Source organism: Pseudomonas sp. S32 (assembly GCF_016648095.1).
GTDB classification, from domain to species: domain Bacteria; phylum Pseudomonadota; class Gammaproteobacteria; order Pseudomonadales; family Pseudomonadaceae; genus Aquipseudomonas; species Aquipseudomonas parafulva.
This window is the reverse complement of record NZ_JACVVF010000033.1, coordinates 1-49,889: the sequence shown is the minus strand read 5'-3', so window position 1 is coordinate 49,889 and position 49,889 is coordinate 1. Positions and strand designations below refer to the sequence as shown.

Here is a 49,889-nt window from a genome sequence, read left to right as displayed (position 1 = left end):
CCCAACATTCTCCCCCCTGGCATCTATCTTGTGGGCGCGGTTTAACCCGCGAATGCAATGGTGACGCTACTGACGCATTCGCGGGTAAACCCGCTCCCACAAAGTGGACTGCGCCAGCGTTCAGGTTTTGTGAAAGACAGTGGCTCCCACAATGATTGCGACAGCTGTCAGAGTTGTGCAGGCCAGTGGCTCCCAGGTTATCCATAGGATGGGCCGTTTCTCAGGCTTCCCCATCACAGGCAATCAACTGCCTGACCAGCCCCTGCGCCAACGGCGATAACCCATACCCCACCCGGCTCACTACCCCATAACGGGTATGGCAGGCCTCCCGCTGCTCTTGCGTCAGGTCGGCCAGTTCCAGCTTCACCAGGCCTTCTTCATGTTGATAGGGCCGCAAATTGGCATTGCAGGCGATGCCGATGGTGTCCGAGTGCATCACCACGTTCAGCAATGCGTACCCATGCTCGCACTCCACCGACGGCAGAAAGTCTTGCCGGCCGCTGAGATCGCTGAGGATCTTGCGGATATTCGGCGGGCGAAAGGTGGTGGCCATCGGGTAATCGAACAGGTCCCGCGCCTGCACGCGCTGTTGCCTGGCCAGCGGGTGCCCGGCGCGGCAGCAGAAATGCCAGCGCTGGGGTGCCAGCCTGTGCACCTGGTAATCCGGGTCTGATTCGAACTGGCGGGTGTCGGCCACGAAGAACTCGATTTCCTCGGCGACCAGCTTGCGGTTCAGTGCCTGCCAGTTATCCACCTGAAAGCACGTGCGCGCGGCAGGGTAATCGGCCACGAACCGTGCCACCGCCCGCGGCACCAGGCCCCCTGCCGGCGCAGGCCCCGAGCCGAAGCGCACCACGCCGGTCGTGGCGCCGTTGAACTGTTGAATTTCATTGACCAGGTTGTGCGCGCCATGCACCAGCCGGCGCGAGTGTTCCAGTACCAGCAGCCCCTGGCGCGTAGGGGGCAAGTCCTTGCTGGCGCGGTCCACAAGGCGGCAACCCACATTGTGCTCCAGCGTCTGGATGCTGCGGCTGAAGGCTGACTGCGACAGGTTCACTGCCGCAGCCGCCGCCACGAAACTGCGGTGTTCAACCAAGGCGATGAAGTGGCGTAGCTGACGCAGATCGATATGCATTTTCTACATTGAAACCTTCGGCCGAATGCAATTGATGACAAGGGTCTGTGCCCTTATAAAGGGAGTCTCTTATTCCACATAATATGTTTTAACAATATTTATATCTCTTAAAAGAATATAAGCCCCCATTCCCGCGATTCGGTTCCGCCAACGGAAATGCTCGCCCAGGGCCAAGCCTCAAGGAGCATCTGCATGTCCGGACACACCCGAAAGCCATCGCGCGCCTCACGTTTCACCCTGCACCCGCTAGCGGCCGGTGTTCTGCTGGCGGCCTCCGTGCCCAGCTTCGCCGAAGAAGTAGGGCCTGTTGCCCCTGCTGTGGAGCAGGAGGCCAAGCTGGGCACCGTCACGGTCAACGCCCGGCGGCGTGAAGAAACCGCGCAGAGCGTGCCTACGCCCATCAGCGTGCTGGGCAGTGAAGCCCTGGAAACCCAGCGTGTTTATCGCGTGCAGGATCTGCAACAACTGGTGCCCAGTACCAACGTGGCGTACGTGCATGCCCGCCAGTCGAGCATTTCCATACGCGGGCTTGGCAACAACCCCGCCAGCGACGGCCTGGAGGGCAGTGTGGGCATCTACCTGGACAACGTCTACCTGGGCCGCCCGGGCATGGCGGTGTTCGACCTGCTGGACGTGGAGCAACTTGAGGTGCTGCGGGGCCCGCAAGGCACCCTGTTCGGCAAGAACACCACCGCCGGTGTGCTCAACGTGACCACGCGCAAACCTACCTTCCACCGTGAAGGCAGTATCCAGCAGTCCATTGGTGAAGACGGGTATCGGCAGACCCAGGGCAGTTTCTCGGGCCCGCTCAGTGACACCCTGGCCGGGCGCATCAGTGCTTATCGCACCGAAGACGACGGCTATGTGAAAAACGTGCACAACGGCGACACGCTCAATGGCGGCAAACGCCAGGGCTTTCGCACGCAGCTGTTGTTCAAGCCCAGTGATAATTTCAACCTGCGCTGGATCGGGGAGTACAACGAAGAGGATTCCGACAACGGCATCCTGAGCCTCTACAGCACCGGGCCGACCATCAACGGCATCAACCGCTACCAGAGCCTGGCTGCACAGGCTGGCGCGACACTGGTATCGGGCAAGGACCGCAAGGTCAACTTCGATGCCGACCAACAAGTCACCGTGTTCCAGGGAGGGACCTCGGTGGAAGCCAACTGGACCCTGCCCAACGACTTCACCCTGACCTCCATCACCGCCTACCGCTGGTGGGATTTCACCCCGCGCAACGATGACGGCCTGAATGTGCCGGCGGCCTATAACGCCGGTGTAGCGGTGCGCGACAAGCAGTACTCGCAGGAAATCCGCCTGGCATCCCCGACCGGCGGCGCTTTCGATTATGTACTGGGCGCTTACTACTTCAAGCAGGACCTGGACAACAAGTCGTTCACCTATTACGGCCCACAGGCTGATATCTGGAACCAGACCCCGGCAGGTGCGCTGGCCAACGTCGACACCCTCGGTAACGGTCACATCGATACCGACAGCTACGCGCTGTTCGCCCAAGGCACCTGGCATGTCACCGACCGCCTGGACTTCACTGCCGGCGTACGCGGCACCTATGAAGAAAAGAGTGCCTGGGTTACCCGCAATGCGCCCAGCGGCGGCGCGGCGGTCAGCGGGGCCGCCGCAGCTGCGCGTCAGGGCCGCGCAGGTGCGTACGATTCGGGCGACCTCAACCAGTACAGCTTCAGCCCCTCTGGCCTGCTAGGCCTCAGCTATCGCTTCAACGAGCAGTTGCTGGGCTACGCCACCCTGACTCACGGCGAGAAATCGGGTGGAGTGAACCTCACCGTCGGCGCGGCGCCCCGCTTGGGTACTGGCTCGCTGCTGGTGGGCACCGAGCGGGTCAACAATGCCGAGTTGGGCCTGAAAAGCAGCCTGTTCGACAACCGCCTGCAGCTCAATACCAACCTGTTCTGGGCCGAAGTGCATGGCTACCAGGCCAACGTCTACGACCAAGTCAACCGCGTGCAGTACCTGGCCAATGCCGGCCGCGTGCGCTCGCGCGGGCTCGAATTCGAGGCCACGGCGTTGCCGGTGCGGGGGCTAACGGTCAACTTCAACGGTTCGTGGAACGACGTGCGCTACACCGAGTACAAGGACGCACCGTGCCCGCCGGAGGTCAGCCTGGCCAGTGCCAATGCCACCTGCGACCTGTCTGGCCATCAGGTGGTCGGCGCCTCCAAGTACATCGCCAACCTCAATGCCCAATACAAATGGCAGGCCACCGAACGGGTCGAGCCTTACGTCACCGCCAGCTACGCCTTCCGCTCGAAGGCCGTGGGCACCATCGACGACTCTGATTTTGGCCAGATCCCCAGCTATGCACTGGTCAACCTGTCTGCCGGCGTGCGCTTGGACCAGGGCGATGGCGTGGTCGACCTGTCGCTTTGGGTAAAGAACGCTGGCGACAAGACCTACTTCACCAGCCTGTGGAACTCCGCCAACGGCGGTTATGCCGGTGCGCTCGGTACCCCGCGTACCTTCGGCGCCACTGCCCGTTACGACTTCTGAGCACAAGGAGCTTTGCCATGAACGCCAAGACAGAAACACCCGTATTGCCTGAGGGCGCGTGCCTGACCGCGAAAGTGCCACAGCCCGACGAAGCGTTGCTGGGCGATGTGGTGGTCAACCCTTACCGGCTGGCGCCGCTCACCGCGATCATCCGTGACGGCGGCCGCAGCCTCAGTGCTGCCCATGTACGTGTGCTGGGCCGGGGTGAGCGCGGGGTGGACATCGCCTATGAGGTGTCCGACCGTTCGTTGTGGACCTACGGGGGCATTCCGGTTTTCGGGTTGTACCCCGACCATGTCAACCAGGTGGAAGTTACCTACAAGCTTGATGGCCAGCGCATTCGTGAGCAGTACCAGATCTACGCGCCGGCTGTGCGCCTGCCGGTGGTTGCCAGGCAGACGGCCGCCTTGCCGGAGGTGGAGCCGGTGCAGGTGGCGCCCGGGTTTGAAAAACGCCTGTACCTGTTCAACCACCTGCTTGGGGACATCCCGGGCGGGCGTGCTTTCAAGTGGAATGGCCTGGGCGGCGCCGCCGAGTGGGACCAGGTGGGCAACAACTGGATCGCCGATACCAACGGCGACGTGCGCTGGTACCTGGACATCGAGCAGATTCATGACTCCAACCGTCGCGATGGCCTGGGGGGCACCATGGGCTTCCAGCAAACCCGCGATGGCAAGCTGATTTGGGGGCAGGGGCAAACCTACTCCAAGTACGACTTGCTGGGGCGGCGTATCTGGCAGCGCAGCCTGCCCGACAAGTTCGCAGACTTCTCCCATGAGATCCGCGAGACCAGCAACGGCACCTACCTGCTGCGCGTAGGCACCAGCGACTACCGTCGTCCGGACGGCAAGCGTGTACGCTCCATTCGCGACCACATCATCGAAGTGAACGAGGCCGGCGATGTGCTGGAGTTCTGGGACCTCAACCAGATCCTCGACCCCTACCGTGGCGACCTGCTGGAAACACTGGGCAAAGCGGCCATCCAGTTGCCCCCGGGCGTCAGCCGGCAGAGCGACCGGCTGGCGAACGAGCTGGCGGAAGGGGATCTGCCGTTTGGCGATACCCCGGGGGTGGGCACCGGGCGTAACTGGGCGCACGTTAATGCCATCGATTACGATGCCGATGACGACAGCATCATCGTTTCAGCCCGTCACCAGGGGGTGGTGAAGATTGGCCGTGACAAGCAGGTGAAGTGGATCCTCGCCTCGCCACAGGGCTGGCCCGAGCGCCTGCGGCACAAGGTGCTCACGCCGGTGCACAGCGACAGCTTCGACTGGTCATGGACCCAGCACACAGCCTGGCTGACCGGCAAAGGCACGCTGACCGTGTTCGACAACGGCTGGGGCCGGGGCTTTGCACCCACTCGGTTGACCGGGAACTACAGCCGCGCGGTGGAATACCGCATCGACGAGGCCAAAGGCCTGGTGGAGCAAGTGTGGGAGTACGGCAAGGAGCGCGGCGACGAGTGGTACAGCCCGGTGACCTCCGTGGTGGCTTATAGAGCCGACACCGACACCCAGTTCATCTATTCGGCGTCGGTGAACTTCCTGACACCGCAAAAGCTGACCACAACCGTGCTCAACGAGGTCCGGCGGGGTACCCAGGAAGTGTTGGTGGAGTTGAAGGTGCACAGCAGGCAGCCCGGCAGCGTGGGCTACCGGGCGCTGGTGATCGACCTCGACAAGGCATTCTGATTTTCTGCCTGTACCGGCCCTGTAGGGGCCGGCTTGCCTGCCGCAGGGCCATCCGCCCCAGTCCACATTCATGAAACATCCACTCGGGTGTTCAACCACTCGTTCTTTTTTTCGAACAGCCTATTGTCCAACACCCCAGCAGACGCTTAGCATTCGTTTGAGATTTCAAACGCTCGATGCCCTGCGTTGGGCGCTTTCAACAATCAACAATTCGGGAAGCCGACATGCAGCTCAAAGACGCTCAGTTGTTCCGCCAGCAAGCCTTCATCAACGGTGAGTGGCTGGATGCGGACAGCGGCCAGACCATCAATGTGACCAACCCGGCCACAGGTGAAGTCATCGGTACCGTGCCGAAGATGGGCACTGCGGAAACCCGCCGCGCCATCGAAGCTGCCGACAAGGCCCTGCCGGCCTGGCGTGCACTGACCGCCAAGGAGCGCTCGGCCAAGCTGCGTCGCTGGTTCGAACTGATGATCGAGAACCAGGACGACCTGGCTCGCCTGATGACCACCGAGCAAGGCAAACCCCTGGCCGAAGCCAAGGGCGAAATTGCCTACGCCGCCTCGTTCATCGAATGGTTCGCTGAAGAAGCCAAGCGCGTCTATGGCGACACCATCCCGGGCCACCAGCCAGACAAGCGCCTGATCGTCATCAAGCAGCCAATCGGCGTTACCGCAGCCATCACGCCGTGGAACTTCCCGGCTGCCATGATCACCCGTAAAGCCGGCCCGGCCCTGGCTGCTGGCTGCACCATGGTGCTCAAGCCTGCCTCTCAGACCCCATACTCGGCACTGGCCCTGGTCGAGCTGGCCAACCGTGCCGGCATCCCGGCTGGCGTGCTCAGCGTCGTTACCGGCAGCGCCGGTGAAGTGGGCGGCGAGCTGACCGGCAACTCCCTGGTGCGCAAGCTCTCCTTCACCGGCTCGACCGAAATCGGTCGCCAGTTGATGGAAGAGTGCGCCAAGGACATCAAGAAGGTTTCCTTGGAGCTGGGTGGCAACGCCCCGTTCATCGTGTTCGACGACGCCGACCTGGACAAGGCGGTCGAGGGCGCGATCATCTCCAAATACCGCAACAACGGCCAGACCTGCGTCTGCGCCAACCGCATCTATGTGCAGGACGGCGTGTACGACGCGTTCGCCCAGAAGCTGGCCGCAGCAGTTGCCAAGCTGAAGATTGGTAACGGCCTGGAAGAAGGCACCACCACCGGCCCGCTGATCGATGGCAAGGCCGTGGCCAAGGTTCAGGAACACATCGAAGACGCCGTAGGCAAAGGCGCCAAGGTGCTGTCCGGTGGCAAGCTGATCGAAGGCAACTTCTTCGAGCCGACCATCTTGGTGGATGTGCCGAAAAACGCGGCCGTGGCCAAGGAAGAAACCTTCGGCCCGCTGGCCCCGCTGTTCCGCTTCAAGGACGAGGCCGAAGTCATCGCCATGTCCAACGACACCGAGTTCGGCCTGGCGTCGTACTTCTATGCCCGTGACATGAGCCGTGTGTTCCGTGTCGCCGAAGCGCTGGAGTACGGCATGGTGGGTATCAACACCGGCCTGATCTCCAACGAAGTGGCGCCATTCGGCGGCATCAAGGCTTCGGGCCTGGGCCGCGAAGGCTCCAAGTACGGTATCGAGGACTACCTCGAAATCAAGTACCTGTGCATCAGCATCTGATCGCACGCTAAAGGCTTTACCTCTGCCAGCGGGGCGCGAGAGCGACGTCTCGCTGGCCTTTTTTACAGCGCAGTACCTGGTGGCCAGGGCGTTCGCGGCGGTCGATCAACGAATACTGACCGTGGGCACTCCCAGCCACCCCCGAATAAAAGCGCCATTCCAGACCGGCGCAATGAGGGCATTATGAGCAAGACCAACGAATCCTTGATGCAACGTCGTGTCGCCGCAGTTCCGCGTGGTGTCGGCCAGATTCACCCGATCTTCGTTGAATCGGCAAAGAACTCCACCGTGATCGACGTTGAAGGCCGCGAACTGATCGACTTCGCAGGCGGCATCGCCGTACTGAACACCGGCCACTTGCACCCCAAGGTGGTTGCGGCCGTGCAAGAGCAGCTGACCAAGGTCAGCCACACCTGCTTCCAGGTGCTGGCGTACGAGCCCTACGTGGAGCTGTGCGAGAAGATCAACAAGCTGGTACCGGGCGACTTCGACAAGAAGACCCTGCTGGTTTCCACCGGCTCCGAGGCCGTTGAAAACGCCGTCAAGATCGCCCGTGCAGCCACCGGCCGTGCTGGCGTCATCGCCTTCACCGGCGGCTACCACGGCCGTACCATGATGACCCTGGGCCTGACCGGCAAGGTCGTACCGTACTCCGCAGGCATGGGCCTGATGCCAGGCGGCGTGTTCCGTGCGCTGTTCCCGAGCGAACTGCACGGTGTCAGCGTTGACGACGCCATTGCCTCGGTCGAGCGCATTTTCAAGAACGATGCCGAGCCACGCGATATCGCGGCCATCATCCTTGAGCCGGTACAAGGCGAAGGCGGCTTCCTGCCAGCGCCTAAAGAGCTGATGAAGCGCCTGCGTGCCCTGTGCGACCAGCACGGCATTCTGCTGATCGCTGACGAAGTGCAGACTGGCGCCGGCCGTACCGGTACCTTCTTCGCCATGGAGCAAATGGGCGTTGCGCCTGACCTGACCACCTTCGCCAAATCCATTGCTGGCGGCTTCCCGCTGGCAGGTGTGTGCGGCAAGGCCGAGTACATGGATGCAATCGCCCCCGGTGGCCTGGGTGGCACCTACGCCGGCTCGCCGATCGCCTGTGCCGCTGCACTCGCCGTTATCGACGTGTTCGAAGAAGAAAAACTGCTGGACCGCAGCAAAGCCGTTGGCGAGCGCCTCACTGCCGGCCTGCGTGAAATCCAGCAGAAGCACCCGATCATCGGTGACGTACGTGGCCTGGGTTCGATGATTGCTGTGGAAGTGTTCGAGAAGGGTACCCACACCCCGAACGCCGCTGCCGTTGCCCAAGTTGTGGCCAAGGCCCGTGACAAGGGCCTGATCCTGCTGTCGTGCGGCACCTACGGCAACGTCCTGCGTATCCTGGTTCCGCTGACCGCCGAAGACGCGCTGCTGGACAAAGGCCTGGCCATCATCGAAGAGTGCTTCGCCGAACTGGCGTGATCTTACGCTGATAGTGGGGCCGCTCTGCGGCCCATCGCCGGCGAGCCGCTCCTGTGGAACTGCACATAACTTGTTGAGTTAGCAGTCACCTGTGGGAGCGGCTTCAGCCGCGAACACCGGCGAAGCCGGTGCCCTGCACCGCGCTGTCTGCTTCGCGGGTAAACCCGCTCCCACAGTGATTGGGCCAACTCTCAGATTTTGTGCGTGACAGTCGCCTCCACAGGGACGGCTCTGCGGCCCCTGCTATTCAAGCGACGCTTACCCGTGGACGATCTGGTTCTTGCCCTGGCGCTTGGCCTGGTACATCGCGGCATCTGCCCGTGCGTACAGGCTGTCGAGCGTGTCGTCTTCGGCAGTCAAACCGGTCAGGCCCTGGCTGATGGTGACGCCGTACATGCGCTCTGACTGGCCAAAATTCAACCGCTGTATCTCCCGCTGAAGCCGTTCGGCAATCTGCTCCGCCACCTTGGCCGTACAGCCAGGGAATACCGCCGCAAATTCCTCGCCACCAATCCGCCCGAACAGGTCGCCCCTGCGCAGCACCGCCTTGCCGCTGTCGGCGATGCGTTGCAGCACCTGGTCTCCCTCCTGGTGGCCGTAGCTGTCGTTGATCGCCTTGAAGTCGTCGATATCCAGCAACAGGAAGGTCAGCGGCGCCTCGTCCTCACGGGCCTTGTCGAAGGCCTGTTTGGCGCACTCGAAGAAGTGCCGGCGGTTGCTGCTTTGGGTGAGTACGTCGGTGGTGGCAAGGCGCTGCAGTTCGCCCTCCAGGCGCTTCTTTTCGGTGATGTCCTCGGCGATACCCACGATGATCACCCGGTCACTGTCGCGCTGCTGGTTGACGTAGCACTTGTCGCTGAGCCAGCGCACCTCACCTTCGGCGTTCAGAATGCGGTACTCCCGGTCTTCCACCGAGCCTTTGAGCAAAACCTGGGCAAGGCTGCGTTCGGCGAACTCCAGGTCGTCAGGGTAGATGCTGTCCCGCCATTCATTGAAGTCGGCCATTACCAGGCTAACCGGGCGGCCAAAGATGCGCTCGTAGGCAGGGCTGACGTACAGCACCTGGCGGGTCTCCCAGTCGAATGCCCACAACACTGCGTTCACGCTGTTGAGCAGCGTACTGAACAGCTGCTCGCGCTCGCTCAGGCGCGCGACTTCGCCTTGGGCGTGGAGCAGAGCCAGCAATGTCTTGGCGGCGTCAGGGGGAGGGGTACCGGGCAGAATCTTGGGTATGTTCTTGGCCATGGGCACGGAGCGCGTCTCGACGGGTAAAGGTGCGGCCACCTTCCGGCCGATGTGGGCAGTTCGAGTCGAAACAGGCGGGCGAAGTTCCTGAACGGCACGCCCCAAAAAGGGGCGCGCCGATCAACGGAACATCAGGCGGCAGTAGGCCGCAGGGAGTAGGTCTTCAGTTGCGCGGCGAACTCGCGCAGGGCATGGATGCCGCTGGTTTCCGCTTCGTGCACCCAGTCTTTCATGGCTGCCAGCATGTCATGGCCATTGGCGCTGGTGCGGGCCCATATCTGCTGAAGCGCCAGGCGCTTTTCATAGATGGTCTTGAGCGCCTGGCTGTGGGCCAGCATGGACTCGATACGCACGTGATGGCGGTCTTCCAGCAAGCTGGTTTCCCGCGACAGCAGGCGTTTGGCACGGCGGAAGTGGTGGCTGACGGACGCATCAACGCGCGCCAGTTCCTGCTTCACCAGGGGGCCGATGACCAGCTTGCGATACTGGGCCATGATCTGGAAGCGGTTGTTGAGGATGGCCATGGCAGTGTCCATGTCCAGGCTGGCTTTGCCCGCCACCCGGTGGGCGATGGGTGCCACCCGCTGGACCTTGGCCAGGCGCAGCAGGCAGAACAGGCGAATCCATGCCCAGCCCATGTCGAACTCCCAGCGCCGCACCGACAGCTTGGCCGAGTTGGGGTAGGTGTGATGGTTGTTGTGCAGCTCTTCGCCGCCAATCACGATGCCCCACGGCACCAGGTTGGTGGCGGCGTCGCGGCATTCGAAATTGCGATAGCCCACTGCATGGCCAAGGCCGTTGACCACGCCGGCGGCCCAGAAGGGGATCCACATCATCTGCACCGCCCAGATGGTGATACCCGCCGTGCCGAACAGCAGCAGGTCGATCACCGCCATCAGCGCGATGCCACCGAGTTTGTAGCGCGAATAGACGTTGCGCTCCAGCCAGTCATCCGGGCAGTTCTTGCCGTAGATGCGCAAGGTGTCGGGGTTGCGCGCCTCTTCGCGGTAAAGCTCGGCGCCCTTGCGCAGTACCGTACCCAAACCCTTGTACACCGGGCTGTGCGGGTCGTCCGGGGTTTCGCACTTGGCGTGGTGCTTGCGGTGGACGGCGGTCCATTCGCGGGTGTTCTGCGCCGTGGTCAGCCACAGCCAGAAACGGAAGAAATGCTTGAGCCCGGCGTTGAGCTCCAGTGCCCGGTGCGCCGAGTAGCGATGCAGGTAGACCGTGACGCTGACAATGGTCACATGGGTCATCAACAAAGTGATGCCGACCAGTTGCCAGGCCGACAAGTCGAGCAGGCCGTTGTACCACATAAATGCAAATACCCTCGAAATGCAGGGGGAAGGGCCGATTATCCCTTGGCGGGGAAATAAAACCAGTCGCAGCTGACCACGTGATGTTTCAGGCGATCTTTGCGCGGCGCGCCGTGCAGCGGTCGCACAGCGCAGCAGAACCTTTATAATCCCCCATCTTTTTGCATGGGCAATTCCACCCGACATGTCTGTTTCCGTTCGCGACGCCTTGCGCATGGCTGCGCTGTATGTGGTGCTCTCGATCCTCTGGCTGGTACTGGCCGAGGTGATGCTGCACGGCATGACTGACGATCCCCTGGCCCGTACCGTAGGGCGGCAGATCAACCTGGTGGTCTGGGTACTGCTCAGTGCGTTGCTGATCTATGTGTCACGCGTAAGGTTGCTGAACTTCATCGGCATCGGTGCGCGCTTGCGCGGCGAGGACCGGGAACGCCTGCGCATGGCCGCCGCTGTGTTCGACAGCACCCTCGAAGGGGTATTGGTCACCGACCGCAAAGGCCTGATCGTGCACGTCAACCGCGCCTTCATGCGTATCACCGGTTACCGGCAGGACGAGGTGATCGGCCAGCGCCCGAGCAAGTTCAAGTCGGGGCGCCATGGCCCGGACTTCTACAAGCACATCTATGCCACCCTCTCCGAGAAGGGCGAGTGGAGCGGCGAGATCTGGAACCGACGCAAGAGCGGCGAAATCTACCCGCAGTGGCAGACCATCTGCGCGATCCGCGACGACGACGGCGAGCTCAGCCATTACGTCGCGGTGTTCAGCGACATCAGCGCGATCAAGCATTCCGAGCAGGAGCTGGCCTACCTGGCTCACCACGACCCGCTCACCGACCTGCCCAACCGCCTGCTGTTCACCGACCGCGTGCAACAGGCGCTGGTGGCGGCGCAGGCAAAAAAGCGCGGCTGTGCATTGTTGCTGCTGGACCTCGACCACTTCCAGAGCATCAACGACGGCCTGGGCCATACCATCGGCGATCAGTTGCTGAAGCTGGTGGGTGATCGCCTGGGCGAGGTGGTGGTCAGCGGCGTGACCCTGGCGCGCCTGGGCGGTGACGAATTCGGCGTGCTGGCCGAGCAGTGCCAGGACCTCGGCCAGGCCGGCAAGTTGGCCCAGGGCATCATCGACCGCATGCGTGAGCCATTCGTGTTCGAGGGCCATCGGCTGTTCATCAGCGTCAGCGCCGGTATCAGCCTGTTCCCCAGTGACGCCCTGAGTGCCGAGCAGTTGCTGCGCAACGCCGACTCGGCCCTGTACAAGGCCAAGAGCAACGGCCGAGCCTGTTATGCGCTGTACACCGAGGAACTGACCGCCCACGCCCAGCAGCGGGTGGAAACGGCAGGGGAGCTGCGGCGGGCGCTGGAGCACGATGAACTGCGGGTGTACTACCAGCCCGTGCACGACCTGGCGACCGGTAGCCAGGTGGGTGTAGAAGCCCTGGTGCGTTGGGAGCACCCGCAGCGGGGGCTGGTGCCACCGGTAGAATTCATCCCCATCGCCGAACGCACCGGGCTGATTGCCGAGATAGATGCCTGGGTACTGCGCAATGCCTGCCGGCAGATGGTGCGCTGGCAGCAGGAAGGCCGCCCGCTGGCCTTCGTGGCAGTGAATATCTCAAGCCGCCTGTTTGGCCAGCGTGAGCTGTACCGGCAGGTAGCCGACGTGTTGCACGACACCGGCCTTTCGCCTGCACTGCTGGAGCTGGAAGTCACTGAAAGCGCCGTGATGGAAGACCCCGAAGTGGCGCTGGAGCAACTGCATCGCCTGCGTGAGCTGGGCGTGGCACTGGCCATCGATGACTTCGGCACCGGCTACTCGTCGCTGCTGCGGCTCAAGCGGATGCCGGTACAGAAACTCAAGATCGACCAGGGCTTCGTCGCTGGCTTGCCGTTCGACGAAGACGATGTGGCCATCGTGCGGGTGATCATTGCCCTGGCGCGCAGCATGGGCATGCAGGTGCATGCCGAAGGCATCGAGCAGCCGGAGCAGGCCAGCCTGCTGCTGCAGGAGCAATGTCAGTTAGGCCAGGGTTACTGGTTCGGGCGGCCAGTCGCGGCGCAGGATTTGCGCTGGGGCTGAGTGTGCCGGGTTGGCCCGGCACCTTTTCAACGCTTGTTCAGCCCGCGCGCCAGGCGGTCCCCGCCCAGCTGGATCAACGCCACCAGCGCCACCAGCATGGCAATTACAGTCAGCATGATCTGGCTGTCGAAGCGCTGGTAGCCATAACGGTAGGCGATGTCCCCCAGCCCCCCGGCGCCGATGGCACCCGCCATGGCCGATGAGTTGATCAGGGTAACCAGGGTGATGGTGAAGCCCCCCACGATGCCCGGCAGCGCTTCGGGTAACAGTACGTGCCAGACGATGTGCCAACGTCGGCAACCCATGGCCTGCGCCGCTTCTACCAGGCCGTGGTCCACTTCCCGCAGGCTCACCTCGGCAATGCGCGCAAAAAACGGCGTGGCAGCGATGGTCAGTGGCACTACTGCGGCCCATACGCCATAGGTGGTACCTACCACCATACGGGTGAAGGGTATAAGCGCGACCATCAGGATCAGGAACGGGATGGACCGGAACAGGTTGACGAACGCCCCCAGCACGCGGTTCAGCGTGGGGGCCGCAAAGATGCCGCCTTTGTCGCTGGTGACCAGCAACACTGCCATCGGCACACCGGCCAGCAGGGCGATCAGCGATGACACACCCACCATCAACAAGGTATCGAGCAAGCCCTGCAGCAAGCGATCAAACCACATAACCCAGCACCTCCACATCTTCGGCCCAGCGACGGGCCCGCTCCAGTAACGGGCCGGTCGCGTGCGGCGAATGCTGCACCGACACGATCAACTGCCCCAGGGCATGCTCACCGATGGCTTGTACCCCGCCTTGCAGCAACCGCACGCTGCCGCCCAATGTGTTGAACAATGCAGTCAGGTCCGGTTCGCCCAGCACCGTCAGCTTCAGTACCACGGTGCTGTCCCGGCTTGCCGGGCTGGCTTGCAGGCGGCCCGTCAACGCGTCTGGCAACCTGGGTTGCAACGGTGCCAGCAACGTGCGCGTCACGGCATGGCGTGCCGCACCGAAAACCCGCCAGACTTCGCCCTGTTCCACCACCTGGCCGCGGTCCAGCACCACGACCTGGTGGCAGATGTCGCGGATCACCGCCATTTCATGGGTGATCAGGACGATGGTCAGGCCCAGGCGCCGGTTGATGTCGCGCAGCAGCTCAAGAATGGATGCGGTGGTTTCCGGGTCCAGCGCGGAAGTGGCTTCATCGCACAGCAATATGCGTGGGTCGTGCACCAGTGCCCGGGCGATGCCTACCCGTTGCTTCTGGCCCCCCGACAACTGCGCCGGGTACACCTGGTGCTTTTCCTCAAGGCCTACCAGTTGCAACAGGGCGCGTACCTTGCGCTGGCGCTCGGCCTTGGCCACGCCGGCCACTTTCAGCGGTAACTCCACGTTCTGCCACACCGTCTTGGCCGACATCAGGTTGAAGTGCTGGAAGATCATGCCAATGCTGCGGCGCAGGTTCACCAGTTGGTCCTCGTCGAACCCGCCAATGTCCACTTGGTCCACCAGCACCCGGCCATGGCTGGGCTGCTCAAGGCGGTTGATGGTGCGCAGCAGCGAGGACTTGCCGGCACCGCTGCGGCCAATGATGCCGAAGATTTCACCACGGCGGATGTTCAGGTCGATGCCTTGCAGGGCGGGCTGCGCCTGGCCCGGGTAGGTCTTGCCCAGGCCTATGAAGCGCACGTGGGCGTCATTCACATCCGGGCGCAGGGTCAGCGGCTCGGCCTGCAGCGGCAGGGGCGCGGCACCTGGCACCTTCAGTGCGCTGGTCTGGCTCATGTCACCCCTCCCAACCTGCCTGGTACAGCGTGCCGTGGGCCTTGTCCAACGCTGCCCGCACCACCGGCGAATGCTGGTAGATGTCGACGAACTTGGCCAGGCGCGGGTCGCCCTTGCTCTGTGGGCGGATCACGAACTGGATCACGTATTCCTTGTTTTCCAGGCCATCGAACAGCAATGCAGACCCGGCATCGAACGTCTTGGCCAGGCGGATATAGGCGGGGTAGCCCTGCACCAGGTCGGCGTCGTCATAGGCGCGCACCAGCTGCACGGCCTCCACCTGGAGGATTTTCAGTTTCTTCGGGTTGGCGACGATGTCGTCTTCGGTGGCCTTGTAGCCGACCCCGGGTTTCAGGGTGATCAGCCCCGCCTTGGCCAGCAGTTGCAGGCCCCTGCCGCTGTTGATGGGGTCGTTGGCGATGGCCACGCTGGCGCCATCCGGTAGCTCGGCAAAGCTTTTGTACTTTTTCGAGTACAGGCCTACGTTGTTGATGATGCCGGGGGCGTACGGCACCAGGTTGAAACCGGCGGCCGCCTTGGCGTTTTGCAGAAAGGGAATGTGCTGGAAGTAATTGACGTCGATGTCCCCACTGTTGAGGCTGACGTTGGGGGCAATCCAGTCGCTGAACTCCACCAGCTTCACTTCCAGGCCTTGCTTGTGTGCTTCTTCCACCGCAGCCTCCAGTGGGATGGCGAAAGCCGAAGTGGTGCCGATCTTCAGCGGCTCGGCAGCGTTAGCGCCGGCTGCAAGGCCCAGGGCAACAGCGATGGCCGCGACGGGCCGGAACAGTTTCTCAAGCATGGTGCAGGGCTCCAGTCGGGGCAGGGTAGGGGGTAAAGCGGTAGGCCGAGCCTGGGTGGTCGGCTGGCAGGTGTGGGTGGCTGGCGTCGAACAGTTTTTCCCGCAGGGTGCCGGGGGCATAGGCGGTTTTGTAGCGGCCGCGCTCTTGCAATTGGGGCACGACCAGCTCGATGAAGTCCTCGAAGCTTTCGGGGGTGACGGTGCGGGTGAGGTTGAAGCCGTCCAGGCCTGTGTCGTCGGCCCAGGCGATCAGTTGGTCGGCCACCTGCTGCGGGTCGCCGACCAGTGTTACGTAGCGGCCACCCAAGGCGTGCTGTTGCAGCAGGCGCCTGCGGGTCCAGGCGTCGCTCTGCAACTGACGGGTGGCCGACTGGATGGCGTTGCCCTGGCGGAAGGCGATGGGTTCATCGAGGCCGTACGCGGCAAAATCGATGCCGGTGGACGCGGCAAAGTGCGCCACCCCGGCTTCAGCGCTGGCATGGCGCAGGTACTCGGCATGCCGGGCCTGGGCCTGCTGCTCGGTGGGCGCAACGATCACCGTGATGCCCATGAACACCTTTACGGCGTTTGCCGTACGCCCTGCCGCTACTGCTGCGGCACGCACCTTGTCGACCTGGGCGCGGGTGGCGGCCTTGTCCTGGCCGCTGATGAATACGCATTCTGCATGGTTGCCGGCGAAGGCCAGGCCGCGCGACGAACTGCCCGCCTGGAACAGCACAGGCGTGCGCTGGGGGGAAGGCTCGCACAGGTGGTAGCCGTCCACGTCGTAGAACGCCCCATGGTGTTGAACCTTGCGCACCTTGTCGGGGTGCGCGTACACACGCTGCTGGCGGTCGGCAACCACGGCATCGTCCGCCCAGCTGCCTTCCAGCAGCTTGTACAGCACCTGCAGGTATTCATCGGCCTGGTCGTAGCGCCGGTCGTGTTCGGGCTGCTGGGCAAGGCCCATGGCGCGGGCCGCGCTGTCCAGGTAGCCGGTCACGATGTTCCAGCCAACCCGGCCATTGCTCAGGTGGTCCAGGGTGGAAAGGCGCCGTGCAAACAAGTAGGGCGCCTCGTAGGTCAGGTTGGCAGTCAGGCCGAAACCCAGGTGGCGGGTGACTGCGGCCATGGCGGACACCAGCAGCAGTGGGTCATTGACCGGCAGTTGAATGGATTCCTTCAGTGGCACGTCCAGCGACTGGCCATACACGTCATAGGTGCCGACGATGTCGGCGATGAACAGCCCGTCGAACAGCCCCCGCTCCAGCAGGCGCGCCAGGTCGGTCCAGTACTCGAGGGTCTTGTACTGGGTGGAAGTGTCGCGGGGGTGGGTCCACAGGCCATGGTTGATATGCCCCACGCAGTTCATGTTGAAGGCGTTGAGCAGAATGTGCCTGGCCATCAGATGGTCCCCCTGCGTGGCGGGTTGGCATCGTTGAGGTAGTAGTTGCCGATGGCGTGGTACTTCCAGCGCACCGGGTCGTGCAGGGTATGCACGCGGGCGTTGCGCCAGTGGCGGTCCAGGTTGTGTTCGGCCAGGGTGGCCTGGCTGCCGCCCAGCTCGAACAGGGTGGTGCCGGCTGCCAGTGCAATTTCGGTGCTGATGGCCCGCGCTTCAGCCACGGCGATGGACGCAGCGGCGACGCTGTCGGCAGTGCTGTGCGCTCGGGCCAGGTCCAGGTATTCGCCGGCACGCTCCAGCAAGGCCTCGGCGGCATGCAGGCGTATGGCCAAGTGGCCGAAGCTCTTGAGGGTCAGCGGGTCGTCGCTGGCACGTTCCACACCCGAGTCCACCCAGGGCCGGCTGCGGGTACGCACGAAGTGCAGGGCGTCTTCATAGGCGGCGCGGGCGATGCCGGTATCGATGGCAGCATGAAGAATCTGCGCCAGCGGCCCCACCGGTGTCGGGCGCTCGAACACGCTCTGGAACGGCACCACGTCATCGGCGTTGACCCAGACGTTGTCGAACACCACAGAGCCACTGCCAGTGGTGCGCTGGCCAAACCCGCTCCAGTCGTCTATCACCTGCAGCCCCTGGCTGTCGGCGGGCACGAACGCCAGGTGCTGCACGCCTTGTTCGTCAACCACCGAGGTTGGAATGCGCTGGGCATAGATGGCGCCAGTCGCATAGAACTTGCGGCCATTGATTCGCCAGCCCGCGCCGTCGCGGCTCAGCAGGGTGGTGCGATCATTGGCGGTCTTGGTGCCCAGCTCGGCCAGGGCGTTACCGAAGCGACGGCCACCCAGCACTTCTGCATAAAGGCGCTGTTGCTGCGCGGGTGTGCCGTTTACCCGCAGCACTTCCAGCGCGTAGAAGTGGTTCTGCGGTATTTGCCCGAGTGAACCGTCGGCCTGGGCAATGCGGGCGATCACCTTGGCCAGTGTGACATTGGATACGCCCGCCCCACCGTACGCCTTGGGCACGCTGATGCCCCACAGCCCCGAGCGGGTGAACAGCTCGAGTTCTGCGTGTGGCAAACGCCGCTCACGGTCGCGCAGGGCGCTGTCGCGGCGCAACTGCTGGGCAAGGTGTTCGGCAACGCCGAGGGCTTCGGCGTCGTTGCTGATGATGCTTGTAGTCATGGTGTTTCTCCGCGGCGTGGGGGCACTCAGTGGCCCCACGCACGCTGCAGATCAGATCCAGGAATGCCGCGCGGGCCGGGTGCCGTTGAGGTGGTAGGCGCCCACCGCGTGGTACTTCCAGCGCACCGGGTCGTGCAGGGTGTGCACGCGTGCATTGCGCCAGTGGCGGTCGAGGTTGAACTCGGCGAGGGTGGCGCGGCTGCCGGTCAGCTCGAACAGTTTTTCGCTCGCCTGCAGGGCAATTTCGGTGGTGAGCACCTTGGCTTCGGCTACCGCAATCGAGGCCCGCGCCGCCGACTCGGCATCCACAGTTTTGGCATTGACCTCGTCAAGCACACGCGCAGCTTTGCGTAGCAAAGCCTCGGCGGCGTGCAGGTCGAGCTTGAGGCGGCCGATGTCGGCGATTACGTAAGGGTCGTCGCTGGCACGGTCGACCTTGGCCTCGATCCATGGGCGTGATTTTTCACGCACGAAGGTGATGGCGTCGTCGATTGCCGCTTCTGCGATGCCGGCGTCTATCGCTGCCTGAATGAGCTGCGAGGCGGCGCCCTGGATGTTGGGCACATCGCGCTGGCGCCAGTTGTCGATGACCAACTCGGCCTCCACCGGCACCTCGTCCAGCAGCACCGTGCCACTGGCGGTGGTGCGCTGGCCGAACCCGGACCAGTCATCGACGATACGCAGGCCCGGGGTGCCGCGGCGTACGAATGCCAGGCGCTGGCGGCCTTGTTCGTCCAGCGCCTTTACTGCTACCCAGTGGGCGAACAGGGCACCGGTGGAATAGAACTTCTCGCCGCTGATGCGAAAGCCGTCGCCTGCGCGGGTAATCCGGGCCTTGAGGGTGAGGGTGTCCTTGGTGCCACGCTCGGGGCCTGCATTACCGATGCGCCAGCCGTCCAGCACGCTGCGAAACAGCGTTGCCTGTTGCGCCTCGGTTGCCGTAAGGCGCAGCAGTTGCAGCATGCCGAACTGGTTCTGCGGGATCTGCCCCAGCGCGGGGTCGGCAGCACTGATCAGGCGGAACACCTCGGCCACGGTCTCGAACGACACGTCTGGGCCACCATGGGCTTTGGGCACGCTGATGCTGCCCAGGCCACTGCGGGTGAACAGTTCGATTTCGGCCCAGGGCAGTTTGCGTTGCTGGTCGCGACGTGCGGCGTGTTCACGGGCTACTGCGGCAACGTCGCGTGCTGCCTGCAAGGCCTCGGCATCGTTGCGCAGTATCTTGGCCGGCAGCAGGGGTGGCGCGCTGTCCAGGTCGCTGCTGGAAGGGATTTGGGCATGTGTGGGCATCAGTACCGCTCCTTGGCTGCACTCAATGCCCTGGCGTTACGCACTGGGGTGATTGTGATCCTGACCATTCCTGACCTCACAAATAAGTAATGCCGCTACAGCTGATTGCGGCAGATGTGTGCTGGTCCGGTGGTCCGGTATATATACCGTAAGGCTTTATAAAAAGTTTATGAACTATCGCTTTGGAATATGCATAGAAGAGGGCTGCCCGCCCTCTGGCAGGGCGGGCGCGGGGCGTTACTCTGAGGCGGCCGTGCCCAGGAACTTGCGCAAGAACTGCCGGGTGCGCTCTTGCTGCGGGGCCGCGAACAATGCCTTGGCCTCGCCCTGCTCCACGATCACGCCCTTGTCGAAAAACACCACCCGGTTCGCCACGTCGCGGGCAAAGCTCATTTCGTGGGTGACGATGATCATGGTGCGTTTTTCTTCGGCCAGGCTGCGGATGGTCGCCAGCACCTCACCCACCAGCTCCGGGTCCAGTGCCGAGGTAGGTTCGTCGAACAGGATCACCTGCGGCTCCATGGCCAAGGCACGCGCGATGGCGACACGCTGTTGCTGGCCGCCGGACAACCGCCTGGGGTAGGCGTCTTCCTTGCCGGCCAGGCCAACCTTGGCCAACAGCTGTCGGCCCAGGGCCTCGGCCTGCTCGCGGGGTGTCTTCTTGACGATCACCGGCCCTTCGATGACGTTTTCCAGCGCTGTGCGGTGCGGGAACAGGTTGAAGTTCTGAAACACGAACCCGGCCTGCTGGCGCAGCCGGCGGATCGCCCCCTGCTGCGAACCCAGCGGGCGGTTGGCGTCGATGCCGATGTCGCCAATATGGATCTGCCCGGCATCGGGCGTTTCCAGCAGGTTGAGGCAACGCAGGAAGGTGGTCTTGCCCGAGCCGCTGGGGCCGATGATGGCCACCACTTCGCCGGCCTGCACGGTCAGGTCGATGCCGTCGAGCACGGTCTGGCCCTTGAAGCGCTTGGTAAGGCCTTTGACTTCAATCATGCTCAATGCTCCTGGTCATGCTGATTGACCCGCGCTTCCATGCGGTTCTGGAAGTGCGCCAGGATGCTGCACAGCACCCAGTAGATCACCGCCACTGCCACGTACATGGTGAACACCTCGAAGGTGCGTGCGGTAATCAGCTGAGCCTGACGGAACAGCTCCGGCACCTGGATGGTGGCCGCCAGCGCGGTGTCCTTGACCAGTGAAATGAAGCTGTTGCCCAGCGGCGGCAGCGCTGTGCGCAGCGCCTGGGGCAAAATGGCCCGGCGCATGGCCTGCACGCGGGTCATGCCGATACTGGCCGCCGCTTCCCATTGGCCGCGGTCGATGGAGGAAATCGCGGCGCGCAGAATTTCGCACACATAGGCTGCCATGTTCAGTGACAGGCCGATCAGCGAGGCAGGGATGGGGTCAAGTTCGATGCCGATCTGTGGCATGCCGAAATAGATCACGAACAGCTGCACCAGCAGCGGAGTGCCGCGGAAGAACGACACGTAGATCCGCGCCAGCCAGTTGACCGGCAGCACCTTTGAGAGCCGCATCAGTGCCAGGGCAAAGCCCAGCAGCAGGCCAAAGAACATCCCCCCGACGCTGAGCAGGACCGTATAACCCGCGCCCTTCAGCAAGAAAGGCGCGGAGTCGACAACCAGTTGCAGGCTTTCAGCGATCATTGGGTGACATCAGCACCAAAGTATTTTTCGGAGAGCTTGGCCAGGGTGCCATCTGCCTTGAGCTTGTCGATGGCCTTGTTGATGGCCGCCAGCAGCTCCGGTTCACCTTTGCGCAGTGCCACGCCGCTTTCCAGGCGCGAGAACGCATCACCGGCAAGCTCGGTGTCCTTGGCTTTTTGCGCATACTCCAGCGCGGCCAGGCGGTCGATCAGAATGGCGTCGATGCGGCCGTTGCGCAGGTCGGCGAACTTGCTCGGGTCGTCCTCGTAGGTACGCACTTCAGCCTGGGGCACATCCTGCTTCACCCACTGCTCGTAGTTGGTGCCAAGCCCTACGCCCACCTTCTTGCCAGCCAGGTCCTGGGCACCCTTGATGTTCAGCTGGTCGGCCTTCTTCTTCAGGATCAGCGCCTGGATACCAGAGACGGTGTACGGCTCGGAGAAGTCGTACTTCTTTTTGCGCTCGTCAGAAATGGTCACCTGGTTGACCACCACGTCCAGGCGCTTGGACTCCAGTGCCGCCAGAATGCCGTCCCATTTGGTGGGCTGAATCTTGGCCTTGACCCCGAGCTCCTTGGCCAACAGCTCGGACAGCTCCACTTCGAAGCCGGTCAGCTTGCCGTTTTCGTCCTGGAAACTGAACGGTGGGTAGGTGCCTTCCAGGCCGACGTTGATCACGCCCTTTTCCTGGATGGTCTTGAGTTCCTCCCCGGCAAAGGCGTGGCCGAGCAGGCCGGTACCCAGCACCACAGCCAGGCTTGCGTTGAGTAATGGTTTCACGAATTTCGACATGTCTGAGCCCCGCGCTTGTTGTGGAAGTAGTGGGTGGCGACTATAGGGTTGGCGTGTTAGACCAGGAAATACTAAAAAATTATCTTGTTATTCCTTTTTTATAACTCGCTTCCCTTATGCCCAGCCTGGCGCAGCATGGAATAAAGCGGTGTTATTTCCAAGTGACTGTTTTGCCGTAGAGTGGTTCGCACACAGGCCGGCCCGGGCCGTTTGCGGGCCTGGCGATAAAACTGGATGGCCGATACGGCAGGAGACAACCGTGAGCGAACAACCTTCATCTGGGCACTGGCAGTTGCACAGTATCGTGGCCGGGTTGCGTGGCGCCCGTGAGCAATGGCGCAGCCGCAACGGCCGCAGCAGCGGTGAGCAAGGTGGCCGCGAGCTGCCCTCGCGCGAGGCGATGCGGCACGTGCTGGAGCAACTGTGCGGCGCGTTGTTCCCCATGCGCCTCGGGCCTGTGGACTTGCGTGAAGAGAGCGAAGACTTTTACGTGGGCCACACCCTGGATGCCGCCCTGAATGCGTTGCTGGCCCAGGCGCGCCTGGAACTGCGCTATGCCGCCCGGCAAAGCCAGGACGACATGGCCGGCGCGGATGCGCAGGCACTCAGGTTGATCCAGGGTTTCGCCGCAGCGCTGCCGGGCCTGCGCGTGATGCTCGACACCGACGTGCTGGCGGCCTACCACGGCGACCCCGCCGCCCGCAGCGTCGATGAGGTGTTGCTGTGCTACCCAGGCATCCTGGCCATCATTCACCACCGCCTCGCTCACCACCTTTACCGTGCTGGCCTGCCCCTGCTGGCGCGGATCAGTTCGGAGCTGGCGCATTCGGCCACAGGCATCGACATCCACCCCGGTGCGCAAATCGGCCCCAGCTTCTTCATCGACCACGGTACCGGTGTGGTAATCGGCGAAACCGCGATCATCGGCGAGCGCGTACGCATCTACCAGGCGGTGACCTTGGGCGCCAAGCGCTTCCCCAGCGATGAGTCCGGCACCTTGCACAAGGGCCTGGCGCGGCACCCGATCGTGGAAGACGACGTGGTCATCTACGCCGGCGCTACCGTGCTGGGGCGCATTACCATCGGCAAGGGGTCGACCATCGGCGGTAACGTGTGGCTGACCCGCAGTGTGCCGGCCGAAAGCAACATCACCCAGGCAAACCTGCAGCTGGATTGCCAGGGCAAGCAATAACCCCTTCTGCTGCCCCTTGCGAAGCGCCGCCCTGCGGCGCTCACAACCCCGAACCCCGCTGGGAACCAAACCCACCGGTCAGCGGCCTTATTCGCATCCAACGCCCAATCCATGATTAACTTGAACGCTTGTTCAATTTAAAAACGCTGGTCCCCCGCCGGTGTTCAACAGGAGGATTCCTTTGCTGAACCCGTTCATTTCGAGCCTTCCGTCCTACGACGAGGTGCATGCCCCATGAGTGCGCCGACCCCTTCACTTGCCAACGGCAAGGTCCGCATGAACCCACCGGTGTTCTATTTTGCGGCAAGCTTCATCCTCATTTTTGGCCTGGTGGTCATCTCCAATCCGCAAACCGCAGGCGACTGGTTGCTGGCGGCGCAGAACTGGGCTGCCAACACCGTCGGCTGGTACTACATGCTGGCGATGACGCTGTATCTGGTCTTCGTGGTGGTCACCGCCTTGTCTGGCTACGGCAAGATCAAGCTCGGTGCCGACCACGACGAGCCCGAGTTCAGTTACCTGTCATGGGCCGGCATGCTCTTCGCCGCCGGCATCAGCATCACGCTGTTCTTCTTCTGCGTGTCCGAACCCCTTACCCACATGCTGCAGCCGCCGCAGGGCGAGGCTGGCACGGCCGAAGCCGGGCGCCAGGCGATGCAGATTCTGTTCTTGCACTGGGGCCTGCATGGCTGGGGTGTATTCGCCTTTGTCGGCATGGCGCTGGCGTATTTCGCCTACCGCCACAACCTGCCGCTGGCGTTGCGGTCGGCGCTGTACCCGCTGATTGGCAAGCGTATCAACGGGCCTATCGGCTACGCCGTTGACGGCTTCGGCATCATCGCCACGGTTTTCGGCCTGGGCGCCGACATGGGGTTTGGGGTGCTGCACCTCAATGCCGGCCTGGACTACCTGTTCGGCATCAGCCACAGCCAGTGGGTACAAGTGGTGCTGATCACCCTGATGATGGGCGCTGCCGTTGCAGTGGCAGTTGCAGGGGTGGAGAAGGGCGTGCGGGTGATGAGCGACATCAACCTGTTCCTGGCCTGCGCGCTGTTGCTGTTCGTGCTGTTCGCCGGCCCCACCCAGCACCTGTTCAACACCTTGATCCAGAACCTCGGTGACTACCTGGGCGCGTTGCCACGCAAGAGCTTCGACGTGTATGCCTACGGCGAGAACCGCGACTGGCTGGGTGGCTGGACGGTGTTCTACTGGGCATGGTGGATTGCCTGGGCACCCTTCGTGGGCCTGTTCATTGCCCGTATTTCCCGTGGGCGCACCATCCGCGAGTTCGTGTTCGGTGTGCTGCTGATTCCGCTCGGCTTCACCCTGGCGTGGATGTCGATCTTCGGCAACAGCGCACTGGACCAGGTGATCAACCATGGCATGACGGCACTGGGCCAGGCAGCGTTGGACAACCCGTCCATGAGCCTGTACCTGCTGCTGGAAACCTACCCCTGGAGCAAAGCGGTGATCGCCATGACGGTGTTCATCAGTTTCGTGTTCTTCGTCACCTCGGCCGACTCCGGCACCGTGGTGCTGTCCACCCTGTCTGCCACGGGCGGCAGTACCGACGAAGACGGCCCCAACTGGCTGCGCATCTTCTGGGGCGCCATGACCGCGCTGGTCACCAGCGCCTTGCTGTTCGCCGGCAGCATCGATTCGCTGAAGTCGGCGGTGGTGCTGACGTCGTTGCCGTTCTCGCTGATTCTGCTGTGCATGATGTGGGGGCTGCACAAGGCGTTCTACATGGAGTCGCAGCGGCGGATCGCACAGCTGCACTCCCTGGCACCCTTCGCCCAGACGCGGCGTGGCCGTGGCGGCTGGCGGCAGCGCCTGAACCAGGCGGTGCACTTCCCGTCACGCGATGAGGTGTACCGCTTCATGGATGACGTGGTGCGCCCGGCCATTGCCGATGTACGTGAAGTGTTCGAGCAGAAGGGCCTTGTGCTGATCACCCAGGACGACCCCAGCCACGACAACGTCAGCCTGAAGGTGGGCCATGGCGAAGAGCAGCCGTTCATCTACCAGGTGCAGATGCGTGGCTACTTCACGCCATCGTTCGCCCTGGGTGGGCTGGGCGCGCAGGACTTGAAGAACCGCCGCTACTACCGGGCGGAAGTGCACCTGAGCGAAGGCAGCCAGGACTACGACCTGGTGGGCTACAGCAAGGAGCAGATCATCAACGACATCCTTGATCAGTACGAACGGCACATGCAGTTCCTGCATCTGGTGCGCTAGAGGCTGCCCTGCAGGCATCGCCGCGGCTCGTCGCCATGACAGGCCGCGGTGATGCCCCGATCAGAAGGGTGCATCCCCCAAAATGGTGGCCCGATGCATCACCCGCCGGCTTGGTCGGTAATCGTCCACGGCAAAGTGCTGGGTCACGCGGTTGTCCCAGAACGCCACGTCGTTCTCCTGCCAGCGCCAGCGAATGCTGAACTCCGGCCGCGTGGCATGGGCGAACAACAGCCGCAACAGGGCATCGCTTTCCAGTTCGCTCAGCTCGTTGATACGCGTGGTAAACCCCTCGTTGACGAACAACGCCTTGCGCCCGCTTACCGGGTGGGTACGCACCACTGGGTGCGACAGCGGCGGGTTGTTGCGCCGCGTGGCCTCCCAGCGCGCCAGGTCTTCTGGCGTGGTCCCAAAACGCTCCAGCGGGAACGACTTGGTGAAGTCGTGGGTGGCCGTAAGCCCCTCCAGCATCGCCCGCAGCGGCGCCGACAAACCCTCCAGCGCCGCAATGCCGCTGGCCCACAAGGTGTCGCCACCGTAGGCCGGCAGCTGCTTGGCGCTGAGCACGGCGCCAAGTGCCGGGGTAGGCAAAAAGGTCACGTCGGTGTGCCACACCGCATTGTCCCGCACATCGGTCACGGCGGTATCCAGCACCAGCACCTGCGGTGTCTGCGGCACATTGGGGTAGATCGGGTGAATGTGCAGGTCGCCGAACAGCGCGGCAAAGCGTGCCTGCTGCTGCGGGTTGATGGGCTGGTCGCGCAGGAACAACACCTGGTGCCTGAGCAGTGCCTGCTCGATGGCATCGCGGTCCTGGGCGGTGATGTCGCGGCTGATGTCCACGCCACTGATCTGTGCGCCCAGTGCCGGGCTGAGGGGGGTAATGGTCAGGCTCATGTCGGTCTCTCAATCAGGCGCCAGTGTGCCGGCGTGGTCAGTGGGCTTGCCCGTGCCAGGGCACCAGCTTGCGTTGCAGGGCGCGCAGGCTCATTTCCAGCGCGAAGGCGATCAGCGCGATCAGCAGGATGCCCAGTACCACCACATCCGTGACCAGAAACTGCGCGGCAGACTGCACCATGAAGCCCAGGCCGCTGGTGGCTGCGATCAGCTCGGCGGCCACCAGGGTGGACCAGCCCACGCCCAGGCCGATGCGGATGCCGGTGATGATGTCGGGCAGCGCGCTGGGCAGGATCACGTGACGAACCAGCTGGGCCTTGCTGGCACCCAACGACTGCGCGGCACGTAACCTGGCCGGGTCGACGGTGCGTACGCCGGTGGCGGTGGCGATGGCGATCGGGGCAAAAATGGCCAGGTAGATCAGCAGTACTTTCGAGGCTTCACCAATGCCGCACCAGATCACGATCAGTGGCAGGTAGGCCAGCGGCGGGATGGGCCGGTAGAACTCGATGAGTGGGTCGAGGATGCCGCGCGCCACGCGGTTGTAGCCGATGGCAATGCCCACCGGGATGGCTGTCAGGGTGGCAGCCAGCAGCGCGAAGCCGATGCGCCCGAGGCTGGCGGCCAGGTGCTGCCACAGGCTGGCGTCCATGTAGCCCTGAGTCAGCAGGCTCCAGGCCCGGTTCAGAATATCCGCCGGCGAGGGCAGAAACAGCGGCTCTACCCAACCAGCAGCGGTTACCAGCCACCAGGCCAGCAGCAGGCTGCCCAGTGTCAGGGCGCTGATCCAGCGGGTGGGCAGTGGGCGGCGTGCACGCAGGGCGGGCTGCGCCGACGCGTCGTGTTCGCCGTCTGCCAGCAGGTCCAGGATGTTCATGCGTGCTCCTTCAGGTGCTGGCGCTGGGAAAACACCCGCGCCAGCACGTGTTCGCGGGTTTCGATGAAGGCCGGGTCAGACTTGATGGCACGGGCGGGTTCGCCGGCTGCATAGCGTTGGCCAAAGTCCAGCTTCAGGCGCTCGACCACCCGCCCCGGGTTGGGCGCCAGCAGTATCAGGTCGCTGGCCAGGAATACGGCTTCTTCGATGTCGTGGGTAATCAGGAACACGGGTTTGGCAGTGCGTTGCCACACTTGCAGCAACAGCTCCTGCATCTGCTCGCGGGTGAAGGCATCCAGGGCGCCGAACGGCTCGTCCATCAGCAGCACCCGGGGGTCGGCTGCCAGTGCCCTGGCCAGGCCAACCCGCTGTTTCTGGCCGCCGGAGAGCTGCCATATGCTGCGCTCGGCAAAGCCGTGCAGGTCCACCAGCGCCAGCATCTCCCGTGCCTTGGCTTGCCGCTGCGCACGCGGCACACCGGCCAGCTCCAGGCCGAAGGCAACATTGGCCAGTACGTTCTGCCAGGGCAGCAGGGCGTCGTCCTGGAACACCACGCCGCGTTCCGCTCCGGGCCCTGCGACCGGCACACCGTCGAGGGTGATGCGGCCGCTACTGGGGCTGACGAAGCCGGCGATCAGGTTCAGCAACGACGTCTTGCCACTGCCGGAGGGCCCAAGGGCCACCAGCAGTTGGCGCGGCCCGAGGCTGAGATTGATGTCGGCCAGTACGGGGGCGGTGGCGCCGGGGTACTGTGCACTGATGTGCTCCAGTTCGAGCAAGGCCATGGCAGGCTCCGTGGTTATCTACGGGTTCAGTTGGGCAGGTACTGGGCGCTGACGTAGGGCGCGTAGTCCGGCAGTACGGCGTCGACCTTGCCCTGCTGCTTGAGGAAGGTGGCCGTGTCGGTCAGCGCCTGGGTGGTCGGGGCGCCCAGCGTCTTTGCCTGGTCTGCGGCCAGGGGGTAGACGTTGCCTTGCAGCAGTACCGGGATGTCGCTGGGCTTGGCACCCGACAGCTTGGCCAGCTTGGCCACGTTGTCGGGGTTGGCCAGCCAGGTTTTGGGGTCGTGGCGGTAGGCGGCGTAGGCATCCAGCGTGACCTTGGCGAAGGCCTTGACCACTTCAGGGTGCTGGGTGGCGTAGTCCTTGCGCACGATCCAGGCGTCGAAGGTCGGGGCGCCTTGCTTGGCCAGCTCGCCAGAGGTGATCAGCACCTTGCCGGTTTCCTTGGCCACACCCAGGGCGGGGTCCCACACATAGGTGGCATCGATATCGCCACGCTTCCAGGCGGCGATGATGGCCGGTGGTGCCAGGTTGAGGATCTGCACCTTGGCAGGGTCGATGTTCCAGCCTTTAAGCGCTGCCAGCAGGCTGTAATGGCCTGTGGAAACAAACGGCACCGCCACCTTCTTGCCTACCAGGTCTTGCGGGGTCTTGATGTTGTCGCGGGCGACCAAGGCTTCACCGGCGCCGATCTGCGTGGCGATCAGGAATGTCTCGATGGGCAGCTTGCGCGTGGCGGCAGCTGCCAACGGGCTTGAGCCCAAGTAGCCGATCTGTACGTCGCCGCTGGCCACCGCAGTGATCACATCGGCACCGTTATCGAACTTGCGCCAATCAATGCTGGCCTTGCTGGCTTTTTCGTAGTCGCCGTCAACCTGGGCCACTTTGGCGGGGTCGACCGTGGTCTGGTAGGCAACGGTCAGGTCGGCGGCCTGTGCCAGCCAGCTGGCGCCGGCGAGGGTGAGGGCGGTAAGCAGGCGCAGTGGAGTATGCGGATTCATTGGGCGTTCTCGTCGGCAAGGAGGCAGTGATGAGAAGGCTAAATGATCTAAGAAAGACGAAATAAATAACTTTTAGGCATTAGCTTAGGCGGTTGGTGCAGCCAGGTGATCTTTTTCAGCAAATGCGCGCCAACCGCCTGGAAATAACCTATGGTTATTCCCCTGGCGCGACCTACAACAAAACGCAGTAAAGGTTCACACCATATTCCGTAAAAATCTTAAGGTTTCACAAAACAGTCATTTTGGATTTATAGGATTGTCATTATCCTGTAGCCCAGGTGGCGCCTTAGACCAAAGTCGCGAAATGTTTAGAAACGATTGACTAAATGGTCACGCTTTGGGACTAAATCGCCAATCCACGGTGAGCAGGGCACAGACCCCGCCGCCAGCGATACACAAAAATTAGAACGTAGAGGAGCAAAACATGTACAAGTCCAGCCTGGCCATCGCCGTGGCACTGGGGGTTATCGCCCAACAAGCAGGCGCTGCCGGTTTCGTAGACGACAGCAAACTGTCGCTCAGCTCGCGCACCATGTATTTCAACAACGACAACCGTGACGGTGGCGCAGACAACCGTGAGTCGGGTCAGGGCTTCAAGCTCGACTACCTGTCCGGTTTCACCGAGGGGACCGTTGGCTTCGGTGTTGACGTACAGGCCCTGTGGGGTATCCACCTGGACGGTGGCCGCGGCAAGCACCCGGACAACAGCAGCTTCTTCCCAAGCGACTCCGACGGTTCTGCTGCCAGCCAGTGGGCGCGCGTAGGCGGTAACGCCAAGGCACGCTTCTCCAAGACCGAGGTTCACTACGGTAGCGCCCTGGCGCCAAACCTGCCGATCCTGGTGTCCAACGATGGCCGTCTGCTGCCGCAGACCTTCGAGGGTGGCACCATCCAGTCGAAGGAAATCGACAACCTGACCATCAACGCGGGCCAGCTGACGCACGCCATGGGCCGTGCTTCGAGCAACCGTACCGGCCTGTCGGTCAACGGCGCCTTCCGTGACAGCAACAAGTTCCGCTACGGCGGCCTGGACTACAAGCTCACGCCAGACCTGACCCTGCAGTACTACTACTCGAACCTGGAAGACTTCTACAAGCAGCACTTCCTGGGGGCTACCCACGTCTTCAAGATCGCTGACGACCAGTCCTTCAAGACCGACCTGCGCTATTTCAACAGCAGCAGCGACGGCCGCAACGGCGATTCGGGCTACACCTTCAACAACAACGGCGGCTTTGCCAAGAACCCGGGCGAAGTCGACAACAAGACCTGGTCCGCGATGTTCACCTACACCCTGGGTGGCCACTCGCTCATGGTCGGTCACCAGCGCGTCAACGACGACGGTGGCTTCGTATGGCTGAACCAGGGCAGCGTCCGCAAGGACGGCTCGCGCTCCTCGCTGGAAGGCGCCGGCGGTGCAAGCTTCTACCTGTTCACCGACAGCATGATCAACCAGTTCGCCAAGGCGGGTGAAAACACCACCTTCGGTCAGTACTCGTATGACTTCGCACGCCTGGGCGTACCGGGCCTGAAGGCGTCGGTCTCGTACCTTAAAGGCGAAGACGGCAAGAACGCCAACGGCAACGGCACCTTCAGCGAATGGGAACGTGACGCTCGCGTCGACTACGTGATCCAGGAAGGCACCTTCAAGGGCCTGGGCGCCAGCCTGCGTCACGGCGTATACCGTGGCACCGGCACCAGCTCGCTGGCTGACCAGGACCAGACCCGTCTGATCTTCAACTACACTTACAACTTCCTGTAAGCCGTAGCGCCAGTAGAAAGCCTCGCCGTGTGCGAGGCTTTTTTGTACCTGCAATTCAATGGGCTAAAAAATTATAAATAAATCGTTATTTATTCTTTTTATTTTTATTCGAATGCAGGCACATTGAACCCATACCCCACGGCGCCAGCACAGGAGTTGCAGCCCATGAGCCTCAAACTCGGCGATATCGCCCCCGATTTCGAACAGGATTCCAGCGAAGGCAAAATCCACTTTCACCAGTGGCTGGGCAACAGCTGGGGTGTGCTGTTCTCCCACCCCGCCGACTTCACCCCAGTGTGCACCACCGAGCTGGGGCTGACCGCCAAGCTGAAGGACGAATTTGCCAAGCGTGGGGTCAAGGCCATCGCCTTGTCGGTAGACCCGGTGGACTCGCACCACCGCTGGATCGACGACATCAACGAAACCCAGAACACCGTGGTCAATTTCCCGATCATCGCTGACGCCGACCGCAAGGTGTCCGACCTGTACGACCTGATCCACCCGAACGCCAGCGATACCCTGACGGTGCGTTCGCTGTTCGTGATCGACCCGAACAAAAAAGTGCGCCTGACCATTACCTACCCGGCCAGTACCGGGCGCAACTTCAATGAGATTCTGCGGGTGATCGACTCGCTGCAACTCACCGACACCCACAAGGTGGCCACGCCAGGGAACTGGCAGGATGGCGATGATGTGGTGATCGTGCCCTCGCTCAAGGACGAGGAAGAAATCAAGCAGCGGTTCCCCAAAGGGTACCGCGCCGTGAAACCGTACCTGCGGTTGACACCCCAGCCAAATCGTTAGTGGATTCGTTGTTGCATCGCTCTTAGCCAAGCAGGGTTTCAGGCCGTTTCGACGGCCTTTTTTTTGCCTGAAAGAATGTGCCCGGCCGCGGAGCGACAGCCTGCATTTGTAAGATCCTAAAGGAATAAACAAATAAATAAATATGATTTATAGATATATGAAGAAGCTGTTACTGTCGTTTCAACAGAACACAAGGAAGCCTTCCAATGCTGGTCGTCTCAATCGGTGGTAGCCCCAGTACCCGTTCACGCTCCGGCGTGCTGCTCGAGCGCTCGCGCCAGTGGCTGCAGGGCCAGGGCGTGGAAGTGGTGAGCTTCCAGGTACGTGACTTCCCCGCAGAAGACCTGCTGCATGCGCGCTTCGACAGCCCGCAGGTGCAGCACTTCCAACAGTTGGTGGCCCAGGCCGATGGCCTGATCGTGGCTACCCCGGTGTACAAGGCATCTTTTGCCGGGGCCCTCAAGACACTGCTCGACCTGCTGCCTGAGCGTGCGCTGGAACACAAGATCGTGTTGCCCATCGCTACGGGCGGCAGCATCGCCCACATGCTGGCCGTGGACTACGCATTGAAACCGGTGCTCTCAGCACTCAAGGCGCAAGAGACCCTGCAAGGGATCTTCGCCGACGACAGCCAGATAGCCTACGGCGAAGGCAACAAGCCCGCCGTGCTGGCACCGGCACTGGAAGGCCGCCTGCTGGACTCGCTGGAAACCTTCCACGTGGCGCTGGCCCGTCGGCCGCGCCCTGTAGCGCCCGGCGTCCTCAATGAACGCCTGATCAGCGCTCGCTGGAGCATCTGACCGGCTACACCGCTTTACCACCTTACTCGCCCGTCAACGAGGCAAGCAGGTGCAACCCGAACCCATCGCACAGGAGAGCGCCATGCGCACAGTCTTCTTGCGTCGCGGTCTGGTCGCCCTGTTTGCGGCGGCTGTGTCCTTCGGCGCCATTACCCACGCCCAGGCCGAAAGCCTGCGCATCGGCTATCAGAAATACGGCACCCTGGTGCTGCTCAAGGCCAAAGGCACGCTGGAAAAGCGCCTGGCCGATCAGGGCATTCAGGTGCAGTGGACAGAATTCCCCGGCGGCCCCCAGCTGCTTGAAGGGCTGAACGTCGGTTCGGTCGACTTTGGGGTTACCGGCGAAACCCCGCCTGTGTTTGCCCAGGCAGCAGGCGCCGACTTGCTGTACGTGGCCTACGAGCCCCCTGCGCCGCACAGCGAAGCCATTCTGGTGCCCAAGGGCTCGTCGATTCAGTCCGTAAAAGAACTCAAGGGCAAGAAGGTCGCGCTCAACAAAGGCTCCAACGTGCATTACCTGCTGGTTCGCGCCCTGGAAGATGCCGGCCTCAAGTACACCGACATTCAGCCTGTGTACCTGCCGCCCGCCGATGCCCGTGCCGCGTTCGAGCGCGGCAGTGTCGACGCCTGGGTGATCTGGGACCCGTACCAGGCTGCCGCCGAGCAGCAACTGCAAGCCCGTACGCTGCGTGACGGCAAGGGGTTGGTCGACAACCACCAGTTCTACCTGGCCACCCGCAAGTACGCCACCGCGCACCCGGCGGTGATCAACGCCCTGATCGAAGAGGTGCGTGCGGTGGGCGAGTGGTCACAGGCCAACCCGCAGCAGGTTACCGATCAGGTGGCGCCGCTGCTTGGCTTGCCCGCCGACATCACCCTTACCTCGGTCAAGCGCCAAGGCTACGGCGCTGCGCCGCTGACGCCGGCCGTGGTGGCCGCGCAGCAAAAGATCGCTGACACCTTCCAGGGGCTCAAGCTGATACCCAAGCCGCTGAGCATCAAGGACGTGATCTGGACGCCCCCGGCCAAGGTCGCCACCGCGCCTTGATCCCTTCGCCTGCGCCGGGGCGTTGCCTCGGCTGAGTCACCCTTCAGGAGACAACTCCAATGAGCCTCAATATTTTCTGGTTTTTGCCCACCCACGGTGACGGCAAGTACCTGGGTACCTCCGATGGCGCCCGTGCGGTCGACCACGGTTACCTGCAACAGATTGCCCAGGCGGCAGACCGCCTTGGTTTTGGTGGCGTACTGATCCCTACCGGGCGGTCCTGCGAGGACTCCTGGCTGGTGGCGGCATCGTTGATCCCGGTCACCCAGCGGCTGAAGTTTCTGGTGGCCCTGCGCCCGGGCATCATCTCGCCCACCGTGGCAGCCCGCCAGGCTGCCACCCTCGACCGGCTGTCCAATGGCCGCGCCCTTTTCAACCTGGTGACCGGCGGCGACCCGGACGAACTGGCCGGTGATGGCCTGCATCTCAACCATCAGGAGCGCTACGAGGCGTCCGTGGAGTTCACCCGCATCTGGCGCAAGGTGCTGGAAGGCGAGGTGGTGGACTACGACGGCAAGCACATCCAGGTAAAGGGCGCCAAGCTGCTCTACCCGCCCATCCAGCAGCCGCGCCCACCGCTGTATTTCGGCGGCTCGTCCGAGGCAGCCCAGGACCTGGCGGCGGAGCAGGTGGAGCTGTACCTGACCTGGGGTGAGCCACCCAGCGCCGTTGCCGAAAAAATCGCCCAGGTGCGCGCCAAGGCGGCCGAGCAGGGCCGCGAGGTGCGCTTTGGCATCCGCCTGCACGTGATCGTGCGGGAAACCAACGCAGAAGCCTGGGCCGCAGCCGAAAAGCTTATTTCCCACCTGGATGACGACACCATCGCCCGCGCCCAGGCCTCGCTGGCCCGCTTCGACTCCGTGGGGCAGCAGCGCATGGCCGCACTGCACAACGGCAGCCGCGACAAGCTGGAGGTCAGCCCCAACCTGTGGGCGGGCGTGGGCCTGGTACGTGGCGGGGCCGGCACAGCGCTGGTAGGCGACGGCCCGACCGTGGCGGCGCGGATCAAAGAATATGCAGCCTTGGGCATCGACACCTTCATCTTCTCTGGCTACCCGCACCTGGAAGAGTCTTACCGGGTTGCCGAACTGCTGTTCCCGCACCTGGACGTGCAACGCCCGGAACAGGCCACGGCGGGCGGTTACGTCAGCCCCTTCGGCGAGATGGTGGCTAACAACATCCTGCCTAAATCCGTCGCGCAGAGCTGAGGGGCCGTCATGAGCCGTGCAACTTCCAACACCCTGACCCAGCGCCTGGCACCATGGGCGCTGCCGGTGCTGCTGCTGGCCGCCTGGCAGCTGGCCGTCAGTGCAGGCTGGCTGTCTACCCGCATATTGCCTGCGCCCAGTGCCGTGCTCAGTGCCGGCGTAGAGCTGGTGCGCAGCGGGGAAATCTGGACCCACCTGGCAATCAGCGGCTGGCGCGCCGGGCTGGGCTTCGTCATCGGTGGCAGCATCGGGCTGGTGCTGGGCTTCATCACCGGCCTGTCAAACTGGGGCGAACGCCTGCTCGACAGCTCGGTGCAGATGATCCGCAACGTGCCGCACCTGGCGCTGATACCACTGGTCATCCTGTGGTTCGGTATCGATGAATCGGCCAAGATTTTCCTGGTGGCGCTGGGCACGCTGTTCCCTATCTACCTGAACACTTACCACGGCATCCGCAACGTCGACCCGGCGCTGGTCGAAATGGCCCGCAGCTATGGTTTGTCTGGTTTCAGCCTGTTCCGCCAGGTGATTCTGCCGGGCGCACTGCCTTCGATTCTGGTGGGCGTGCGCTTTGCCCTGGGCTTCATGTGGCTGACCCTGATCGTTGCCGAAACCATTTCGGCCAATGCCGGCATCGGCTACCTGGCCATGAACGCCCGTGAGTTCCTGCAAACCGATGTGGTGGTGCTGGCCATCGTCCTCTACGCCGTGCTCGGCAAGCTCGCCGACCTGGCCGCCCGTGGCCTGGAGCGTGTGTGGCTGCGCTGGCACCCGGCTTACCAGGTGGCAAGGAAGGAGGCCGCATGACCATTCTGAACGATTCGCCACAACGCCTGCTGCGGGGTATCCCGCTGGCGTCCAGCGGCCTGCGCAAGGCGTTTGGCCCGCGCGAGGTATTGAAGGGCATCGACCTGCACATCCCGGCCGGCCAGTTCGTCGCCATCGTCGGGCGCAGCGGCTGCGGTAAAAGCACGCTGCTGCGTTTGCTGGCTGGGCTCGACCAGCCCACTGCCGGGCAGCTGCTGGCCGGTGCCGCACCGCTGGAAGAGGCCCGCGAAGAAACCCGCTTGATGTTCCAGGACGCCCGCCTGTTGCCGTGGAAAAAGGTCATCGACAACGTTGGCCTGGGCCTGAAGGGCGACTGGCAGCCCCGCGCCCTGCAGGCACTGGAGGCGGTGGGCCTGGCCGACCGCGCCCATGAATGGCCTGCGGCGTTGTCCGGTGGGCAGAAGCAGCGCGTGGCCCTGGCCCGTGCGCTTATTCACCAGCCGCGCCTGCTGCTGCTCGATGAGCCGCTCGGCGCGCTGGATGCCCTGACCCGCATCGAGATGCAGCAACTGATCGAGCGCCTGTGGCGCCAGCATGGCTTCACGGTGCTGCTGGTGACGCATGACGTAAGCGAGGCAGTCGCCGTGGCCGACCGGGTGATTCTGATCGAAGAAGGCGAGGTGGGCCTGGACCTTACCGTCGACCTGCCACGGCCCCGTGCGCGTGGCTCCCATCGCCTGGCCGCGCTGGAAAGCGAGGTCTTGCAACGTGTTCTGTCAGCGCCGGGCACAGCCCCCGAACCTGACCCTGTAGCCCCTTTGCCCACGCAACTGCGCTGGGCGCTCTGAACCCACTGAAGCCCATAGAAGGAATTACCCCATGACCATCAAAGCCATCAACGTTCGTAACCAGTTCAAAGGTACTGTGAAAGAAATCCTGGAAGGCCCGGTACTGTCGGAAATCGACGTGCAGACTGCCTCGGGCATCGTCACCTCGGTGATTACTACCCGCTCGGTGCGTGAGCTGGAACTGCAGGTTGGCAGCGAAGTGATCGCCTTCGTGAAATCCACCGAAGTGTCCATCGCCAAGCTGTAAGCCAAACGGCACCCGGGCTGTCAGGCAGCCCGGGTGATGCGGCATTTGTCAGCCAGCCGGGCGCAGGCTGCCGAACAGCTTGTTGGCCTGGGCCTCAGTCATGGCCGCGCGCCAAGCCCCTTCCCCCAGGTCACGTTCGCTGGCCAGTTTCAGGTGGCCTGCTTCCAGGCGGGTGAAGCCGCTTGCCGGTTTGTGCCGGAAGTGGAAGTGCGCATACCACAGCGGCTGCCCGCTGGTGCGGTCCACTATGCGGTACTCCTCCAGGTATTCCACCGGGTTGCCTTTACGGTCCCGTTTCGGGTTCAGCGTGCGCGACCAGCCAAGCTCCACCTCCTGCTGTTCCACCAGGTATTCCAGGTAAGCCACTGTCGGCTTGCTGCTTGCCTTGCTCTGGGCTATGCGCAGTTGCCGGCCCAGTGCATGCATCTCTGCTGCAGCGGTTTCCAGCTGCTGGGTTAACCCCAGGTGGCTGGCGGTGAACGCAGTACCCGCCTTGCGCCGGATGCTCTCGCCCAGAAATCGCAACTGCTGGGCGTGGCCTTCCGCGATGTCTTCCAGGTCTACCGGGAGGGTTTGCGGTTTCTGGTACTGGTGCAGCCTGGCCCGTTGCTGATCGATGGCATTCAGGCGGGCGCTGGCGGTTTCAAGCAACGAGGGAAGGGGTTGCGTGGGCATCCAGGGCTCTTCAGCTACCTGTTGCCATTGGCCTGTCTCACTTTTGACGTAGACAGTGTGCGCCTGTTCGGAATTGGGCTGGTTGATGCGCATGCGGGTCTGGCCGCGCTCGACGAACGCGTTACCGATCAGCGGGCCTTCCACCGTCTCGAACAGGCGCGGGCGGCTCGCGCCCCGCGGGGGTTGGCCGGTAGAAGGGCGGGGCAAGCTGGCCTTGGCGAGGTTGGCGTCGATCTCGTCGATCATTTCCCGCATGAGGTGGCGAAACGACGAGGTTTCTGCAGGCGCCAGCAAGTCCGTGAAGTTGTCTTCCCAGGCAGTCAGGTGGTTCAGGTAGCGCCCGTAGCGGCTTCTGGCGTGGCTGAGAAACGTGCGCTCCTGGGCGCGGCTGAGGCGCGCTTGCGGCAGCTGTACCTGGCTGTACAGGGTGCTGCGCAGGGCCACCCCCTGTTCATGGAAGTGGGTCATGAAGGCGCCCATGCGCGGGTGCTCCACCGCGCTTGCCTTGAACAGGATCATCGACAGGATCGACGCCCTGACCACGCGGGTGTTGGTCAGGTCCAGCACCAGGCCGGTCTGCTGCACGCGGGCCATGTAGGTGCTCAGGGCATCACCTTGCAAGGTGGTGTGCCGTACCTGATGGCTGGCGGCCAGGCGCTCCGCTTCCACCAGCGTCAGCACCATCTCCTTGCTTGCCGCCAGTGAATTCTGGGTCAGGCGCTTGGCGACCGAGGTGTGTGTGGTAGACCCAGGCAGTGCCTGAATGGCGCTGAACGCCAGCTTGACCTGCTGGGTGGCGAGGGTGAAGCGGTCCGAAACCAGGTGCATGTCCAGCACCGCCATCTCAAGAATGTTTTCTTCGCAAAGGGCCTTGAAGCGTACGTAGTCTGCCCGAGCCAGCGTGGCACGTTGCTCCCGCAGGCGCGCCACTGCTTGCTCGTTGAACGCCATGTTGCCCTGGAGCTCTTCGGCCAGTTGCGTACGTGCATTGACGTAGGCAGCCCGTTGCCCCTCGGTGGGCTGCCTGCCTTCGGCCACAGCCTCCACCGCCGCGCGATAGGCCGCCTGCTTCTGTGCCAGGCGGGGCCGGCTGCGGATTAATTCGTCATTGATGTCGTGGGCCAGTTCCAGGCCGGTAAGGCGCCTGGGCTGGGCGCGCATCGCCATGCGCCAGTAGGCGACGCCACGGTTGTACAGCGAGGTAAGTGCACCGCCGCCCCCGCGCAGGCCGCTGTCCACCAATAGGCCACTGAGGCGGCCAGGCGTTTCCCAGACCCCTCGCTCGCTGAGCCGCACAGGCTGACGATAGCTGCGTATGCCCTGGGGTTTAAGCCGCCAGGTCAGGTGAGCGGCATCCCATTCGACCGCGTACCAGGCCGTGTTGCGGGTGATGTAGGTTTGCTGGGTAGCCGTGTGCTCGAATACCCCGGCGCCCTGGGGAAGGCTGCAACGCACCATCGGGCCGCTGGGCAGGTCGGTTTCGTAGCCGCTGAAGGCACCGAGGGGTGGGAGGGGTGTTCCGCTCACCGGGCGCAGGGGTTGCAGGCGCTGACGTTGCTGGGTCAATAGCCGCGCCGTTATGGCAGGCTTGCCAGTGGCTACAACCAGCGGAGCCATGGTCAGCACTGCGTCGCTGATCGACTGCAGCAGGCTGACGAGGTGCGTCAGGCCGTCTTCCAGGTTGCCTTGTTCGAAAGCGGTGACCGCAGCAGTAGCCGCCTGCCAGCCGTCGTAGAGCGCAAGGCCGGTACCCGCGCCGGGCAATATACCGAGTACCAGCCGCAGCCCCATGAAAAAGTAACGGTCAAAAACCTGCGGCGCAGCGAGGGCCAGGTCGGCCTGGCTGCGAGAGGTGGCGCGATGTTGGCGGATAAGCGCCCCCATGCCCTGGCGGGACTCGTAGGTTGGCAGGCTCGGCGCAAGCGCGATGCCCACGCCGATGAAACCGTTGAAGCCTGCCTGCAGCGCGGCATTGATGTACTGCTCATGCTCATCCGGGTTGCCGGTCAAGGTCTGCTCGGCGAGGTAGCGGGCCATGGCGCTGTCCAAGGCCATGGTCTGCAGCGCTTCGCATGCCGCACTGCTGTCCGGGTACTGGCTGATGGCCTTGCCGTTGGGAGCCTCCGGCATGTAGAGCAGCACAGGGCCCGCCGTACCTTGCACCAGTGCAATGCCGGCCAGCGCGACACTGCTGCTCGAACCGTCGGCCGCCACACCCGGCTTCAACTCCAGCGAGTAGTAGGCAAGAGTTCGGGCTGTGCCTGTAGATATTTGTTCGCTGTAGAGCGTTTCGAGCATGTGCTGGCCGCTGGCATCCAGGCCGGTGGGGCGACTTAGCAGCAGGAGCTTCAGACGATGCTCGTATGGCGCACGCAGGGTTTCCTGGCGCCAGGCCACCTGCCAGGGCGTTTCATGTTCGAAGCCCAGGTAGGCTTGGGCGATGTGTGTTTCGAAGCGGCCGGCCGCATCCAGTTCGGCAATCAGCATGGCAATGCGCGCTGGCGTAAGCCGTTCTGCCAGATAAGGGTTCGCAGGCTCGAACTTTACCGTGGCATTGCCCAGGCGCAGGCGGCGCTGTTCATCCAGCGCCACCATGATGAAGGCTTCGAGGGGCACATCACTGCGCGCCGTGCTGAACATGGGTACGTCCCGCGCCCCCGCCCCACCGGCGGCCGATTGGCCGGTGACCTCTTTGTTCAGGGTGACACTGTCAGCGATGTCGAGGGTGATCTGCCCGGCATCCTGCACACCGAACTCAGTGCGCAAATGGTCCCTCAGCAGTTGGCGGGTAAATTGATCGCGTGGTGGCAGGCTCGACGTGAGCAGGCCGGTAGCGGTGCGCAGTGACGCTTGCAGTGTTTCGATCTGGGCAGCCACTGCGGCGATCTGCTGGGCATCGAGATGGCTTAATCGGGGCAGATTGTGCTGAAAATGGCCGCTACGGTTTTTCTCGGCGAACCGTGCAAAGGCGGTCAACCTGGCGCGATGTTCACTGATGCACAGCCGCTGACGCGCCTGTTCGCGTGAAGTGTCAGCGGGCAGGGAGGCAGCGATGGCGTCAACGCATTGCAGCATGAAGTGCCCATCGACGGGCGGGTGCTCGAATACGAAGGTGGGCGCGTTGCTCAGCCTCGAGTGCAGCGGCACGCCATCGCTGGCGTGGGCGGCCTCCAACAGCGCATCGGGCCATGCGCCGTCCAGGGTAGCCAGCAGGCTGCGTTCAAGTGCCGGTTCGTCAGCGAACGCCAGCAGCCCGCCGCGTTGGCCTGGGCGGTACAGCAGCAGCGTAGGGTCCTGCTTCTGGGCGGGCTCAGCGGGCAGTTCACGTACTGTGATGTAACCGCTCAATACCCAGCGGTGGCCGGCGCTGATCACTGCCAGCGCACGCACCTGTACCGGCCTTTGCAGGCTTGGCTCCGGCCTGTTGACAAGGTGTTCCACCCAGCCAAGGTGTGCAGCCGCCAACTCGCCCAGCGTGTGTTGCAGCCGTGCTTCGGCCAGCACCGCCTGGCATAGCCCCTCTGCAATCTGCGTGCGCCTGGTTTTGTCGCCGGCCTGCTGGTGCAGCACGGCGCTGCTCACGGGCTCAGGCAGTGCGAGCAGGTAGGTGTCCAGCGTGGTTTTCACCAGGTCCTGCGCCGCCTGCTGTTCGCGCAGCTGTGTGACTTTGGCCGAGGTCGGCGCGGTGTCGCCTGCCAGGTAATGCTCCAGCAGCGCCTCCTGCTGTTCGACACGCTGCTGGCGCCAACCGATGGGCAGGTGTTCCTCAAGGCAGGCGAAATGCACCTCTTGCGTGGCCATGGCGGCGTCGTCGGCGCACACCTGGGCGATCCGTGCCGCCAGGTCCTGTGGCAGAGCCTCCGGCACGACGGCGTTTCGCTGGTTCTCCCAGGCTTGCAGGGCTGTCCAGTCCAGTGGGTCCGTGGCACTGGTTAGGCACGCTTGCAGCAGGTGATGGTCGATAAGGCCCTGGTGCTGCGCCAGGGTTTCTGCCATCAGTGCGCTGAAACCGTCGCCGTGCAGCGGCGTGACGATTACATCGTCGCTGCTGCCCTGGTTGATGGGCCATCGCGGGTCCGGCCAGAAGGTGTGGCAGTTCTCGAACACCCAGGTACGCAGGCGCTGCAGGTCACTGAACAGCACAGTGCAGGTTGTGAGCCCTGGAATGTACAACAGCCAGCCGGTTGCTTCTGCTTCAGGCTCTACAACCATCGCCGCAACACTGCTCAGCGTTGGCGCGCCAGCGGGTTGCCATTGCAGTTGAGCGAAACGTGGGGTGGCTTGCCTTGCCGTCAGCCAGGCAGCGGTTGCCAGGTTTCCCAGCCCATAGGCAATGTCCAGGCTGTGCTCGAAATGCTCGCGCAGCAGGGTGCTTGCATGGCTTTGCCGTGAAACGGCAGTACCCGGCATGCGGGCAGCCCAGTAACCGCGGGTGGCCCGCAGCCTGGCGGTGCTTGCCAGCGGCCCCAGGTAACGTACCCAGTCAGCGGCGGTCATCTGGGCGTGATCACTGCCTTCTGCAAAGCCCCACGTTGTCCAGCTGGCAAACGGGTTGGCGAACGTCGGGTTCGCCAGCAGGCGGGCTGCGAATGAAAGCAAGGTGATCTGGTTGGCGCTATCACACAGCCCGCAGTGGGTTGGGTCTATCCCCAATTGAGCCTGCAATGCGTCGAGCAAGGTCTGGCGCAGGCTGGGCGCCTGACCGAACAGGTCTCGCAGCTGCCCGGCGCAGGCGGCCAGGGCCGGCTGTGCAGCGGTGAGCACGTTGCCTTTGCCGGCCAGGTGTTCGGGTACGGCGGCCAGGGCCGAGGCGGGGAACGTCTTGATGTTGCCCGGCTGGGCGTAAGTGGTGGGCATGGGCGATGGTCCCTATGGGGTGGCATGTGGTGCACCCATTGAAAGCATCGCGACGGTTCAGCCGGTGGTAGATGTATGTGCTCAGCTCGCCTTGCGCGGTGGCAGGAACGGCGGCAGGTAGAGGGACATGTAGGCTTCGAACACACGCATGCCTTCTTCGGCCATGCGTGGGGTGATCTGGTCGTACAACTGCATCGACCGGGCATACACCCGGTCGCTCAGCTCCATGGCCAGGGCGAACACCTCTACATCGTCTGGCAGGCTCGGCAACTGGAAGTGCCGGTCGAACAAGCGGTGCATCAGTTCGCCCAGCTCCATGTCGTGCTGGCGGTCGGCCTGTACTACTTCACTGAGCCCATGCTGGGCCAGAATCAACTGACGGGCCGCGGCGTCCTGGTGGTAGATGCCCAGCATGCGCTGTTCGATCAGCCGCGACAGCTGGTGCCAGGTGGTGAATGCGCTGCTGTCGATGGGCGCACTCAGGGCTTCACGGAATGCCCGGTGCACATCGGCGGTAAGCGCTTCGAGCAATGCCGGCACGCTGGCGAAGAAGTGGTACACCGACGAAGGCGGAATGTGCGCACGTTCCGCCACGCTGTAGATCGAGAGTGCAGCAACCCCTTCGCCTGCCAGTAGCTCGCGCGCAGCAGCCAGGATCGCGTCGATCCGGGCCTGGCTGCTGGCGCGGGGCCTGCGTGGGGTGCTGCTGCGGCTCATCAGTTGCTGATCGCCAGGATGCTCGCCTGGTAAGCGCCCACGAACAGGTCGAAGTCACCCACCTCTTGCTGCTCGAGGCGGGACTGCTCTGCCAGCGAGTCGCGGGCCAGGGTTTCGAACGCCTGCTGGCGCTCGACCGGTAGCGGCTGCTCGCGCAGGGTTTCGGCGTGGATGCGGCTTTGCCGCAAGGAAAACGCCACGAAGCTTTCGTCATGCTCGGTCATGCGGGCAAGCACTTGGGCAGACGGCGTGAGGGCCGGGTCTTCGACCTTGGCTTGCTGGGCGTCAAGGGCCTTGGCATGGTCGTCGCCACCGTGCGCCTGGTCCAGCAGGTCGGCCAGTGGGCGAATCTGCTCGATCAGTTCGCTGGCCCAGGTAGCCAGGCTGACCGGCTGGCCATTGTGCTGCAGTTCCAGCCCCGGGCGACGGCCTTCCTTGACCACTTTCAGGAAGTTGCTGGTGCACTGGGTGCACTCGCTGTTGCCCAGTTGTGGGCTGTCATCCAGCGCGCAGAACAGCAGGAAGGCGTCGAGGAAGCGTGCTTCGCTGATGTCGATGCCTATCGGCAGGAACGGGTTGATGTCCAGGCAGCGTACTTCTACGTACTGCACGCCACGCGAGGCCAGCGCCTGGATCGGGCGCTCGCCGGTATAGGTGACGCGTTTTGGGCGAATGTTCGAGTAGTACTCGTTCTCGATCTGCAGAATGTTGGTGTTCAACTGCACCCACTCGCCGTCCACGTGGGTACCGACTTCCACATACGGCGGGTAGGGGGTGCCCACTGCCTTGCGCAGGCTGTCGGTGTAGCTGGCCAGGTTGTTGTAGCAAGGCGTGAGGCCCGCCTGGGCATTGCTCTGGTAACCCAGGTCGCTCATGCGCAGGCTGGTGGCGTAGGGCAGGTACAGGGTATCGGCATCCAGTTCTTCGAGCTGGTGCGGGCGGCCGCGCAAGAAGCCTTTGTCCAGGGCCGGGGAGGCGCCGAACAGGTACATCAGCAGCCAGCTGTAACGGCGGAAATTGCGGATCAGCGCGATGTAGGCCGACGACTGATAGTCGCGCTCGCTTTCACCGCTGCCTTCGGCATCGCGCAACAGCGGCCACAGCGCCTCGGGCAGCGAGAAGTTGTAGTGGATACCGGCAATGCATTGCATGGTGCGCCCGTAGCGCAGGGCCAGGCCCTTGCGGTACACGTGCTTGAGCCTGCCGATGTTGGAGGTGCCGTATTCGGCGATCGGGATGTCTTCCTCGGCCGGCAGCGAGCACGGCATCGACGGGCTCCACAAGTACTCTTCGCCCAGTTTGCTGTAGACGAAGCGGTGGGTTTGCTCGAGGTTTTCCAGGACTTCGGCGGGGTCGGGCAGTGCCGGGGTGATGAACTCCAGCAACGACTCGGAATAATCGGTGGTGATCCGCTCGTTGGTGAGGGCCGAGCCCAGCGCCTCCGGGTGTGGGGTCTGGGCCAGGCGACCTTGGTCGGTCACGCGCAGGCATTCACGCTCAATACCGTGCAGGCACTGCTTGAGCAGGGGAAGATTTGCGCCGAGCAGGCTCAGGCGGCGGTTGAGGAGTTCGCTCAAGATGTATTCCTTCACGCGTCAGTCGCCCCAATATGGGGGTAGAGATAACGGTCTACAAGGGTAGGAAGAAAGGAACTGGCGTTGTCGCCTGGTTTACACGGCCCCAGCAGTGCCAGCGCACTGCTGGAAAATACCGCAGATACTGCTTTGTGAGCTAGATGACGACGAAGGTTCCTTGCGCCTTCGCCACCCGCTTGTCGCCCTGGACTACGTCGGCGTCGACCACCAGGGTGCGCCGCCCGGCGTGCAGCACACGGGCGATGCAGAGCACCTCGCCCTCGCTGACGGCGCGCAGGTAGTTGATCTTGCACTCCAGGGTGACGCTCTGCTGGTCAAAGCCATGGCTGGCCGAGCAGGCCAGGCCCATGGCGATGTCCACCAGGCTGAAAATCGCCCCGCCGTGCAGCTTCTGGCCACGGTTGCGCAAGTGTGGCTCCAGCGCCAGGGCCACTTCGGCAACACCCGCTTCCAGGTGTTGCAGGCGGCAGCCCAGCAGCTGGCTGAAGGCGCTTTCGACATACTCGCGCGGGATGTCCATCACTTCTTCTTCAACTGCTTGGCGTTGGCGAACAGCGCCGCCATGGCGTTGTTGGCCGGGGCAGCGGTTGCCGTTTCGCGCTGGCGCGGGGCCTGCTGCTGGCGGTTGCCGCCATTGCCACGGTTGCCGCCGTTGCCTCGGCCACCTTCAACCTTTTCGCCCGGGGTGTCGCCCATGCGCATGGACAGGCCGACGCGTTTGCGCGGGATATCCACCTCCATGACCTTGACCTTGACCACGTCGCCCGCCTTGACCGCCTCGCGAGGGTCTTTGACGAACTTTTCCGACAGTGCCGAAATATGTACCAGGCCATCCTGGTGCACACCGATGTCAACGAACGCGCCGAAGTTGGTGACGTTGGTCACAACGCCTTCCAGGATCATGCCCGGCTCCAGGTCCTTGAGGTCTTCGACGCCATCCTGGAAGGTGGCGGTCTTGAACTCGGGGCGCGGGTCGCGGCCGGGTTTGTCGAGCTCTTGCAGAATGTCGGTGACGGTCGGCAAGCCGAAGGTTTCGTCGGTGAACTTTTTCGGGTCCAGGCGCTTGAGGAAGCTGCTGTCACCGATCAGCGAGCGGATGTCACGGTCGGTGCCGGCGGCGATGCGTTGCACCAGCGGGTAGGCCTCCGGGTGCACGGCAGAAGCGTCCAGTGGGTTGTCGCCGTTCATGACGCGCAGGAAGCCTGCGGCCTGTTCGAAGGTTTTCTCACCCAGGCGGCTGACCTTTTTCAGCGCCGCGCGGGTCGCGAACGGGCCGTTGGCATCACGGTGGGCAACGATGTTTTGCGCCAGTGTGGCGTTCAGGCCAGAAATGCGCGTCAGCAGGGCCACCGAAGCGGTATTCACATCCACGCCCACGGCGTTCACGCAGTCCTCGACCACGGCGTCCAGGCCACGGGCCAGCTTGATTTGGGACACATCGTGCTGGTACTGGCCGACACCGATGGATTTTGGGTCGATTTTGACCAGTTCGGCCAACGGGTCCTGCAGGCGGCGGGCGATGGAGACAGCGCCACGGATCGACACGTCCAGGTCCGGGAATTCCCGCGCGGCCAGTTCCGACGCCGAGTACACCGAAGCACCGGCCTCGGACACCATCACCTTGGTGATCTTCAGTGCCGGGTACTGCTTGACCAGGTCGGCCACCAGCTTGTCGCTCTCGCGGCTGGCGGTGCCGTTGCCGATCGCGACCAGCTCCACCGAGTGCTTGGCGCACAGGGCGGCCATGACAGACAGGGTGCGGTCCCAGTCGTTCTTCGGCGCGTGCGGGTAGACGGTGGCGTAGTCCAGCAGCTTGCCGGTGGCATCCACCACGGCCAGCTTGCAGCCGGTGCGCAGGCCCGGGTCGAAACCCAGGGTGGCGCGTGGGCCGGCCGGTGCGGCCAGCAGCAGGTCGTGCAGGTTGTGGGCGAAGACATTGATGGCCTCGCCTTCGGCGTTATCGCGCAGTTCGCCGAACAGGTCGGTTTCCAGGTGAGTGTACAGCTTGACCTTCCAGGTCCAGCGCACCACCTCGCCCAGCCACTTGTCTGCCGGGCGGCTGCGGTTCTCGACGCCCACGTGTTCGCCAATCATCAGCTCGCACGGGTGCAGGGTGCCTGGCAGTTCTTCGCCAACCTTGAGCGAGGCGCTGAGCACGCCTTCGTTGCGGCCGCGGAAGATGGCCAGGGCACGGTGCGAGGGGGCGTTGCGCAGCAGTTCGTCATGGGCGAAGTAGTCGCGGAACTTGGCGCCTTCCTCTTCCTTGCCGGGTACTACGCGGGCCGTGAGTACGGCCTCGTGCTTGAGGAAGCTGCGCAGCTTGTCGAGCAGCGCGGCGTCTTCGGCAAAACGCTCCATGAGGATGTACTTGGCGCCTTCCAGCGCAGCCTTGGTGTCGGCCACACCCTTGTCGGCACTGACAAAACGGGCGGCCAGGTCTTCCGGCACCAGCGTCGGGTCGTTGAACAGGCTGTCGGCCAGCTCGCCCAGGCCGGCTTCCAGGGCGATCTGGCCCTTGGTGCGGCGCTTCTGCTTGTACGGCAGGTACAGGTCTTCAAGGCGGGTCTTGGTGTCGGCCAGCTTGATCTCGCGGGCCAGCTCCGGGGTCAGCTTGCCCTGCTCCTCGATGCTGCCAAGAATGCTGGCACGGCGCTCGTCGAGTTCGCGCAGGTAGCGCAGGCGCTCTTCCAGGTGGCGCAGCTGGGTGTCGTCCAGGCTGCCGGTCACCTCTTTACGGTAACGGGCGATGAAGGGCACGGTAGAGCCTTCGTCCAACAGGCCCACGGCCGCCTCGACCTGCTGGGGGCGCACGCCCAGTTCCTCGGCGATACGGCTGTTGATGCTGTCCATGTAAACCACCTGACATTCTTGAATACGGGTCGCCGGTGGGCTTTTCGCCCGGCGGCGCTGGATGAAAGCGGCGCATTATACCCATCGCAAACGGCTTGCGGTGATGGCCCGCCGCCAGCGGGAACTGGCGCCCGGGGAAAAATCTGCTAACAATGCTCACGGCACGCGCTACAACGGCTACGCCATAATGCGCGGCGATACCAGAGGAGTTATTCATGACCGGCACGCCAAACACCGCTGAAGGTGAAAAGATTCTTATCGTCGATGACGATCCGGGGCTCAGCAGCCTGCTGGAACGTTTCTTCACCAGCAAGGGCTACCGCGCCCGTGCGGTGCCGAACACCGAACAGATGGACCGCCTGCTGCAACGCGAGGTGTTCAACCTGGTGGTGCTCGACCTCATGCTGCCTGGCGAGGATGGCTTGTCCGCCTGCCGGCGCCTGCGCCAGCAGAACAACCAGATCCCCATCATCATGCTCACCGCCAAGGGTGACGAACTCAGCCGCATCAAGGGGCTGGAGCTGGGGGCAGACGATTACCTGGGCAAGCCGTTCAACCCCGACGAGCTGATGGCGCGGGTCAAGGCCGTGCTGCGCCGCCAGGCGCCTACCGTGCCGGGTGCGCCGGGCAGCGAAGACGAGTCGGTCACCTTCGGTGACTACGAGCTGTCGCTGGCCACCCGCGAGCTCAAGCGCGGCAACGAAGTGCACATGCTCACCACCGGCGAATTCGCCGTGCTCAAGGCGCTGGTGATGCACGCCCGCGAGCCGCTGACCCGCGACAAGCTGATGAACCTGGCCCGTGGCCGCGAGTGGGATGCGCTTGAACGTTCCATCGACGTGCAGATCTCGCGCCTGCGCCGCATGATTGAGCCCGACCCGTCCAAGCCCCGTTACATCCAGACGGTCTGGGGCGTGGGCTATGTATTCGTACCGGATGGCAATGCCGGCAAATGATGTCACCCACTGAATGAAAACCCCTCTGTGGTTTCCGCAAAGCTTCTTCGCCCGCACGCTGTGGCTGGTCCTGATCGTCGTCCTGTTCTCCAAGGCACTCACCTTGGTCTACCTGTTGATGAACGAGGACGTGCTGGTCGACCGGCAGTACAGCCATGGCGTGGCATTGACCCTGCGCGCCTACTGGGCGGCGGATGAAGAAAACCGCGACCAGATCGCCGAAGCGGCAGGCCTTATCCGGGTGACCGGCTCGGGCGTGCCCGAGGGCGAGCAGCACTGGCCGTACAGCGAAATCTACCAGCGGCAGATGCAGGCCGAGCTGGGCGAAGACACCGAGGTGCGTTTGCGCATTCATGCGCCACCGGCGCTGTGGGTCAACGCCCCCAGCCTGGGGCCTGGCTGGTTGAAAGTGCCGCTGTACCCACACCCGCTGCGCGGCCAGAAAATCTGGAACGTATTGGGCTGGTTCCTGGCCATCGGCCTGTTGTCCACGGCGTCGGCCTGGATTTTCGTGCGCCAGCTCAACCAGCCGCTCAAGCGCCTGGTCTTCGCCGCCCGCCAGCTGGGGCAGGGGCGCAGTGTGCGTTTGCCCATCAGCGACACGCCCAGCGAAATGGCCGAGGTGTACAAGGCGTTCAACCAGATGGCAGAGGACGTGGAGCAGGCCGGGCGCGAGCGTGAGTTGATGCTGGCCGGGGTTTCCCACGACCTGCGCACGCCGCTGACACGCTTGCGTTTGTCGCTGTCATTGCTCGACAGCGACAACGACCTGAGTGACGACATGGTCCGCGACATCGAAGACATGGACGCCATTCTCGATCAGTTCCTGGCGTTCATCCGCGACGGCCGCGATGAGCCCCTGGAAGAAATCGACCTGGGCGCGCTGGTGCGTGAGGTGGTGGCGCCGTACAACCAGCCGCAGGAGCGGGTGCGTCTGTGCCTGGAGCCCATTCCGCCGTTCCCGGTACGCCGGGTGTCGCTCAAGCGCATGCTGGGCAACCTGATCGGCAACGCCCTGCACCATGCCGGCAAGGGGGTCGAGGTGGCCGCCTATGTGTCGGGTGACGAGAGCGCACCCTATGTGGTGCTGAGCGTATTGGACCGCGGGGCGGGGATCGACGAATCGGAACTGGAGACCATCTTCAACCCGTTCATTCGGGGTGACCGGGCGCGCGGTGGCAAAGGCACCGGGCTGGGGCTGGCGATCGTCAAGCGGATCGCGGCGCAGCATGGTGGGAATGTGGAGCTGCGCAATCGGTCCGGTGGTGGGATCGAGGCGCGGGTAAGGCTGCCGCTGGGGTTGCTGTTACCGCGTAATGCTGTGTGAGGCCTTCCGGCCTCTTCGCGGCTAAAGCCGCTCCCACAGGTACTGCACAAACCTGAAGGCTGCGGTAATCCTGTAGGAGCGGCTTTAGCCGCGAAGAGGCCGGTACAGGCTTGCATCAACCTTTACCTTTGGTCCGGGTCTGATTCGGGCCGCCATTCTTCTCCAGATGCTCGATGATCATGCCGGCCACGTTCTCCCACAGGTACTGCACAAACCTGAAGGCTGCGGTAATCCTGTGGGAGCGGCTTCAGCCGCGAAGAGGCCGGTAAAGGCTTGCATCAACCTTTACCTTTGGTCCGGGTCTGATTCGGGCCGCCATTCTTCTCCAGATGCTCGATGATCATGCCGGCCACGTTCTCCCACAGGTACTGCACAAACCTGAAGGCTGCGGTAATCCTGTGGGAGCGGCTTCAGCCGCGAAGAGGCCGGTA

At 63.4% G+C, this 49,889-nt stretch carries 38 protein-coding genes; 17 read left to right on the top strand and 21 right to left on the bottom strand.

The features are described from left to right. Positions 1–220: 220 nt before the first annotated feature. The gene (locus tag IAE38_RS17410; protein ID WP_201218434.1) at positions 221–1,135 is read right to left on the bottom strand and encodes a LysR family transcriptional regulator; all 915 of its coding nucleotides are present in this window, start codon (positions 1,133–1,135) and stop codon (positions 221–223) included. A gap of 192 nt (positions 1,136–1,327) precedes the next feature. On the opposite strand from IAE38_RS17410, the gene IAE38_RS17405 reads away from it, so the two are divergent. From IAE38_RS17405 to gabT, 4 genes are all read left to right on the top strand, one after another. Then, positions 1,328–3,664: a TonB-dependent receptor gene (locus tag IAE38_RS17405; RefSeq protein WP_201218433.1), complete on the top strand. Its 2,337-nt coding sequence runs from the start codon at positions 1,328–1,330 to the stop codon at positions 3,662–3,664. 17 nt (positions 3,665–3,681) lie between these two features. Continuing rightward, the gene (locus IAE38_RS17400) at positions 3,682–5,358 is read left to right on the top strand and encodes an aryl-sulfate sulfotransferase (RefSeq protein WP_201218432.1); all 1,677 of its coding nucleotides are present in this window, start codon (positions 3,682–3,684) and stop codon (positions 5,356–5,358) included. A 224-nt stretch (positions 5,359–5,582) separates the two neighbouring features. Further along, a complete protein-coding gene (gene gabD, locus IAE38_RS17395; RefSeq protein ID WP_201163852.1) occupies positions 5,583–7,025 on the top strand; it encodes an NADP-dependent succinate-semialdehyde dehydrogenase in 1,443 nt (480 codons plus the stop codon). 183 nt (positions 7,026–7,208) lie between these two features. After that, a complete protein-coding gene (gene gabT, locus IAE38_RS17390) occupies positions 7,209–8,486 on the top strand; it encodes a 4-aminobutyrate--2-oxoglutarate transaminase (RefSeq protein WP_028635384.1) in 1,278 nt (425 codons plus the stop codon). A 258-nt stretch (positions 8,487–8,744) separates the two neighbouring features. Here gabT and IAE38_RS17385 read toward each other — a convergent pair whose 3' ends face one another. Then, positions 8,745–9,731 carry a GGDEF domain-containing protein gene (locus IAE38_RS17385; RefSeq protein WP_201218431.1) on the bottom strand — a complete coding sequence of 329 codons (987 nt, stop codon included), beginning with the start codon at positions 9,729–9,731 and terminating at the stop codon, positions 8,745–8,747. A gap of 131 nt (positions 9,732–9,862) precedes the next feature. Continuing rightward, a complete protein-coding gene (gene desA, locus IAE38_RS17380; protein ID WP_028635382.1) occupies positions 9,863–11,047 on the bottom strand; it encodes a delta-9 fatty acid desaturase DesA in 1,185 nt (394 codons plus the stop codon). A gap of 184 nt (positions 11,048–11,231) precedes the next feature. Here desA and dibA point away from each other — a divergent pair, with 184 nt between their 5' ends. Further along, complete coding sequence (dibA, locus tag IAE38_RS17375) at positions 11,232–13,127, top strand: phosphodiesterase DibA (protein WP_201218430.1); 1,896 nt, start codon at positions 11,232–11,234, stop codon at positions 13,125–13,127. A gap of 26 nt (positions 13,128–13,153) precedes the next feature. Here dibA and IAE38_RS17370 read toward each other — a convergent pair whose 3' ends face one another. The 9 genes from IAE38_RS17370 to tcyJ all read right to left on the bottom strand — a co-directional run bounded on the left by IAE38_RS17370 (position 13,154) and on the right by tcyJ (position 22,015). Continuing rightward, positions 13,154–13,798, bottom strand: coding sequence for a methionine ABC transporter permease (locus IAE38_RS17370; RefSeq protein ID WP_028635380.1), 645 nt, complete (start codon positions 13,796–13,798; stop codon positions 13,154–13,156). Then, positions 13,788–14,897 (bottom strand): methionine ABC transporter ATP-binding protein, encoded by a 1,110-nt coding sequence (locus tag IAE38_RS17365; protein ID WP_201218429.1) that lies wholly within the window; start codon positions 14,895–14,897, stop codon positions 13,788–13,790. The genes IAE38_RS17370 and IAE38_RS17365 overlap by 11 nt, the downstream gene beginning before the upstream one ends. A 1-nt stretch (position 14,898) precedes the next feature. Next, positions 14,899–15,699, bottom strand: a complete 801-nt coding sequence (locus tag IAE38_RS17360; RefSeq protein WP_201218427.1) for a MetQ/NlpA family ABC transporter substrate-binding protein — start codon at positions 15,697–15,699, stop codon at positions 14,899–14,901. Continuing rightward, positions 15,692–17,083: an LLM class flavin-dependent oxidoreductase gene (locus IAE38_RS17355; protein ID WP_201218426.1), complete on the bottom strand. Its 1,392-nt coding sequence runs from the start codon at positions 17,081–17,083 to the stop codon at positions 15,692–15,694. Before IAE38_RS17355 ends, IAE38_RS17360 begins: the two co-directional genes overlap by 8 nt. Next, a complete protein-coding gene (locus IAE38_RS17350) occupies positions 17,083–18,264 on the bottom strand; it encodes an SfnB family sulfur acquisition oxidoreductase (protein ID WP_060482971.1) in 1,182 nt (393 codons plus the stop codon). Before IAE38_RS17350 ends, IAE38_RS17355 begins: the two co-directional genes overlap by 1 nt. 51 nt (positions 18,265–18,315) lie before the next feature. Then, entirely contained in the window at positions 18,316–19,557 is a 1,242-nt protein-coding gene (locus IAE38_RS17345) for an SfnB family sulfur acquisition oxidoreductase (protein WP_201218425.1), read from the bottom strand. A gap of 237 nt (positions 19,558–19,794) precedes the next feature. Next, entirely contained in the window at positions 19,795–20,553 is a 759-nt protein-coding gene (gene tcyN, locus IAE38_RS17340) for an L-cystine ABC transporter ATP-binding protein TcyN (RefSeq protein ID WP_028635374.1), read from the bottom strand. A gap of 2 nt (positions 20,554–20,555) precedes the next feature. Further along, complete coding sequence (tcyL, locus tag IAE38_RS17335) at positions 20,556–21,224, bottom strand: cystine ABC transporter permease (protein ID WP_201218424.1); 669 nt, start codon at positions 21,222–21,224, stop codon at positions 20,556–20,558. Beyond that, complete coding sequence (gene tcyJ / locus IAE38_RS17330; protein ID WP_201218423.1) at positions 21,221–22,015, bottom strand: cystine ABC transporter substrate-binding protein; 795 nt, start codon at positions 22,013–22,015, stop codon at positions 21,221–21,223. The genes tcyL and tcyJ overlap by 4 nt, the downstream gene beginning before the upstream one ends. Positions 22,016–22,274: 259 nt before the next feature. Here tcyJ and epsC point away from each other — a divergent pair, with 259 nt between their 5' ends. After that, positions 22,275–23,207 carry a serine O-acetyltransferase EpsC gene (gene epsC / locus IAE38_RS17325; RefSeq protein ID WP_201218421.1) on the top strand — a complete coding sequence of 311 codons (933 nt, stop codon included), beginning with the start codon at positions 22,275–22,277 and terminating at the stop codon, positions 23,205–23,207. A 276-nt stretch (positions 23,208–23,483) separates the two neighbouring features. Continuing rightward, the gene (gene betT / locus IAE38_RS17320; RefSeq protein WP_177331205.1) at positions 23,484–25,445 is read left to right on the top strand and encodes a choline transporter BetT; all 1,962 of its coding nucleotides are present in this window, start codon (positions 23,484–23,486) and stop codon (positions 25,443–25,445) included. Between the two features lie 60 nt (positions 25,446–25,505). Here betT and tauD read toward each other — a convergent pair whose 3' ends face one another. Genes tauD through tauA form a run of 4 tightly spaced genes read right to left on the bottom strand, consistent with a single transcriptional unit; the run spans position 25,506 to position 28,999 of the window. Beyond that, on the bottom strand, positions 25,506–26,339 hold the full coding sequence (gene tauD / locus IAE38_RS17315; protein WP_060482967.1) for a taurine dioxygenase: 834 nt from the start codon (positions 26,337–26,339) through the stop codon (positions 25,506–25,508). A gap of 37 nt (positions 26,340–26,376) precedes the next feature. Continuing rightward, positions 26,377–27,216, bottom strand: a complete 840-nt coding sequence (gene tauC, locus IAE38_RS17310) for a taurine ABC transporter permease TauC (RefSeq protein WP_201218420.1) — start codon at positions 27,214–27,216, stop codon at positions 26,377–26,379. Further along, positions 27,213–28,001: a taurine ABC transporter ATP-binding subunit gene (gene tauB / locus IAE38_RS17305; protein ID WP_201218419.1), complete on the bottom strand. Its 789-nt coding sequence runs from the start codon at positions 27,999–28,001 to the stop codon at positions 27,213–27,215. Before tauB ends, tauC begins: the two co-directional genes overlap by 4 nt. A gap of 26 nt (positions 28,002–28,027) precedes the next feature. Then, positions 28,028–28,999 (bottom strand): taurine ABC transporter substrate-binding protein, encoded by a 972-nt coding sequence (tauA, locus tag IAE38_RS17300; RefSeq protein WP_201218418.1) that lies wholly within the window; start codon positions 28,997–28,999, stop codon positions 28,028–28,030. A 424-nt stretch (positions 29,000–29,423) separates the two neighbouring features. On the opposite strand from tauA, the gene IAE38_RS17295 reads away from it, so the two are divergent. The 8 genes from IAE38_RS17295 (at position 29,424) to IAE38_RS17260 (ending at position 36,481) form a co-directional block, all read left to right on the top strand. Then, complete coding sequence (locus IAE38_RS17295; RefSeq protein ID WP_201163839.1) at positions 29,424–30,758, top strand: OprD family porin; 1,335 nt, start codon at positions 29,424–29,426, stop codon at positions 30,756–30,758. Between the two features lie 165 nt (positions 30,759–30,923). Beyond that, entirely contained in the window at positions 30,924–31,562 is a 639-nt protein-coding gene (locus IAE38_RS17290; RefSeq protein WP_060482963.1) for a peroxiredoxin, read from the top strand. Positions 31,563–31,768: 206 nt separating this feature from the next. After that, positions 31,769–32,362, top strand: coding sequence for an NADPH-dependent FMN reductase (gene ssuE, locus IAE38_RS17285; RefSeq protein WP_060482962.1), 594 nt, complete (start codon positions 31,769–31,771; stop codon positions 32,360–32,362). 82 nt (positions 32,363–32,444) lie between these two features. Further along, complete coding sequence (locus IAE38_RS17280) at positions 32,445–33,410, top strand: sulfonate ABC transporter substrate-binding protein (RefSeq protein WP_201163837.1); 966 nt, start codon at positions 32,445–32,447, stop codon at positions 33,408–33,410. Between the two features lie 59 nt (positions 33,411–33,469). Beyond that, complete coding sequence (gene ssuD, locus IAE38_RS17275; protein ID WP_201218417.1) at positions 33,470–34,618, top strand: FMNH2-dependent alkanesulfonate monooxygenase; 1,149 nt, start codon at positions 33,470–33,472, stop codon at positions 34,616–34,618. A gap of 9 nt (positions 34,619–34,627) precedes the next feature. Then, positions 34,628–35,425 (top strand): aliphatic sulfonate ABC transporter permease SsuC, encoded by a 798-nt coding sequence (ssuC, locus tag IAE38_RS17270; RefSeq protein WP_201163836.1) that lies wholly within the window; start codon positions 34,628–34,630, stop codon positions 35,423–35,425. Then, the gene (ssuB, locus tag IAE38_RS17265) at positions 35,422–36,234 is read left to right on the top strand and encodes an aliphatic sulfonates ABC transporter ATP-binding protein (protein WP_028635359.1); all 813 of its coding nucleotides are present in this window, start codon (positions 35,422–35,424) and stop codon (positions 36,232–36,234) included. Before ssuC ends, ssuB begins: the two co-directional genes overlap by 4 nt. Positions 36,235–36,265: 31 nt before the next feature. Beyond that, entirely contained in the window at positions 36,266–36,481 is a 216-nt protein-coding gene (locus tag IAE38_RS17260) for a TOBE domain-containing protein (RefSeq protein WP_003255829.1), read from the top strand. A 48-nt stretch (positions 36,482–36,529) separates the two neighbouring features. On the opposite strand, the gene IAE38_RS17255 is transcribed toward IAE38_RS17260, so the two are convergent. The 5 genes from IAE38_RS17255 to IAE38_RS17235 form a co-directional block, all read right to left on the bottom strand. Further along, entirely contained in the window at positions 36,530–42,013 is a 5,484-nt protein-coding gene (locus tag IAE38_RS17255) for a hypothetical protein (RefSeq protein ID WP_201218416.1), read from the bottom strand. A gap of 81 nt (positions 42,014–42,094) precedes the next feature. Continuing rightward, positions 42,095–42,730, bottom strand: a complete 636-nt coding sequence (locus IAE38_RS17250) for a TetR/AcrR family transcriptional regulator (RefSeq protein ID WP_201218415.1) — start codon at positions 42,728–42,730, stop codon at positions 42,095–42,097. Further along, positions 42,730–44,307, bottom strand: coding sequence for a glutamate--cysteine ligase (gene gshA / locus IAE38_RS17245; RefSeq protein WP_201218414.1), 1,578 nt, complete (start codon positions 44,305–44,307; stop codon positions 42,730–42,732). The genes IAE38_RS17250 and gshA overlap by 1 nt, the downstream gene beginning before the upstream one ends. Before the next feature lie 154 nt (positions 44,308–44,461). Continuing rightward, positions 44,462–44,845 (bottom strand): PaaI family thioesterase, encoded by a 384-nt coding sequence (locus IAE38_RS17240; protein WP_201218413.1) that lies wholly within the window; start codon positions 44,843–44,845, stop codon positions 44,462–44,464. Further along, complete coding sequence (locus IAE38_RS17235; RefSeq protein WP_201218412.1) at positions 44,845–47,175, bottom strand: Tex family protein; 2,331 nt, start codon at positions 47,173–47,175, stop codon at positions 44,845–44,847. Before IAE38_RS17235 ends, IAE38_RS17240 begins: the two co-directional genes overlap by 1 nt. A 215-nt stretch (positions 47,176–47,390) precedes the next feature. Here IAE38_RS17235 and ompR point away from each other — a divergent pair, with 215 nt between their 5' ends. Both ompR and IAE38_RS17225 read left to right on the top strand, forming a co-directional pair. Then, positions 47,391–48,131: an osmolarity response regulator transcription factor OmpR gene (gene ompR, locus IAE38_RS17230; protein WP_028635354.1), complete on the top strand. Its 741-nt coding sequence runs from the start codon at positions 47,391–47,393 to the stop codon at positions 48,129–48,131. 13 nt (positions 48,132–48,144) lie between these two features. Further along, a complete protein-coding gene (locus tag IAE38_RS17225) occupies positions 48,145–49,458 on the top strand; it encodes an ATP-binding protein (protein WP_028635353.1) in 1,314 nt (437 codons plus the stop codon). Positions 49,459–49,889: the final 431 nt, after the last annotated feature.

Excerpts from the sequence above, each read along its gene's own strand:
- IAE38_RS17260 (WP_003255829.1), top strand. The coding sequence starts at position 36,266 with ATGACCATCAAAGCCATCAACGTTCGTAACCAGTTCAAAGGTACTGTG.
- IAE38_RS17255 (WP_201218416.1), bottom strand. The coding sequence starts at position 42,013 with ATGCCCACCACTTACGCCCAGCCGGGCAACATCAAGACGTTCCCCGCC.
- IAE38_RS17225 (WP_028635353.1), top strand. The coding sequence starts at position 48,145 with ATGAAAACCCCTCTGTGGTTTCCGCAAAGCTTCTTCGCCCGCACGCTG.
- IAE38_RS17345 (WP_201218425.1), bottom strand. The coding sequence starts at position 19,557 with ATGCCCACACATGCCCAAATCCCTTCCAGCAGCGACCTGGACAGCGCG.
- betT (WP_177331205.1), top strand. The coding sequence starts at position 23,484 with ATGAACCCACCGGTGTTCTATTTTGCGGCAAGCTTCATCCTCATTTTT.
- IAE38_RS17360 (WP_201218427.1), bottom strand. The coding sequence starts at position 15,699 with ATGCTTGAGAAACTGTTCCGGCCCGTCGCGGCCATCGCTGTTGCCCTG.
- tauA (WP_201218418.1), bottom strand. The coding sequence starts at position 28,999 with ATGAATCCGCATACTCCACTGCGCCTGCTTACCGCCCTCACCCTCGCC.
- tauC (WP_201218420.1), bottom strand. The coding sequence starts at position 27,216 with ATGAACATCCTGGACCTGCTGGCAGACGGCGAACACGACGCGTCGGCG.
- tauD (WP_060482967.1), bottom strand. The coding sequence starts at position 26,339 with ATGAGCCTGACCATTACCCCCCTCAGCCCGGCACTGGGCGCACAGATC.
- IAE38_RS17250 (WP_201218415.1), bottom strand. The coding sequence starts at position 42,730 with ATGAGCCGCAGCAGCACCCCACGCAGGCCCCGCGCCAGCAGCCAGGCC.
- IAE38_RS17280 (WP_201163837.1), top strand. The coding sequence starts at position 32,445 with ATGCGCACAGTCTTCTTGCGTCGCGGTCTGGTCGCCCTGTTTGCGGCG.
- desA (WP_028635382.1), bottom strand. The coding sequence starts at position 11,047 with ATGTGGTACAACGGCCTGCTCGACTTGTCGGCCTGGCAACTGGTCGGC.
- IAE38_RS17385 (WP_201218431.1), bottom strand. The coding sequence starts at position 9,731 with ATGGCCAAGAACATACCCAAGATTCTGCCCGGTACCCCTCCCCCTGAC.
- gabT (WP_028635384.1), top strand. The coding sequence starts at position 7,209 with ATGAGCAAGACCAACGAATCCTTGATGCAACGTCGTGTCGCCGCAGTT.
- IAE38_RS17350 (WP_060482971.1), bottom strand. The coding sequence starts at position 18,264 with ATGACTACAAGCATCATCAGCAACGACGCCGAAGCCCTCGGCGTTGCC.
- IAE38_RS17405 (WP_201218433.1), top strand. The coding sequence starts at position 1,328 with ATGTCCGGACACACCCGAAAGCCATCGCGCGCCTCACGTTTCACCCTG.
- tcyN (WP_028635374.1), bottom strand. The coding sequence starts at position 20,553 with ATGATTGAAGTCAAAGGCCTTACCAAGCGCTTCAAGGGCCAGACCGTG.
- gabD (WP_201163852.1), top strand. The coding sequence starts at position 5,583 with ATGCAGCTCAAAGACGCTCAGTTGTTCCGCCAGCAAGCCTTCATCAAC.
- tcyL (WP_201218424.1), bottom strand. The coding sequence starts at position 21,224 with ATGATCGCTGAAAGCCTGCAACTGGTTGTCGACTCCGCGCCTTTCTTG.
- IAE38_RS17355 (WP_201218426.1), bottom strand. The coding sequence starts at position 17,083 with ATGGCCAGGCACATTCTGCTCAACGCCTTCAACATGAACTGCGTGGGG.
- IAE38_RS17400 (WP_201218432.1), top strand. The coding sequence starts at position 3,682 with ATGAACGCCAAGACAGAAACACCCGTATTGCCTGAGGGCGCGTGCCTG.
- ssuB (WP_028635359.1), top strand. The coding sequence starts at position 35,422 with ATGACCATTCTGAACGATTCGCCACAACGCCTGCTGCGGGGTATCCCG.
- tauB (WP_201218419.1), bottom strand. The coding sequence starts at position 28,001 with ATGGCCTTGCTCGAACTGGAGCACATCAGTGCACAGTACCCCGGCGCC.
- IAE38_RS17240 (WP_201218413.1), bottom strand. The coding sequence starts at position 44,845 with ATGGACATCCCGCGCGAGTATGTCGAAAGCGCCTTCAGCCAGCTGCTG.
- ssuD (WP_201218417.1), top strand. The coding sequence starts at position 33,470 with ATGAGCCTCAATATTTTCTGGTTTTTGCCCACCCACGGTGACGGCAAG.
- IAE38_RS17295 (WP_201163839.1), top strand. The coding sequence starts at position 29,424 with ATGTACAAGTCCAGCCTGGCCATCGCCGTGGCACTGGGGGTTATCGCC.
- tcyJ (WP_201218423.1), bottom strand. The coding sequence starts at position 22,015 with ATGTCGAAATTCGTGAAACCATTACTCAACGCAAGCCTGGCTGTGGTG.
- IAE38_RS17235 (WP_201218412.1), bottom strand. The coding sequence starts at position 47,175 with ATGGACAGCATCAACAGCCGTATCGCCGAGGAACTGGGCGTGCGCCCC.
- IAE38_RS17290 (WP_060482963.1), top strand. The coding sequence starts at position 30,924 with ATGAGCCTCAAACTCGGCGATATCGCCCCCGATTTCGAACAGGATTCC.
- dibA (WP_201218430.1), top strand. The coding sequence starts at position 11,232 with ATGTCTGTTTCCGTTCGCGACGCCTTGCGCATGGCTGCGCTGTATGTG.
- ompR (WP_028635354.1), top strand. The coding sequence starts at position 47,391 with ATGACCGGCACGCCAAACACCGCTGAAGGTGAAAAGATTCTTATCGTC.
- ssuE (WP_060482962.1), top strand. The coding sequence starts at position 31,769 with ATGCTGGTCGTCTCAATCGGTGGTAGCCCCAGTACCCGTTCACGCTCC.
- IAE38_RS17370 (WP_028635380.1), bottom strand. The coding sequence starts at position 13,798 with ATGTGGTTTGATCGCTTGCTGCAGGGCTTGCTCGATACCTTGTTGATG.
- ssuC (WP_201163836.1), top strand. The coding sequence starts at position 34,628 with ATGAGCCGTGCAACTTCCAACACCCTGACCCAGCGCCTGGCACCATGG.
- IAE38_RS17410 (WP_201218434.1), bottom strand. The coding sequence starts at position 1,135 with ATGCATATCGATCTGCGTCAGCTACGCCACTTCATCGCCTTGGTTGAA.
- IAE38_RS17365 (WP_201218429.1), bottom strand. The coding sequence starts at position 14,897 with ATGAGCCAGACCAGCGCACTGAAGGTGCCAGGTGCCGCGCCCCTGCCG.